Source organism: Halanaerobium saccharolyticum, assembly GCF_003259895.1.
Classification (GTDB): domain Bacteria; phylum Bacillota; class Halanaerobiia; order Halanaerobiales; family Halanaerobiaceae; genus Halanaerobium; species Halanaerobium saccharolyticum_A.
On sequence record NZ_QLME01000009.1, the window covers coordinates 32,533 to 90,203 of the forward strand.

Genomic DNA, 57,671 nt, shown 5'->3' on the forward strand with positions numbered 1-57,671 from the left:
AATAAAAATTTCAAGGAGGAATAAAAAATGATTATTAACACAAATGTAGCTGCATTGAATTCATACAATCAGCTAAGTCAAACAAACAACAACATGCAGAAGTCTTTAGAAAGATTGTCATCAGGTTCAAGAATTAATAGAGCTGCTGATGATGCTGCAGGATTAGCAATCAGTGAAAAAATGAACTCACAGACAAGAGGTTTAGCACAGGCACAGAGAAATGCTCAGGATGGTATTTCAATGATTCAAACAGCTGAGGGTGCTTTAAAAGAAACTCACTCTATTTTACAGAGAATGAGAGAATTATCTGTTCAGTCAGCAAACGATACAAACACAGGTGACGATAGAGCAGAAATTCAAAAGGAAATTGACCAGTTAAGTGAAGAAATAACAAGAATTGGTGAAACAACTGAGTTTAACACTAAGGCATTATTAGATGGTGAATTTTCAGGTACTTTCCAGATTGGTGCCAATGAAGGTCAGAATATGGAAGTTTCAGTTAATGATATGAGAGCTAATGAATTAGGAGTTTCTGATAAATCAACACAAACTACTTCAGCAACTATTGCCTTTGAAGATTCTGGGAGTTATGATGTTGAAAAACTTGATACAGCAGTAGCAACTGGAACAATCAATGGTGCTAATTACGTAATGAAAGATGCTGATGGAGATGTTGTAGCATCTAGTACAAATGGTTCTTCATATACAGCTTTAGAGGCTTCTACTTCTTTAAGTGACTTAGAAAGTGGTAGTGGAACTGCATCAACTATCAATTTTGACTTTGGTTCGGAAATTGCAGGAACCGTTTCAGTTGATGTAGAAGGAACTGGGTCTGATACTGAATATATTGCAGAAACTGGATTAAATGTTTCTACTCAAGAAAAAGCAGATGCAGCAATAACTACTTTAGATGAGGCAATTAAAACTGTTTCAGCAGAAAGATCTAAACTTGGTGCTGTACAGAATAGACTTGATCATACAATCAATAACTTAAGTGCTTCTGAAGAAAACTTAACAGCTGCTAATAGTCGTATTAAAGATGTAGATATGGCTAAAGAAATGATGAACATGAGTAAGCAGCAGATACTTTCTCAGGCAGGAACAGCAATGTTAGCTCAGGCTAACCAGATGCCACAGGGAGTATTACAACTCTTAGGTTAATAACTTGAAGAGATAGAATATAATATAAATTCATAATAAGCCGGCCGGTTTTCCGGCTGGCTTATAAAAACCTGCAAGGATGCGGGTTGGAATAAGAATAACACAAAAATTTCAAGGAGGAATAAAAAATGATTATTAACACAAATGTAGCTGCATTGAATTCATACAATCAGCTAAGTCAAACAAACAACAACATGCAGAAGTCTTTAGAGAGATTGTCATCAGGTTCAAGAATTAATAGAGCTGCTGATGATGCTGCAGGATTAGCTATCAGTGAAAAAATGAACTCACAGACAAGAGGTCTAGCACAGGCACAGAGAAATGCTCAGGATGGTATTTCAATGATTCAAACAGCTGAGGGTGCTTTAAAAGAAACACACTCTATTTTACAGAGAATGAGAGAATTATCTGTTCAGTCAGCAAACGATACAAACACAGGTGACGATAGAGCAGAAATTCAAAAGGAAATTGACCAGTTAAGTGAAGAAATAACAAGAATTGGTGAAACAACTGAGTTTAACACTAAGGCATTATTAGATGGTGATTTTGCGGGTACTTTCCAGATTGGTGCTAATGAAGGTCAGAACATGGAAGTTTCAGTTAATGATATGAGAGCTAATGCTCTAGATGTTTCAGATCAGGCGACTGAAGTAACAGGAGCTACTACTGGTACTGCTATAGCTGGTGGAGGTAAATTTAGTATAGAAGAATTTGATAATTCAGTTGCTACTGGTACTCTGACATCAGCTGAAACAGTTTTACGTAATGATGAGGGTAAAGTTGTTGGTTATTCAACTGAGACAGAACCTACTTCATTTACTACATTGGATGCTGCTGTTGAAGATGATGCTGCTGCTTCAACTGGTAACTCCGTTAGTATTGATTTTGGTGCTACTCAAGTTGCAGGAACAATTTCATTAGAAGAAGAATTGAGTGCAAGTGGAACAACAGCAACATATAATGCAGAAACAGGAATAAATGTATCAACACAGGAAAAAGCAGATGCAGCAATAACAACTTTAGATGAGGCAATTAAAACAGTTTCAGCGGAAAGATCTAAACTTGGTGCTGTACAGAACAGACTTGATCACACAATCAACAACTTAAGTGCTTCTGAAGAGAACTTAACAGCTGCTAATAGTCGTATTAAAGATGTAGATATGGCTAAAGAAATGATGAATATGAGTAAGCAGCAGATACTTTCTCAGGCAGGAACAGCAATGTTAGCTCAGGCTAATCAAATGCCACAGGGAGTATTACAACTCTTAGGTTAATAACTTGAAGAGATAAAATATAATATAAATTCATAATAAGCCGGCCGGTTTTCCGGCTGGCTTATTTATTAGAAAGGGTGGAGGCTGTTATGAAAGTAGATAGTTTTGAATCTGTCTCAAAAATAAGCAGACAGAGTTTTGATAATGATAATAAGCGTATGAAAGAAGTAGATCAAAGCATAAAAAGCCAACCTGAATCTCTTCAAGAAATAAATGAATATAGCCAGGAAGAACTTGAAGATGATGTTAGAGAATCTGTAAAAGATATCAATGATATAGTTCAGAAAGTAAAAGAAGATCTATCATTTGAAGTACATGATGAAACAGATAGAATGATGGTTAAAGTAATAGATAGAAGAACAAAAGAAGTAATAAAAGAACTACCACCAGAAGAGATGCTGGATTTATCAGCAAGGATTCACGAAATGGTCGGCTTATTAATTGACGAGAAAGTTTAGAAAGTAGGTGGTTTAAATGGCAATGAGTTTAGGTGGTTTAGCAAGTGGAATGGATACAGAATCGATTATACAGCAGTTAATGTCGTTTGAGAGACAGCCTCTTTATAGGTATGAAGCAGAAAAAACTGAATTAAATACAGCAAAGAGTGCCTGGAGAGATGTCAATAGTCGCATAAATAATCTTGAAAAAAAGTTATCTCCTTTAAAGTTATCATCTACATTTAATTCAAATAAAGCTTCATCTGATGCTAAGGAAGTTGCTAATGCAACTGTTAGTAGTGAGGCGGATAAAGGAATTTATGATGTTACCGTAAAGCAAACAGCTCAAAGTAATCGCCTGGGTAGTACTCAAAAATTGAATAAAGATAATCTTTTAACAGATGAGTTAACAAATCTTGCTGATGTAAGTGGAGATATAATACTTAATGAATCTAAAGATAACGAAGCAGTTATTTCTGTTACAAATGATGATACTCTATCATCTTTAGCGGATAAAATAAATGAAGCTGAGGCAGGAGTTAACGCCTCGATTGTAGATGGCCATCTTGTTTTAGAAAGTGCTGAGACCGGTTTAGAAAATGCACTCTCAATAACCGATAATGCTAATGGGCTAATGACAGAACTAGGTTTTTCTGGTGATTTGAATGATATTAGTAATGCAGCAGTTCTTCAGACAGCAAATGATGCTGAAATAGAAATTAATGGGATTACCAATATAACCAGCTCAAGCAATAGTTTTAGTGAAGCTGTTGAAGGTGTTACTTTTAATATAGATAAAGATGCAGAAGTTGATTCGACTGCAACAATTACAGTCGAACAGGATACTGGTAAAGCAACAAAAGCAGTACAAGCCTTTGTTGATCAATACAATAGTACTATGAATTTTATTGATTCTAAGTCATATTATGATTCTGATAGTGAGGATGCAGGTACTCTACAGGGTGATAGTACTTTAATGAGAGTTCAAATGCGTTTGCGTAACCTTGCTACAGATAGAATTAATACAACTGGTGATTATCGTAGTCTTTCTGCAGTTGGAATAAGTGTTGATCGTGAGGGAGTAATGAGTTTAGATAGTGAAAAATTCACTTCAGCTCTTCAGGAATCACCAGAACAAGTTATGAATTTGTTTAAAGCATCATCTGATGAAGAAGGATATGATGGTGTTGCTAATAAACTGGATGGATATGTAGATCAATTAATTCAGTCAAATACTGGTGTGATTCCAAGAAGATTAGATTATTTTGATAATCAAATTAGTAGAATTGATGATGATATTACATCACTTGAAGATAGTTTAGAGAGAACTAGAGAAAGATATGAAAGTCAATTTACAGCTATGGAAACTGCTTTAGCAGAGATGCAGCAGCAGTCAAGCTGGATGACAAGTCAAATAAATTCTCTAAATAGCTCCAGTATTAGCAGTATGATGTAGATTTAATAGGAGGTAAACATTAAGATGTTACTTACAATAGGAATGATGGTAAAAAATGAAGAAAAACACTTAGCAGAATGTCTTAGTAGTTTAGAAAGTATTAGAGAAGAACTTGATTCAGAGCTGGTTATTGTTGATACCGGCTCTGATGATAATACAGTAGAAATAGCAAAAGAATATACCGATAAAGTTTACTTTCATGAATGGAATGATAATTTTTCTGAGATGAGAAATACTGTAATTGATTATGCGAATGGTGATTGGTTTTTCACTTTAGATGGTGATGAAGTTGTTTCTAATCCTAAAACAATAATTGATTTTTTTAAGAGTGGTAATTATAAGGAATATAAAACTGTATTTGTTACACAGAAAAACTATACTAACTTAGAAGAAAATAGATTTTCAAAGATATTACAGGCAAGACTTTTTGAAACTAAAGATTTTCATTATAAAGGTGCAGTACACAACCAACCCCAATACAAAAAGCCTGTCTATGAATTAGATACTATCCTAGAACATTATGGCTATGTATCTTCTGATGAAGATTTGATTGAAAAAAAATTCAAGAGAACTTCTAATATTTTAAAACAAGAATTAGAAAAAGATCCAACCAACGTTTATTATTGGTTTCAGTTATCTAAAAGTTATAACATGCATAAAGATCAGGAAGATGCCCTGGATGCTATTGAAGAGGCTTATAAAGTAGCTCAAGAAAATGATCTTGATTTATCAATTAGAATGTATGTTTTGATTCAATTAGCTAAGATGTATTTAATTAATAATCGTTATAAAATGGCAGAAAAAATTGTTGAAAATGCGCTTGATATTAAAGATGGTTATGTAGATTTATATTATTATTTAGCCAGGGCACAATTATTACAGGGAAAAAAAGAAGAAGGATTAAGTAATTTTAAGGAATATATTAAATTAATAAATAATTATGATCAAACTAACAGTAAAATCGATACATCTGTTGATGATGAGACAATGGGAAATTATAATATAGCCTATCGTTTTATTATTGCTTTAGCTGCAGATTTAGAAATTGAAACAGATTATGCGATTGAAGCAGCTTTTAAAATAGATGTTAATTCACAATTACAACATGCTATTCATCCCTTTATTTCTATTTGTTTAAATAATCGGAGACATATGGAGCTTAAAAAGTTTTATCTTGAACAATTAGAAAATAAAAATTTAAAAACTAAATTCATTAATCTTTTAGAAAAATTAAAATCTAATTTAATTATTGAAGAAAAAGAGAAAGTTAATTCACTTTTTACTGATTTAGAAGATAATAGAGAATATAGTTTATTAAATAAGGTTAGAGAAAATATTTATCAAAAAAGTTATCAGGTTAATATTGAGCAATTGGTAGATATTAATTATAATACTAACCCTGACTATTATGGGGATATTTTTTATTATTTATTAAAAATGAAAAATAATGACACTACTTATAAATTACTAACTAATATTAGGGAAGAAAATTTAAACAGATTTATTAGTTATTTAAATGATAAGTATGATGATTTATCTGATGTTATGATGTCTTTTGTTGATTTGGATGTTAAAGGAATTGCTGAGGCAAGAGTTAATAAATCTCTAAGTCGTTATCTATTAGCTTTAGATAATGAAGTTGAGAAAACTAATAAAACTATTATTGAAAATTATTTAAGTGCTGGGAAAAAATATATAGAAAAATTATATACTAAGGAAATTATTAAAAATGAGCTAATATATGAATTGAAAAGTGAAGAAGAAGCATTTTTACTTTATATGTATAAAGCTTTTGAGGTTAAAGAAGATGACTTAAAGATTTATATTCAATATTTACGTAAAGCAATCGATATTTATCCTTTAATGAAAAAAGTTGTTGAGACTTTGATGTTAGAGGTTAAAGAAGAGCAAGGTAAGATTAATAAAATGGAAGAGATCAAAGATGATATTAAATCTAAGGTAGAAACAATGATATCTAATAATAATTTAATAGGGGCTGAAAAAACACTAACAGAATATCAACAAAGATTTAAAATTGATGAAGATATATATTCTATGAAATCAATTATTTTAATTAATAAGGGTTTTTTAGAAGAAGCTAAAGAAGTTTTAATTAAAGGATTAGAAATCTATCCTAATAATTTTGATTTGAACTTTAACTTATCTTTTGTTTATGAAAACTTAGATAAATTAGAAAGAAGTATTGTTCAATATCATCGAGCAGAAGAGTTAGCTAAAAATAAGGTAGAAATCCAAGAAGTTGAAAAATCTTTAAATCGTATTAAAACTAATAATAAAAGTGCTGATATTAGCAAAAAAGAAAAAGTTGTTTTCTTTTGTAAAAAAGGCTTAGACAATTTTATTGATGATCTCATTAAAGGTCTATCTGATTTTTATGAAACTAAAAAAGTAATTGTAAATAAATATGATCAAATCGATAAATGGATTGAATGGTCAGATATAGTGTGGTTTGAATGGTGTGATGAATTAGTTATCTATGGTAGCAAATTAGATTTAGCTAGAGACAAGAAAATGGTTTGTAGGTTGCATAGTTATGAAGCTTTTACTAATTATATAAGTAAAGTTAATTGGTCAAATATTGATAGAATAATTTTTGTAGCAGAACATATTAGAGAATTTGTTTTAAATCAGTTACAGGGAATAAATATTAAGAATAAATCTGTTATTATTCCGAATGGGTTAAATGCTAATAAATTTAATTACAGAAGAAGAAAACATGGATATAATTTAGCATATGTAGGATTAATAAATTATAAAAAAGGTCCAATGCTTGCATTGCAACTTATTAAAGCATTAGCAGATATTAATAAAAAGTATAAGTTATTCATTGCTGGTAAATTTGAACAAGCAAGGTATTCATTATATTTTAAGCAAATGATAAAAGATATGAATCTTCAGGAAAATGTTTATTTTGAAGGTTGGCAGGATGATATTGATAAGTGGTTAGAAAATAAAAATTATATAATTTCTAGTAGTGTGTTAGAAAGTCAACATTTATCTATTATGGAGGCTATGAGTAAAGGAATAAAACCAATTGTTCATAACTTTGTTGGAGCAAAAAATATTTATCCTGAAAAATATATTTGGAATTCTATTAATCAGGGTATAGAATTGATTAGAAATTCTGATTATAGTTCAATGGAATACAAGAAATTCATTCAAAACAATTACTCTTTAAAAAAACAAATATCAAAGACTAAATCATTACTGGAAAAAATTAATAAGGAAAATTCAAAACATGAATTCGATTATAATTCATATTGGAATATGAGGTTGAATAATAAATTTGACATAGAAGGTGTTGGATATATTGGATTAGGTAAAATCTATAACAAATATCTGTATAATATAAGATTTGATATATTAAAACACATAGTAAACAAATCATTTATCAGTTTAAAAAACAAAGATATTTTAGAATTAGGACCTGGGATAGGAATATTTACAGATTATTTTTTCAAGTCAAATGTTGGTAAATATCGGGGAATCGACATAGCAAAAAAATCTATAGTTGAATTATCTAAAAAATATAAAGAGTTTAATTTTATTCATGGAGATATATCTAACCCAGATAATTTTGGTGATAGCAAGTATGATTTGATATTTGCAGCAGATGTTTTATTACATCAAACTAATGAAAAAAAATATAATGCTACAATAAAAAACATTTATAGTAGTTTAAAAGATAATGGAATTGTTATTCTCTTTGATCCAATATCAGTCATCGGTACAAAAAGTAAATCCGAACATGTTATTATAAGAGATATTGAGTATATAAAAAAGATATTGAATAAAAATGGATTGGATTTATTTGCTTTATTACCTACATCTTTTTTTATGAATAATCCATTTGATGCAAATTTATTGGAGGAGAATAAAGCGGATGTTATTAATTTATTTAAATATATTAATAATATTTTTGGTGGATCGAACTTGCCTTTGAAATCAAAAGAAATTTTAGCTAAATGGTTGTCTATGTTAGAAAGAAAATGTTTAGTTTCAAAAGGTTTTGGTTTATCTCAGAAAGTATTAATAATAACCAAAAATGGGAAAGATGATATTTTTAAAGAACAAAATATAAATATAGAAAATATTTGGGACATAAATAATATAGAAGCGAATATCATAAAAAACAAAAATATACTTGCTAATGATAATTATATTAATAAAGATAATTTGATACTTAAATTTGAGAAATTAATTAACCCAATCATTACTTAGTTATTTATGGAGGAATAGAATATCATGACAAAACTCAAATTTGCATTAGTTGGTTGTGGAAGAATAGCCAAAAAACATACAGAAGCATTAAATGAACTTGAGGAAGCAAAATTAGTCTCTGTTTGTGATCTTAAAGAAGATAAAGCAAAAGAATATGGAGAAAAATTCAATATTCCATATTATACAAGTTATGATGAAATGCTACAGAATGAAGATGTTGATATAGTTAATATTTTAACTCCAAGTGGTTTACATGCTGAACATACAATAGATATCGTAAGCAAATATCAAAAAAATATAATTGTAGAAAAACCGATGGCTTTAAAATTAGATGATGCAGATGAAATGATAAGAACCTGTGATGAAAATGGAGTTAGATTATTTGTAGTTAAACAGAATAGATACAATTTACCTGTAATGAAATTGAGAGAAGCGGTAGAAGAAGGTCGCTTTGGGAAGATGGTTATGGGAACTGTTAGAGTAAGATGGTCTAGGCATCAGCATTACTATGATATGGATGACTGGAGAGGTACTTGGTCTATGGATGGTGGTGCTTTAACAAATCAGGCATCTCATCATATTGATCTTTTAGAATGGATGATGGGGGAACCTGTTGAAGTGTCAGCTCAAACTGCAACTAGATTAGTAGATATTGAGGTTGAAGATACAGGAGCTGTAATCATTAAATTTGCTAATGGATCTATTGGAATAATAGAGGCTACAACAGCAACTCGCCCCAGTGATCTAGAAGGTTCTTTATCTGTAATGGGAGAAAAGGGTGCTGTAGTAATTGGTGGTTATGCAGTCAACAAAATGGAAACCTGGCAGTTTGAAGATGAAAGAGAAAGTGACAAAACTGTGATGGGAGAATATAAAGAAAATCCGCCTAATGTTTATGGTTTCGGTCATAAACGATATATTGCTGATGTCATTGATGCAGTTAAAAATGATAAAAAAGCACTTGTTGATGGTTTGGAAGGAAGAAAGTCTCTAGAACTTATTAATGCCATCTACGAAGCTGCTGAAACAGGGGAGACTGTAAAACTTAGGTTTGAGCCCAAGAAAAGCAAGTTGGGGATAAGGGAGAAATAAACGATGAAAAAAGTTATTTTTATGGGAAATAAACCAATTGGATATAAATGTCTAAGTAGTTTAATAGAAAATTGTAATATTAAAGTATTAGGAGTATTAACTAAGAAATTAAGCCAAGATGTTTGGTGGAATGATAAATATAGAGTTGCTTTATTAGCAAATGATAATAATATTCCTATCTTAAATTTAGATGATTTAGATAGTTTAGATTTTGACTTCATTTTCTCTGTTCAGTATCATAAAATATTAAAGCGAGAAATATTAAATTTACCTAAGTATGAAGCTATTAATTTACATATGGCTCCTTTACCGGATTATAGAGGGTGTAACCAATTTACTTTTGCAATTATTAATAAAGAAAGAGAATTTGGGACTACCCTTCATATTATGGATGAAGGCGTGGACTCAGGAGATATTTTATATGAAAAAAGATTTAAAATTGACTCAAATATAGTAGTTGGAGATTTATATAAATTAACAGAAAAGAAGTCAGTTGAATTATTTAAAGAAAATATAGACAATATAATTAATTTAGATTATAAACCAATTTCACAAGATAAACTAATAGAATCTAGGTCGCTACATTATTATGAAAGAAAAGATATTTATGATATAAAGGAATTAAATCTATCATGGTCAAAAGAAAAGATACATAGATATGTTCGGGCATTATATTTTCCACCTTTTGAGCCCCCTTATATAAAATTTAACGAACAAAAAATATTTTTAACATTAGATTGGAAGTGATTTTGTGTCTATACCTTTTATGGAATTATCTGATTCATATGACTTAATTTATGATGAGGTAATGGAGAAAATAAAAAAGATAATAGATAATACCAGATTTATTGGTGGAAAAGAGATAATAAAATTTGAAAAAGAATTTTCAGATTATTGTAATGTAAAAAATGCAGTGGCCTGTGGTAATGGTACTGATGCTATAATGATAGCCTTAAAAGCTTTAGACATTGGTCCAGGAGATACAGTTATTACAGTGCCACATACTTTTATTGCAACAGCTGAAGCAGTAACAGCTGTTGGAGCAGAGGTTGATTTTGTAGATATAGATGAAAAAACTTATACTATGTCTCCAGAAAAACTGGAAGAATACATAGAGAAAAATATAGATGAAAAAAACATTAAAGCAATAATACCAGTGCATTTATATGGCCAGATGGCGGATATGCCAGCAGTAATGGAAATAGCGGATAAGTATGATCTGAAAGTAATCGAAGATTCAGCCCAGGGGCATGGAGCCCAAATTGATGGTATGGGTCCCGGAGAATACGGAGACTTTGCTACTTTTTCTTTTTATCCAGGTAAAAACTTAGGTGCTTTTGGCGATGCTGGAGCCCTGGTAACAAATGATGATGGGCTTGCTAAAAAAGCAAAGATGCTTAGTAATCATGGCCGATATAATGAAAAGTATACTCACCAAATAGAGGGATATAACAGCAGAATGGATTCTATTCAGGCTGCAGTCTTAAGAATAAAATTAAAATATTTAGATCAGTGGACAGAGATGAGAATTAAGAATGCTGAAAAATATGATGAGTTTCTAAAAGATAAAGATATTGTAACTCCCTTTGTTAGAGATGATTCTAAACATGTTTATCATCTTTATGTAGTAAGGGTTAATGATAGAGATGAATTAAAAAGCAAATTAAAAGATAATAATATTTCAGCTGGGATTCATTACCCAATACCACTACATTTGCAGCCTGCATATAACTATTTGGGTTATAAAAAAGGAGATTTCCCTGTAACTGAACAGGTAAGTGAAGAGATATTATCTTTACCTATGTGGCCAGAATTAACATCAAAAGAACAAACTGAAATTGTGGATAAAATATTATCATTACAGAAAGGATAATTATGAATATATATTTGAATGAAGAATTATTAGAAATAAATAGTATTAACAAACTAGAAATAGCTGAAAATATCAATTTAGAGTTAGAAAAAGAAATAATAGAAAAAATATATTTAGACGAAATTGAAGTTACTTTAGATTATTTTCTTAATAATGACTTAGATTTAGAAAGATTTGATAAGATTAAATTTATAAGCAAAGATGTTAATCAATTAATAGCAGAAAGTCTTCGGGAAGCTGAAAAATATTTACCAAAATTAAAACAGGGTTTAAAAGATACTGCAGAAGAGTTAAGAACAGGTAGTATTGATCAGGCTTCTGAACTATTGAATCATAGTATTGATGGTTTAGAATGGTATTTAAATATTTTAAATAGTATTCTTGATTTAAGAGAAGAAGATACATTGTCCAAAAATTTAAAGAACTACATTGAAAAGTTTAATCTTGCTTTAAATCGTACCATGATTTCTTTAAAAAAAGAAGAGTATAATGACCTGGCTGATCTACTAGAAGCTGAAATCATTTCATATCTGGAAACATTAAGTGAGTTTAATAAACAGTTATTAGAAGAAACAAACTAATAAAATATTATAAAGAGGTGAATAAAATGTCTGCTGTAGAAAAAACTAATTCTGTCTTAACTCAAATTAAAAATTTACTTATTCAAAAGTTAAATCAGCCTGAAAAAAATGAAAATAAACTAGAAAAAGGTGACAGATTTACTAAATCACAGCAGCTAGAAAAAGTCACCTATGATCTGGAAGACTTTGCAGCTTCTAATGCAATTAAAAGGCCAATAAGAATTAATGACAGCAATAATATCTTTTTTATTAACCATAATAATCGTAATAAAGCTGTGAAAATAGAGCCTGGGGAGTATAATTTAACAGAGCTTCAGTCTGCTATACATCAGCAGGTTAACGAAGAATTTGGAATCGGTAAAGTAAGCCTTAAAATAACAGCTTCAGGTAGGGATCGTTTTATCTATGCTGAAGACAGCAGCAGTCAGAAATTGCTGGATGAAAAGGTATAGAATTTTCATTTTTGACCTTTTATTTGTTTTGTGTAATACTTAAATCAGAATTATTATTATATAAAACAAAAAAAGTGTGATATTATTCCTAAAATATATGTAGCTACTGATAAGGATACAAAAAACAAAAGGTCATCATTTAAGAGTCACAGTTTTAAATTTTAAAATCATATATTGAAAACACCTCAGAAATATCCATAGAAAAAGAAGAAAAATTAAAAGCTCCACTATTAGAGAAGTGTAATGTAGGAAGATTAAATCCAGATGGAGTACGTCATCTATATATAGCAGAGTGTTTACCGAAAGAAAGATTGATTATCAAATTGAGTAATCTAAAAGGTGGTATTCTCTTAACATAAATTTCAATAAAATAAAGGAAAAATTCCTTCTATGTTTAATTATTAATATAGGGATTATATTTTTTTAGATGAACGGAGGACAATTATGACTGAGGTATATCCAAATTCATTTTTGGCAGAAGTCTTATTTGAAGTCAATTTTGAGAGTAATGAGGATTGGGATTGGACTATTCCATCTGAGTATTATAATGAAATTAAAGAAGTTTTTTCAAAAAAGAAACAGGAAAAAGGATTAATATTCAACATTGAAAATAAAGATGAAGATTTTTATTTAAATAATCCCGCAACGGAAGAGACCAATAAATTAATTTTTATTAATGAAGAGGAACAGATTTTTATTCAGATAACTCCACAAACTTTCACTATCAATTTTTTAGAATATAATAAGTGGGTTAATTTTAGGAGTAAAGTTAAAAAATATTTTGATAAATACAAAAAAATGCTTCCCGAAGTAAAGATACTGGATATGAAACTTAGATATATTAATAAATTTGAAAAACAAAGTTTTAGTTCGGATTACAGCAACTATTTTAAGATAGCGCCTAAACTACCCATTGATAAAAAATCAAATAAATTTCTTATTAAAAATGAGCTAGAATATAGCGAATTAGACTCAAAATTATATTTAACGGTTGGTAACCCATTAACTGATGTGAATTTTATTGTTTTAGATTTTAATTTTATGACCACTAATCCGGAAAATATAAAAGAATATAATAATTGGCTTGATAAAGCTCATGAGAGTATTAAAACTGCCTTTGAGTCCTGTATAACTGATAAAACTCGTGAAATATTGAATAAGGAGGTATAATAAGTATGCCAGCTATTACAGCTCCTCTAAATGACTTTGGTCCTTCTTCTTTATCTTTAACAATAATCAGGAAAGATAAGGATAATAAAAAAGAAAAAGAATTCCAATCTATTGAAGCAGAATATATTTGTGATTCTGATTTAAAAAAAGCAATAAATATAATGAATAATATCAATCGTGGATATAGCAGCGCTTTATCTATTGGCAAAATAATTGATAACGAAATAAATTCTAAAAAGATTATTTTAGATATCTTTAAGGAGAGTAGAGACTTTACTAAGAAAGAAGCACAGTTATATAAAGAATCAATTGATGAACTATTTAATAATACCGGAAGGAAGTTATATGATATATGATGCCGGAATTTATAGATTTCACAAAATCTTTATTTCCTTCAATAGACCCTTATATAGCTGATGAAGTAAAAGAATCTCTCAAACAGTTTGAGGAAAATGGTGGTCGCTATAAGTGTTTTACTAACCATTCTTTTTCTTTTTTAAGTCAGGGAGATATTCTTGATAAACTTAAATTCATCAAAATTAGTGAAGGTGGTCAAATAATTGAAAAAGAATTAAAAGCATTATTACTTTCTAATACTTGTGATGCTGAAAATGATGATGTTCTGTTATTTGCCCCTTTAATCCCACTAGCAAACTTAAAAGTAAATCATGATACTTTAAAGAAAAATAGAATCTATAAATTGTTATATTTTCCCGGCCATAGATATGATGACTATGTTGTAGATTTAAGTTTAGTTAGTAGTTTTTCTAAAGGGTTAATCAATAAACTCTTAAATAATGAAATCATTCAAAAAGAAGCATCATTAAGTGATTTTGGTTATTATTTATTTTTGGCCAAATTAACTGTTCATTTTATGAGACCGGAAGATACTGAAGTTCAAGAAATGCGAGAAGTTTAATATGAAATTTAAGTTTTCTCTGGTGTCTTAAGGAATGGTATTATTTTAATTATTTTTGTGAAAAAAATAACAATAAAGCGAGGTATTTCTGATAGCGGTTTTAATATATAGATAGTTTTTAAAAAAAGACATATTAACATCGATAAATTGCTACTTTTATTTAATAATTAATATGCTAAAATTATAGTAAATAAATTAAAAAGAGTAAAATATGATCAAAGATATTAAAACCCTTAATTTGTTAATTAAAAATTGCAATTAGTGGATTTTTAACCTCAAATTTGTTAAAATAAAGATATAATCCAATAAAAAGATAATGGAGGACATAAAATATGGTTAAAAACTGCTACATCTGCGGTGATTTAACTAAAAATGACTCCGGCCTCTGTGATGATTGTCAGGAAAAAAATCAGTACAAACTTCGTCAGATTAAAGATTATCTCTGGGACCATCCCAATTCTACAGTCAAAAAAATACACAAAGAGACCGGTGTTGATGAAAAGTTAATCCGCAAATATATTCGAGAGGATAAATTTATTATCAGCAACACAATAGAATATGATCAGGACTAATGAGCCACCTTGCAGAAGGTGGTTTTTCTGATGTTTAATGATATTTTTCGACATAAAATTACAAAATAAAAGGAATTATATTATAATTACCCTTTTATAATATTTTTAAACTTAATTGTATAAACATGTAAATAAGGTTTAATTTAAGTTCTGGTGATTTTATTCACTCACAGCAGAGCTGAGAGTATTTAAGAAAATAACAACTCTAAACGATTATAATAACGAAGGATATAATTGGCAGAAAAGAGGTGAAAATAATTAGGAGCGCTTTATTAAGAATAATGATTATTTTAATTTTAATTATAGTGATTTCACCATTAACTCGGGCTGAAGAGGTAACAGTTAGCACTGAAGCAGATATTACTGCAGGAGCAGAATTGGCCCGCAGAGAAGCACTACAAAATGCATTTTTAGAAGCAGTTCAAAAAGCAGCTGGGAATTATATTAATAAATCGATACTGGTAGAAAATTCTCAACTGATCAGCCGTCGGATTTTCTCTAAGGCTGAAGGCTATGTCAGCAGTTATCAGATTTTAGAAGAATCAGCTGCAGAGGGAATCTATCAGTTAAAAATAAAGGCAGAAGTAACTTCTAAACTTTTTTCCGATTTAGAAGAATTAAAGATGATCATTAAAACTCAAACTAGTAATCCCCGTATTTTGCTGTTGATGGATGATGCTCAGATAGAAACTTTAACCAGAACTTCGGTTAACGAATTTCAGGCAGAGGTAGCTGCTATAGAAAGATCTCTGGGAGCGATCTCAGGAGTTAATCCCAATGCAGCAAGAATACAGCAGTTTTTAAAAAATGAGCTGCAGCAGCTTGGTTTTGAATTAGCTGCTGGCGATATAGAAAATATTTTTTTAAACTCACTGGGAAGCTCAGAGCAGTGGCAGCAGAATGCTCCAAAACTGCTCACAAGTTCTAAGCGAAAATGGCCTTTTGAGCTTCTAATTACTGGTAAACATGATTCAGTCAGACTGGGGGAAAAAGAATTTTCTTTTGGACCTTTAATCATTCAGGGAGTAGAAAGTTCATTTTCTGTTTATAGTGCTCAGACAGGAGAAAAGCTAAAGGAAATTAAATTTACTGAAAAAGCCTATGCAGAAGATCCCAATAGAGCTTTAGAAATTGCTGTAGAAAAGGTAGGCAGCTCAGGAGCTGTAAGACTGACAGAAGAACTTATGCCGTTAATTAATCTAAACAGCGGCCAGAAAAGTTTAAAGTTAAAAGTAAATAATTTAGCCTCCTATGGAGATTTAACTTCTCTGGAGAAAGTAATAAAAAAACTTGAAGGAATAAAAAGCTTTAAGCTTCACAGTTTTGCTGATAACTCAGCTTCCTACATTCTAAATGTAATGCAGAGTACAGATGTACTGGCAGAGCGTTTCAACAATGAAGAAGAATTCCCTTTAAAGATTATGGAGCTGGGACCCGATTATTTAGAACTTACTGCCAATTTATAAAAACAATTTAACTATCAAACAGGAGATGATACTAATGAAAAAATTACTAACAGCAGTATTGATTACAGCATTCTTTCTTTTAACAATTTCATCTGCAGTCAGTGCCGACGAAGATTTGATTTCTAATGTAATGGTTAAGTATTTTAAAGGATCAGTAGAAACAACTGGGATGGCAGTTGCTCCAGATAATATGTCTAATGCAGCTCAGGCTAAGGTTTTAGCTAGAGAAGGGGCAATTGTTGATGCTCGAGCCAAAATGCTGGAATATATCAAAGGAGTACATATTACTAAAGATGTAACTGTGGTTAATGCAATGGCCAATTCTAAAATCAATCAAACTCTGGAAGGATTTATTGATGGTACATATGTTGTAGAGGGCAGCGAAAAATGGGAAGAAGGAATATATCAGGTCACAATGCGCAAAGATATTGATGAATTTAACCGTGTTTTCTACGAAGAACAGAGTACAGAATTTGCCACAGAGCCTGCTGCGAGAGAAACAAATTATACCGGACTTGTAATTGATGCCCGGAATGTTAATTTAAATCCACAGGTAATGTTTAGAATTGAAGCTGAGAATGGAACAGTGGTTTATGATAATACAAAAGCACTTTTTGAACCAGCTGTAGATAAAGGTCTGGTCGGATTTGCTCCTTCTATAGAAAGAGCTTCGGAATTACCACGTGTTGGTGAGACCCCTTTAATTGTAGAGGCAGTTGAGGTTAATGGCGAAGATGGTACTGTTGTAGTTATCAGCAACGAAGATGCAGTAAAAATAAATAAAGAATTAGAAAGTACAAAAGTATTTAGACAGGCTAATGTAGTAGCCGTTATTGATGAATAGAGGTCAAGTGATGACTAAATTATTTGATAAAAAAATACTGTTTCTGACTGTTATTATTTTAATTTTAACAACGCTTCCGGCAGCAGCTGACAGCCTTGGAGATGCTGTAAATACAATAGTCTCTGAGTTGACATCTGATCTTTTTATGACAATTCCGGGAGATGAAGATTATAAAATAGCGGTTGCTGATTTTTTAAATCAAAACAATCAAAAAACCCAGCTCAGTAACTTTATTAGTGAAAACATAACCATAACTTTAATTAATGAGAGTGACCAGAATATTAGAGTTTTAGAACGTCAGCGTTTAAATTCTGTTTTAGAAGAACAGGATCGAATGACATCTGGAGTTTTAAAACAGGATACATCGGAAAAAATTGGAGAACTGCTGGGTGCAGATAGTATAATAATTGGTAAATATTATAATATAAAAAAGGAAATTCATTTAATTGCTAAATTAGTTTCTATAGAAACCGGATATATTCACTCTGCAGTCAAGCTGATTTTGGAAAAAGATGAGATTATTCATTCTATGCTTGGTGAAAACTATATTCAGAGGACGATGAATTAGAGATATGGTTACTAGATATCATTCGACATTTTAATAATTAGTTTGATAATAAGACTCCTGCTGTGTCAATTTTGATGCAGCAGGATTTTTCTATTTTGATTTTATTTAGTTGATATTGTTCTACATGATATCGATGATAAACAGTATAATAAGTCAGGATGAGAGAGATAAATCAATGTAATCTCTTTTAATCAGATTTAATATTTGATATTTATTTACCGATTATTGTTATTAGATAGAATATCAAGGAGGTGAGGTATTAAGGTGATTATCAATACAAATATCGCAGCACTTAAGGCTTATAATAACTTAACTCATAACTACAACAGTTTAATTAAATCATTTGAACGCCTCTCTTCAGGCAAAAGAATCAATAGTGCAGCTGATGATGCAGCAGGACTGGCAATTAGTGAAAAAATGAAGGCTCAGATTAATGGACTCAGTCAGGCTCAGAGGAATGCCCAGGATGCTGTTTCTTTAGTCCAGACAGCAGAAGGTGGACTCAAAGAAAGCCATTCCATACTCCAGCGGATGCGGGAACTGGCTGTTCAAGCTTCCAATGACACTTATAGTGAAACGGATCGCGGAGAAATTCAGAAAGAGATTGCAGAATTAGCTGAGGAATTAAGCTCAATTGGAGAATACACTCAATTTAACACCAAAAGCCTGCTGGATGGAAGCTTTGATGGTATTTTTCAAATTGGAGCCAATCAGGGACAGACCCTGGGGCTTCAGATTTCTGATATGCGAGCTCAAGCTCTGGGAGTAGTCGACGGCAGTGGAGAGGTTATTAAACTGACCGATCACGAGTCAGCAGCTGATGCTATTTCTATTTTTGATGAGGCTATCTCAAAAGTCTCTTCTGAAAGAGCAAAATTGGGAGCGGTTCAAAATAGACTGGGCCACACAATTAATAATTTAAGTACCACAGAAACCAATTTAATTGCTGCTGAATCCAGAATTTCTAATGTTGATATGGCCAAAGAGATAATGAATATGGTCCGCTATCAGATTCTAGTGCAGGCAGGGATTGCAGTTTTAGCTCAGGCCAATCAGATGCCCCAGGGAATCCTGCAGCTTCTGGGTTAAAATAGTTTAGTCAAATACTTAAAACATTCAACCGTCTATTCTGGAAGTATCATAACATTCCTCTGACGGTTTTCTTTTTATGTAAGCAGTTTTATATGGTATAATAGACTTAATAGAAGCTTAAGGGTGGTGGCATTAATGGAAAAGCTGAGTACAAGCATCTCTGATTTTGAAGAGTTGAGACAAAATAATTATCTTTATATAGATAAGACAGAATTTTTAGCTAAAATAATCAGCAGTGATAAATATTATTTTTTGTCTCGACCGCGGCGATTTGGTAAAACACTTTTCATTGATACCCTGGAGAAGTTTTATCAGGGCAAAAAAGAGCTCTTTAAGGGTTTATTTATTTATGATAAAGATTGGAGCTGGGAAGAGTATCCTATTATCAGACTGGACTTTAATCGATTAGAACACAGTACAACAGAAAATTTAAAAATTGAGATGGAAGAATTTTTAAATGGTTATGCGCAAGAATATGATTTAAAACTTAATTCGACTCTTATCAGTTCTAAATTTGAAGAGCTGATAATTAAGATCAGCGAAAAAGAAAATAAAAGAGTCGTTCTATTGATTGATGAATATGATAAAGCAATAATTTCTCATTTGAGTCAGGATCCAGAGGAGATTAAAATAGCAAAGTCTAATCAAAACTTCTTAAAAACTATCTATGACAACTTAAAACCACTGGTAAAACATCTCGAATTAGTTTTCATTACTGGTATTTCTAAATTTAGTAAACTTTCAATTTTTTCAACTTTAAATAACCTGAAAGAACTTGATATGCATCCTGGATTTTCACATATGCTGGGTTACACTGAAAAAGAACTTCATCATAATTTTGAACCATATTTTAAAGAGTTTGCGGCTGAAACAGAAATAAGCAAAGAAGAATTATATGCTGAATTTAAGAGGATGTACAATGGTTTTCGCTTCAGTGATGAAGATATTAGAGTTTATAATCCCTACTCGATAGCAAAAGCACTTGCTGCAAAAAAAATAGATAATTACTGGTTTGAAAGCGGGACTCCCAGTTTTTTAATTGAACTTTTAAAAGACGAACAGTATGAGATTCCAAAACTGTCTGATCTGGAAGTATTCAAAAGTCAGCTCAAAGCTTATGATATTACCAGGTTGCAGTTAATCCCACTTCTATTTCAGACTGGATACCTAACTATTAAAGAAAAACTTGGCCGTGATTTTTTAAGATTAGGTTATCCCAATCAGGAAGTAGAAACAGCTTTTTCTCAGAATTTAATTAGTGAGTTGAGTAATTATGAGGCTGATCTTTCTCTGATAAGAAAATTGAGGCTTGCTATTAATAATTTTGATTTAGAAGCATTTATCGTCAATATAAGATATTTGTTTGAAAGCATCGCTAATATAAATATCCCTGCAGCTGCTTCTGAACGAGAAAGCTATTATCACACTATGTTTTATCTGATCGCAGAACTTTTAGCTGATAGAGAACTTAAAATTGATTCGGAGTTATTAACCGCCAGAGGTAGAATTGATATGGTGGTAGAGAGTAAAGATAAAGTCTTTATAATTGAATTTAAGGCAAATCAGAGTGCAGAGCGGGCAATTAAACAAATTAAGGAAAAGGGATATGCAGATAAGTATAAGCTAAAGGATAAAGAAATAATACTGATTGGAATCAATTTTTCAACAGATCAGAAAAATATTTCTGAGCATTTAATCGAGACAATTAATTAATGAGGTGGCATTAATGAAAAAATTACCCCTTGGAATCAGTGATTTTAAAGAACTGCAGCAGAATATCAAAAACATGACTATTTGCTGGAAAAGAATGTTTTAAGTGAGGCAGAAAAAAATCTATCAACAAATTTTAAATTTAGAAGCTGATCAGGTGAATTATCAAAAGTCTCTGCAGCGTTTAACAGAATATCTGCAGCTGCTTTGGAGAGAAAAGAGGGGCTGAACTGGAAATTCCAAATCGGGAAATAAACTATATTTACGAAGAAATTATATTGGACTGGTTTGAAGAAAATATCAGCAGTAAAAAATTAGCTCTAATGCTTAAAGCTCTAATTGAAGCGGATATAGATACTTTTGCTCAAATTGTGAAACTGGGGATTGCTTTTTCTGGTAAGGAAATAGAAATCAAGGCAAGATAAATAAAAAACCAGTCCTGAATAGGACTGGTTAATTACTATCAGCGGGTATATTCACCTTTTAAAACAGCTTTCTGCAGGATATGGCCTTCCATTGCTTCCAGCAGAGTTTCTTTGTCAGCTCCCACTTCTAAATCAAGCTTATCCTCCAGAGCGTAGACATAAAATCTGTAGGTGTGAACTCCACCGGGAGGGGCAGGACCCTTATAACCTAATTCATTAAAGTCATTTTTCCCCTGCAGTGCTCCTTTGAGACCTTTAACTTCACCTTTTGGCTCAATATTTTTGGATATTTCACTAATATCTGCAGGTATATTCCAGAGCAGCCAGTGGGTAAAAGCTCCTCCTGGAGCATCTGGATCATCGACAATAACTGCCAGAGTTTCAGCTTCAGCGGGAACATTTTCAAAGATCAGGGGTGGAGAAATATCCCTTCCATCAGCCGTATACTCTTCAGGAATAAAACCACCATCTTCAAAGGCAGATTTAACAATCAGATCTTCTCCCATAAGTTTGGCCTCCTTTCTTGTTTCGACTTGCTTCGAAAAGCTATCCATCACTTTTAGTCTTTACATTTATCCAACTTCAGTCCTTTTTCTTTCAATTATATAATAACAGAAAGTATTCAGAAAATAAAGGATATTCATTTTGCAGATATTAAATTAAAAAAATACTTTTGCTTGCTAAAGGATTGTGATATAATAAATTTTAAGATAAATTTCTACTTATTTTAATACTGTTATTTAAAAAATTGGGTAGAAGCGAGAAGAGAGAGCACAAATTTAAAGGAGGAAAATATTTATGAAATTTAAGCAGAGTTTAGTTTTTATTTTTGTTGTGGCGGCTGTCTTAGTTTTAAGTTCAGGTGTAATGGCCCAGACCTATGTGGTTGGTACTAATGCCAGTTTCCCACCGTTTGAATATGTAGAAGATGGTGAAATTGTAGGTTTTGATATTGAATTGATTAAAGAAATTGCTGAACTGCAGGGTTTTGAGGTAGAGGTCAGAGATATCAGTTTTGACTCCTTGATACCGGGACTGGCTTCAGGTAGTCTGGATATTGTGGCTGCTGGAATGACAATTACTGCAGCTAGAGAAGAAGTTGTTGATTTTTCTGATCCCTATTATTCTGCCAATCAGTCTGTACTGGTTCACGAGGAATCTGATGCTAATCTGACTGTTCTTTTTGGTAATCAAGATGTTGGTGTCCAGACAGGTACCACTGGAGATACCTGGGTCAGAGATAACCTGCTGGAGGATGAGGTTCTGACAGGTGAGCTCAGAAATTATGATTCCTATGTCTTTGTAATTAGAGATTTAGCTAATCAAAATATCGATGCAGCTGTACTGGATAAGCCGGTTGCCGAAACTTACAGCCAGAATAATCCGGTAAAAGTAGTAGCCGAAATTATTACAGGTGAAGAATACGGTATTGCTGTTGGAGAAGGAAATGAAGAACTGCTGGCAGAAATTAATGCTGGTCTGGAAAAGATAAAAAACAATGGTACCATGGAAGAACTGATCCAGAAGTATTTTGAATAAAATTGACCGAAAATAGATTAGCATAATAATATCAGGACTTTTCCCGCCTTTATAATTAATGGAATTAAAACTTAATTGTTGGCGGGAAAGGTCCTTTTTAAAATTTATGCTGCCCGGGTTTGATTTATTTAAACTAAGTAGATATAATATTATTTGGATTATAAGTTAAAAAGGTAAATTGTAACCTTATTTTTAAGCAGATTTAGAAAGGGATTTACCTTTTCAGCTTATAATCTAAGCCAAATTAACTTAGGTTGAGCTTAGAAATCAAATTCTGACAATAATTATTTTTAGAAAGGACAGATTATGGATAAATTAGAATTAATTATAGACGCACTCCCCTATCTTTTAGAGGGAACCCTGGTAACAATTCAGCTTACTTTCTGGAGTCTTTTAATCGGGATAGTAGTTGGTTTGCCAATTGCCTTTGCTCAGGTTTACGGCAACAAAGTGCTGCAGGGAATTGTTGTAGTTTATGAGCGCCTGGCCCGCAGTATTCCACTGCTGGTAATGCTTTTGCTGATCAATTATGGCCTGCCTCGATTGGGATTAAGAATTCCAATTTTTAGAGCAGCAGTAATCGGAATTGGTCTCCGTTCTGCAGCCTATCAGTCCCAGATTTATCGAGGTGCAATTCAGTCAGTGGGTGGCTCTCAGATGAAGGCAGCTCGTTCTTTAGGAATGGGTAAATTAAAGGCCTTTTTTTATATTATTGCTCCCCAGGCGATTAGAATTGCAATTCCACCTGTGGCCAATGAGTCTGCAATTGTACTAAAAGATACCTCGCTGGCTTTTACCATTGGAGTGGTAGAGCTTTTAAGACAGGGAGAGTATTTTATTGCAACCTCAAATGAGCCGATGGTAATTTATCTAACCATTGCGGCAATTTATTTTATACTTACTACTATCGTCAACGGCGGTCTATCCCTGTTTGAGAAAAAATATCAGATTCCGGGGATAGGTATTGAAGGAGGACATTCAGATGCCTACTAAGCATTTATTAAAAATAGAGGATTTACACCACAGTTTTGAAAATGAAGAAGTTTTAAAAGGAATTTCCTTTTCTCTTGATAAGGGGGAAACCAAGGTTATCGTTGGTCCCAGTGGAACCGGTAAGAGTACAATCTTAAATAATATCATCCGACTGGTGCCACCAACCAGAGGTAAAATCTATCTCGAAGATACCGAAATTACTTCAGCTAAAAAAATAAATGAGATCAGACAGCAGATTGGTTTTGTTTTCCAGGATTTTGGTCTATTTAATCACCTGACCGCAAAGGGAAATATTATGATAGGTTTGACCAAAGTTAAAAAAATGAATAAAAAAGAGGCAGAAGAATTAGCCATGCTGGAGCTGGATCGGGTTGGACTCAAAGAATATGCGGCTTCCTATCCTTCACAGCTCTCAGGAGGTCAGAAACAGCGGGTTGGAATTGCCAGAGCCCTGGCCATGCAGCCCAAATTAATTTTGTTTGATGAGCCTACTTCTTCGCTGGATCCGGAACTTACCGGAGAGGTGCTTAAAGTTATGCGCAACCTGGCCGAAGAGGGAATGACTATGCTGGTTGTGACTCATGAGATGGGATTTGCCCGCAGTGTTGCTGATGAGTTAATTTTTATGGAAGCTGGTAATATTGTTGAACAGGGAAATCCGGAAAAACTATTTACCGATCCCGATCATCAAAGAACCAAAGAATTCCTTTTTCAGCTGACTGATTTATATGGTGAGGGTGAGAACTAATGCTGGATATTTTTATGGAATATTACCCTCTCTTTTTAAGCGGACTGGGGGTCACAGTTTTTGTAACAATAATTTCCTGTTTTTCGGGAACAGTTCTGGGAACCTTTTTAGCACTCGGGAAAATTTATGGAAATAAATTTGTTTCGGCTGTAGTCAGAACTATTATTTCAGTTATCAGGGGTACACCACTTTTAGTTCAGCTTTTTATAATTTATTATGGGCTTCCTTCCTGGGGGATAAATATGAGTCCAATTACAGCTGCCATTATTAGTTTTATTATTAACAGTGGCGTCTATCAGGCTGAATACCTCAGGGGTTCAATTCAGTCGATCAGCGGCAGTCAGCTTAAAGCAGCACAGTCAATTGGAATGACTAAATGGCAGGGAATCAGACATATTATTTTGCCCCAGGCTTTACGTCGGGTAATTCCCTCCTGGACCAACGAATTTATTTATATGATTAAATATTCTTCTCTGGCCTATGTAATTGGAGCCCGGGAGTTAATGACAGAAGGAAAATTAATTGCCAGCCGCAACTATCAATTTTTTGATGTTTACCTTGTAGTTGCTCTGATTTACTTAATTGTAATCATCTTCTTTGTGGCAATCTTTAATCGAATCGAGAAAAAGGTTACCATACCTTAAAATTTAATGTACATGTACCGGGTACCACCCGATATATGTCGATAATTGTCGAAGTTGAGGCTTGCTAATTATTTATTTAATTAGTAGGTCTTTTTGCTTTATAAAGCTCCAAAAAAGTGATAAACTATAATTACTCAATATTTGTAAAATTATTCTTGCAGGGGAGAAAATATCAGGGGAGTGAACTATTAAAAAATGTTTAAAAGTATTAAAACAAAAATGATTATTTTAGTAAGTTTGATGCTGTTTTTATTAATTGCGGGAAGTTCTTTTTATGCCTTTAGACAGTCAGAGAATATTTTAAGTAATACACTACAGTCAGAAGCGGAAAATTCCGCCGGGAAATCAGTTGAAACAATCAGACTCTGGACTGAAGAAAAGGGTAAGATAATTCAAAATTTAAATTATTTAGATAGTATAAGAAGTATGGACTGGGAACGGCAGTATAATAATTTAAAGCCTATTTCAGATGATGATCCACAGATTGAATCTTTATTTATTGTTGAGCCAGATGGAAATATGAGAGATACAAACCAGTTTGAAACAAGTGTAGCCAGTCAGAGCTATTTTCAGCAGGTAACAGAAAATAGAGAACAGGTTTTTTCTGAACCAACTGAAAGCTTTGAGACAGGACGTCCGATCACAATTATTGCCAGTCCGATATTTAGGGATGATGAATTTGTCGGAATAGTGGGAGCCGTTGTAGCTCTTGATATTCTACAGGAAATGGCAGTTGAAATGGACATCAATGGTAATGGCTATGGAATGATTTTAGATCAGGATGGCAATATTCTGGCTCATCCAAATGATGATTATCTTGGTAATCAGGATATTTTAGCAGATCAGGGCCAGGGTTTTGAAAATACATATAACAATTTTTTGACAAATGAAAGTGGGTATGAGCAGTATCAATTAGAAGGAGAAAACTGGCAGGCAGCTTATGCAACAGTTGATAGAGTAAATTGGACAGTCGCCTTAACAGCCAGAGAAGCAGAGCTTTTTGCTCCCCTGGATATTCTTCGAAATAGTAGTTTTTTTGCCGCTGCAGCAGCGATTTTAATTGGTATTATAGTTAGTTATTTGATTGCCCGCTCAATTGTTAATCCGATAAGAAGTGTAGCAAAAGTTGCAGATAAGGTTGCAGATGGAGATCTAACACAGCGTCTGGCAGTAGAAGATTTTAATGTCAATCAGAATGATGAGCTGGGTCAGTTATTACAATCCATTAACTCAATGGTTGCAGGTTTCCAGCAGATTATAGATAAGGTGAAGACTACGGCAGGAGAACTTGCAGCTTCCAGTGAAGAACTTTCAGCTTCTGGTTCTCAGGTTGAAAAAAATGCAGAAGAAGTTGGAAATTCGATTGAGAGTGTTGCTGCCGGCGCAGAAGAACAGTCGGCTCAGATTGAAGAAATTTCAAGTAGTATCTCCACTCTCAATAAAATAATTGCAAATAATGCACAAAAATCAGATAAAATGATTGATGAAGCAGAAAGCGTAAAAGAAAATATTGAGCAGGGAACTCAGTACATTCAGGGCTCAATAAATCAGAGTAATCAGGTTCAGGAATCGAACAAGCTTGTAGCATCAAATGTTGAAGAACTTGGTGATAAATCAAGAGAAATTGGAGAAATTGTTGATCTAATTAATCAAATTGCAGATCAGACTAACCTTCTGGCATTAAACGCAGCAATAGAGGCAGCACGAGCTGGAGAAGCAGGACGTGGTTTTTCTGTAGTTGCTGATGAGATTAGAGAATTAGCTGAAGAATCAGCAGATGCAACTGAGAGAATAAATAAACTTATCCATGCCATTCAAAATAGTGTTGATCAGGTAATTGAGAATAATGAGCGTGGTCAGGAAAATATTGAAGAAAATGTCGAAATGGTAGAAGAGACTGGCCAGGTATTTATTAAGATAGAAAGTTCTGCTGAAGATTTGTTAAACTTAATCAATCAGGTAGCAGATAATTCTAATAAAATGAAGGAAAACAGTGATTATGTAGAAAGTGGAATTACTGATATAGCAGCAGTTAGTGAGACTTCTGCCAGTAATTCTGAGGAGGTTGCAGCAGCTAGTGAGGAACAGATTGCAGCAACGGAAGAAATCGTTTCATCTGCAAAAAAACTATCAGAATATGCTGAAGAACTAAAAACTGCTGTAAATCAGTTTAAGATTTAATGACTTAAAATCTAAAATTAACTTTAAAATTCTGACAAACAATAATTCAATTTATTTATTCTTGTAATCAAAGGTCCATAATGCTATAATTAATTAAAGGAAATATATGTAATCTAATTCTACCAGTAATTCTAGTTCATGGAAACTATTAAGAGCAGGGTGGTGAGAATTTTGGATCAGGAGCTTCTTGATGCGATGAGAGACATTATTGTTAAAGAGACGAAGAAGATAGTTCAGTCTGAAACCAGAAAGATTGTTCAGGAAGAAACGAAGAAGATAGTCCAGTCTGAGACTAGAAAAATAGTGCAGGAAGAGACGGCAAAACTAAGTGCTCAGGTTGAAGAAAACACCCAGATTCTTAGAGCATTAGAGTCAAATAAAGATATACAAAATGCCAGGATGGACAGAATGGAACATGATCTGGCTCAACTGCTTGGCAGTAATAAGAAGGTTGAGGATCTGGAGGATAGATATATTCATCACAGTCATCGAATAGTAATTGACACCAGTGAAGCGGTAGAAAAAGATGCAAGTTAAATAGATTTGATAAAGGCAGTTTCTGGTCAGGGGCTGTCTTTTTCTGATAGGTTCTTCCAGCCCAATTACCATAAATTGGTTCAGTAAACGGTAGGTGCACTTGTAAAGGAGTGATTAGATGAAAATTTATACTAAAAGTGGAGATAAGGGAACAACCAGTCTTTTTGATAATTCAAGAGTAGCAAAAGATTCTCTGCGGGTTGAAAGTTACGGAACAATTGATGAACTTAATTCTTCCCTGGGCTTTGCCAAAAATTTTGTTGAGGAGCAGGAAGTTTATGATATTTTGCGTTCTGTGCAGCGGCAGCTTTTTAATCTGGCAGGTGAGCTGGCAACTCCTGACTGGGAAAGCTTTCCCGAAAAAATCACTGAGGAAGATATAGAATTTTTAGAAGCAAAAATTGATCATTATTTAGCTCAAATGAACAAAAAAGAAAAATCAATGTTTATTATTCCCGGCAGCTCGAAGGCAAGTGGGGCTCTACATCAGGCAAGAACCATCTGCAGAAGAGCCGAACGCAGAATTACTACTCTGGCAGCAGAGGCAGATATCAGTCAGGATTTACAAAAATATATAAATCGTCTTTCGGATTTGATTTATACGCTGGCCCGCTATTCTGAATCAGAATTAGATTATGTGGAGTTTAAAAAACAGTGAGGATTTTAGTTGATGGAGATGGCTGTCCTGTAATTTCTATTATTACAAAAGCTGCTGCCAAACAGGAGCTAGAATTGATTGTTTATACTGATTTAAATCACCAGCATCAGCTTGATTATGGGACTTTAAAAGTAGTTGATCAGGGATTTCAGTCTGTGGATATGGTACTCTGCAATAATATTGAGCCGGGAGATCTTGTTATTACCTCTGACTATGGACTGGCCGCTCTCTCTTTAAGTCGGGGAGCCAGAGTGCTGGGTTTTTCAGGCCGAGAATTTACCAATCAGAATATAGAAAGACTTCTGGCCAGTAGACACCGCCAGTTTAAAGAAAGAAAACGTACCGGCCGCCACACAAGCCATAAAAAAAGAACTGAAGCTGATGATCAGCGCTTTAAAAAAGAACTGCTTAAATTAATAAATGATTAACTGCTGATCTAGATTAGTAAAAATTAGCAAGGAAGGTGAACCAATGGATAAACAGAAAAAAACAGTTTACGCCTGGGCTATGTATGACTGGGCTAATTCCGCCTTTGCCACAGTAATTCTGGCAACAGTGCTTCCTATATTTTATAAAGATGTTGCAGGTGTCAATCTCCCGGGAAATCTGGCTACTTCCTACTGGGGTTATACTCAGACTATTGCCATGATTATTATTGCTGCAATCTCTCCAATTATGGGAGCAGCTGCTGATTATTCGGATTCCAAAAAATCTTTTCTCAAGTTTTTTGTGATGCTCGGTGTCACAGGGACAGCTCTTTTGTTTTTTGTTAATGAAGGTAATTATCTGCTGGCCTCTTTCTTTTTTATCATTGCCAATATAGGTTTTTCTGGAGGTAATGTATTTTACGATGGTTTTTTAACAGATATTAGTGAATCTGAGTCCATAGATTATATCTCCAGTCTGGGCTATGCAGCCGGTTATCTGGGCGGAGGTCTGCTGCTGGCAGTTAACCTTTTGATGATTTCCAGCCCTGGTTTATTTGGAATCAGCTCAGTCACTGCTGCTACTCAGATTTCTTTTATTACAGTTGCGGTCTGGTGGCTGGTATTTTCTTTACCGGCTTTTAAATATTTACCAGAGCCGGAGAAAAGGGTTGATAAAGTTCCTTTAGGAAAATATACGAAAATGGCTTTTGGCCGGCTGAAGTCTACCTTTATTCATATTCGAAAATACAGAGAGTTATGGAAATTTCTGCTGGCTTTCTGGCTTTACAATGATGGAATTGGAACCATTATTAGAATGGCCACAATTTATGGAAGAGAAGTAGGGATTGGTCAGACAGATTTAATTGGTGCCCTGCTGCTGACTCAATTTGTAGGTATTCCTTTTGCTCTGATTTTTGCCAAAATAGCAGGTCAGATTACTGCCAAAAAGGGAATTTATCTGGCTTTAATTATCTATACCGGAATTACCATTTATGGTTTTTTTCTTGATTCTGCCCTTGATTTCTGGATTTTAGCCGGGATTGTAGGGATGGTTCAGGGAGGAGCTCAGGCCTTAAGCAGATCTCTATATGGGGCGATGGTACCGGAATCCAAATCAGCAGAGTTTTTTGGTTTTTTTGGAGTTTCCAGTAAGTTTGCAGCAATTATTGGACCTACTATTTTTGCTTACACAGGTCAGCTGACCGGATCCAGCCGCTATGGAATTCTTGCAGTTGCTTCCTTTTTTATTCTGGGAATGTTCTTTTTAAGCAGAGTTGATGTAGAAAAAGGTAAATTGGAGGCTAAAAGTTAATTTATTTTTAAATAATGGGTGGATATTGTTTACTTTAAGTGCACTGCAGTTAATTTTACTGCAGTAAAAAATGAGACTTTGCAGGAGGTAGAAAAATGCCCGATTTTTGGACTCACTTGATTGCCGGAGAAGAAATAGCAGCAGGAATTGATAATAAGGAGCTTAAATCACTGCTGGATCAAAATTATCAGCTTTTTAATTATGGATGTCAGGGTGCAGATTTTTTCTTTTATAAAGATTTCCTGCCCTGGCAGAGATCTAAAAGAGGCCCTGAAAAAGGAGAAATGGTTCATTCTCTCAGCGGCAGAAAATTATTTTCCAAACTTTTAACAGCTTATAAAAAAAGAGGAGTTTATATTCAGTCTCAGCTGCCTGACTCCAGGCTCTGGCAGTATAATCTGGTTTATCTGCTGGGGTTTATCTCTCATTATGCTCTTGATCGGGAGTGCCATCCTTTTATTATCAACAATGGTGGTAGAGATGAAAAACATAAATTAATTGAGGCCAGCATCGATATTTATATGATGAGGCAGAAGTGGGATCAGAGCCCGGCAGCAGTTAATCCGCTGCCCTATTATCAGCTGCAGGAGGACCATTTTATGTCTCTCAATTATTATTATAAGTTAATTTTTAGCAGTATTTTTGGAGAAGAGTTAGAAAAGCAGTTGATCTGGGAATCCTATCTGGACTTAAGAAAATATCACAAAATATTTTTTGCAAAAGATGCAAAAAAATATTATTTACTGAAATTTTTAAATTTAGTTTTGCCTCAAAATTTGAGCCAGCACAGCTATGCCCTGAACGAAAAAGAGGAGGTCTGGCCGGCAGAAAATTATCAGCAATTTGAAAAATGTTATACTAGTGGAATAAAGTCTGCCCAAAAATTAATTGTGCAGACCTTAAATTACCTGCAGTCGGAAGTATCGCTGACTGAGCTTCTGGCATTATTTAGCGCAAAGAACTTTCTGGGAGAAGAAAGTTCTGAACGAGAAAAAGATTAAACTGTCTTTTTTATAAATACTTAATTCATTTCCACCGGCAGATCACTGCGGTTACTCCAGCCGACCCAGGATTCATCGTATAATTTTACATTTTCATAGCCCAGAACCTGGAGAGTAAAAAAGGTATGAGCTGCTCTGACTCCATTGTGAGAAAGCACAGCAATAGTCTCTTTTTCCTTACTGATTCCTGCCTCCTGAAAAAGATCAGTAATTTCTGCAGCTGATTTATAATTTCCTACTTCATCTAAAACTGCTGTCCACTCGAGATGGATTGAACCCGGAATTCTTCCTTTGCGGGGGGCAGCAGTGTTTGTCTCTTCTCCTTTGTATTCCGCCTCTGTTCTTATATCTAAAATAAGAAAGTTATCATTGTTCATATTTTCTGCAATAGTATCAGAATTGACAAGCCATTCATTCTTGACATCTCTTACCTCAAAATCACCCTCTTTGGGATTGTGGGGTAGTATTTCAGTCTCATAGTCTGCTTCATTCCAGGCCTGATAGCCTCCCTCAAGTATCCGCACATCCTGATGAGCATAGACTTTAAAAATAAACCAGAGTCTGGCCGCCCAGGGACTATCCTCTTCACCATAAATTACAATTTCCGAATCATTATTAATTCCTTTTGCCTGAGCGAGATTACTAAAGTCAGGAGCATCAGGGATCAGCTCCGGGACCCAGCCCTGAACAGCACTGAGATCATCACCCCACATATGTACTGCATCCGGCAGATGGCCCAGAAGATAGCGGGCACTGTTGCGGACATCGATTATTTTTAGATTTTTATTTCCGGCTTCTAATTTTTGATTTAATTCTGCAGTGGAAATTAAAAGTTCTGGAGCAGCGAAGTCTGCTTGGGCTGCTGCTGGTAGAGAAGCGAGCAGCAGCAAAGAAATTAAAATAATTAATAATAAGTTAAATTTATAATAATTGTGCATGGATCTGCCTCCTTGAAATTTTTAGCTTTAGTCTTCATTAACTATTATATACCTTCAACGAAAAATTTTCATTATTATTACAGAAATTATTCAGAAAATCTCTGAAAGGCAGGATTTTGTGGAGTTTTGTTGAAATTAAATTAAGAGAGCTTAGAAAAAAATTGACTCTTAGGAGGATAAAATGAAAAAGGTAATTTTAGATTGTGATAATACAATTGGACTGGAAAAGAAAGACGTAGATGATGGTCTTGCTTTTTTATTTCTGCTGGGCCGGGAAGATATTGATTTAATGGGTGTGACCAGTGTCTTTGGCAACAGCAGTTTAGAAGACACATATCGGACTACCGAAGGTATGCTCAAGGATTTTAAATTAAAAGATAAAATCAAACATTTTAAAGGGGCAGCAGAAGCTGGTGATCATCAGACAAAAGCAGCAGAATATCTTGCTCAAACCGCTGCTGAAAACAAAAATGAGATAACCTTAATTGCAATTGGACCCCTGACAAACCTCTATGCTGCCTGGAAAATTGATTCTGACTTCTTTAAAAATCTAAAAGAAATCATAATCATGGGTGGAGTAACTGAGCTGCTGCAGTTTGGCGAAGACACTATTGATGAGCTTAACTTTTCCAGTGATCCGGAAGCAGCAGAAAGGGTGCTTAAAGCTGAGGTTCCTGTTGCCTTAATGTCCGGTAACCTTTGTTTAGCAGCTCGCTTTGGCGAAAAGTCGTGGCGTCGGGTCAATAGATCAAAAAACAAAGCTGTGCGGGCCTATATTAGCGATAAAATTGAACACTGGTATGAATATTCTTCTGAGATGATTGGCCTAACAGGTTTTTATATGTGGGATGTAGTGGCTGTAGTTTATATGAATGCACCCGAGATATTTCCCTATAATAAAAGAAAATTCGTTTCCACTGTTGAGGATTTAAAGATCGGCCAGATTAAAACCGAAAAAGCCGATGGCCGTCTGCAGGAGGCGGGAGTAATCAATTTACCTTCCACTATCCTGGATACCAAAAGATTTAAAGATACTGCCTTTGCAGCCTGGGATAATATAGAAATAGTGCCGGAAGGTTATAACAATGCTGAATAAGGATGAACTGCAGGACTTATTTTTTATTCAACATCAGTTGACCGATCTACTTTTAAATGATTCCGGACTTCGAAGCTTTGCTGAAGTTTTAAATAAAAATCTGTCCGCAGATGTTTATATTTTCGATCGTTTTCAGGATGATTTAATTTATGCAGATCAAAAAATAAAAAAAGATAAGCAGTTTGATGATTATCTCAGCAAGAGAGAGTTGAAACGTAAAGATTCAGCTTTTAAATGCTGCCGCAATGAAATTTTTGAGTATCAGTATCAGTGGCAGCAAGAAGATTATACTGAACTTCAGCTTGAGTTAGGCAGGGAAGAAAAGGTTGGAGTTCTGACAGTCAGTAATTATCAGGAACTGAATGAATATGAGTACAGAATTTTAATTATAGTAGCTCAATCTCTGGCTTTAAAGCTGCATCAGAATAAACTGGTATCTGAGCTGGCCCAGAAGTGCAGCAGTGAGTTAATTGAAGATATTTTGAATAATAGAATTGACGACAAATCGGAACTTATTCAGCGTGGTCAGCTGGCCAACTGGGATTTAGATTTGAATTATCAGCTTTATTTATTTTCTATTAAGCCTGAGAAAAACATTCAGACAGAAGATGCCTATTATTTTTATGAAATTAAGGAAAGAGTTATGCAGCGGCTGCACAGCCTGCTGCAAAATGAAATTTCTCGAAAATATATTTTGTTTTCCTATAAAAAAGATATAGTGCTTTTAATTAATTACAATTCAGAATCCAGAATAAGTGAAGCTGATATTGATTTAATTCAGGAAGAACTTATAGAAAAAATTAATAAATTTTATTTTAATATTGGAGCAGGTAGTTTTATAACTGAAGTTACTCAAATTGCTGATAGCTATCAGCAGGCTTCTTATGTACTTGATTTTCTGGAGGCAACAGAAAGAAAGAATGTGGTCTACAATTATAGTCAGCTGGGAATAATGAGGCTGCTCTGGCAGATTAATCAGGAAGAGTTAAAAGAATTTACTACTGAGTATCTTGCCAAGTTAATCAAATATGATAAGGGTAACAGCACAGAATGGCTTGATACACTTGGAGTATATTTAGAAGAGGGCGGAAGTATTCAGCAGGCAGCTAAAAGGCTGTTTATTCATCCAAATACGATGAGTTATCGGGTTAAGAGGATCAAAGAAATACTGGGAATTGATCTTCAGGAACAGGAAGTACAGCTCAACCTTCTTGCTGCTTATAAGATCTGCAGGTATATTTTAGAGGATGATCTTGATCTTTAAATATCAAGATTTTTCTAAAACTTTGTTAAATAATTATCAAAATGGAGGTTTCAAAATGACAATAGTAATTGATTGTATCGGTGATCCCTGTCCTCTTCCCTTAATTAAAACCGAAAGGCGTTTGCGAAAACTTAATTCAGGTGAGCAAATTTGTCTGCAGATTGACCATAATTGCGCCTTAAATATTATTCCTGAGTGGGCTCGCAAAAAAGGTTTTCAGGTAAAAGTAGAAAAAACCCCTTATCTGGAATGGAATATATATATCAAAAAAGTTCAGAAAAAACAGGTTCAAGAAGAAGTTGTGCTGAAAGAACAAAAAAATCAGTAGAAATTTGTTGGTGAATCTAAAGACAAAAACTTCTTTTAACTATATAATTATGATAGTTGCTAAAAATATCACAAAGTATATATTTTATGTTTGCTTAAAGATGCCCCGGAGGGTATTTTTCTATTATAATTGGAATTTATATATTTTTTACAAAATTATTAATGTCAGATAAAATACGAGGATTATACCAGGAGGTAGAAAAAATGAAAAAAATAATAACAGCTTTAATAATCACTCTGCTTTTACTTTCTTTACCAGCAGCTGCGGCTGAGGTTTTAGATAAAAGCTGGGAGGAAATTGTAAATGAAGCTGAAGGTGAAACAGTTAATTTCTATATGTTTGGTGGAGATAGAAGAATCAATAACTGGGTAGATACTTTTGTTGCAGATAATTTAAAAGAAGAGTATAATATACATGTGCATCGGGTTCCAATGGGTCCTGATGATTATTTAAATAAACTGCTGGGAGAAAAGCAGATTGGACGTCAGCAGGGGAGTATTGATTTACTCTGGATTAATGGAGAAAACTTTAAAGTAGCCAGGGAAAACGAATTACTTTTTGGATCTTTTACAGAAAAACTGCCAAATTTTAATAAATATATTGATCAAAATGCTGAAGGTGTAACCCATGATTTTGGTTATCCAACCGAAGGTTATGAAGCACCATATGGTAAAGCACAGTTTAGCTTTGTTTATGATTCTGCAAAAACAGAGGCTCCAGCCACTTTTGCTGAGCTGACAGCATGGATTAAAGATAACCCAGGTAAATTTACCTATGCTGCCTTACCAGATTTTACAGGATCAGCTTTTGTCAGACATGTTATTTATAATACCTGTGGTGGTTATCAAAAATTTTATGAGATGCAGGAAGAAGAGTTTGTTAAAGCAATCCAGCCAGCAGTGGATTATTTAAAAGAAATTGAGCCCTACCTCTGGCGTGAAGGTGAGAGTTATCCTGCAACTCAGGCTCAGCTTGATAATTTATATGCTGATGGTGAGGTCTGGATGACAATGGGTTATCACCCCACTAAAGCAGCGGGAGAAATTGAAAAAGGTAACTTCCCTGCCAGCTCTCGTTCTTTTGTAATTGAAGAGGGAACAATTTCGAATACTCATTTTTTAGCAGTTCCTTTTAATGCTCCCCAGCCAGAAGCTGCTCTGGTAGCAGCCAATTTTCTTCTGAGCTTTGAAGCACAGTATAATAAGATGATCCCTGCCAACTGGGGAGATTTTACTGTTCTAGATTTTGATAAATTAAGCGAGCAGGAACGGCGAAAATTTGAGAATATTGACCTGGGAGAAGCAACAGTTCCTCTAGCAGAATTGGAGGCTCATCGAGTTCCAGAAATTCCTGCTAAATGGGTTCCCATGATTGAGGAAGTCTGGTCAGCAGAGGTGGCCCGATAATTTTTTGCAGATTCGACAAATTTAAGGAATGATAAAATTATGTTCAAATTCCGTTTTAATAAATGGTATCCATATTTATTATTAAGCCCGGCTTTAATAGTACTTTTTCTATTATTTCTGGGAGGGGTCATTCTGGGCCTCTCTCAGAGCCTGGGCTATTTTCCTGTTTTAGGACTGGAAGAACCAACTTTTAAATATTATCTGGAGGTCTGGAGCAGTACTGAGTTTCTGAATTCTTTAGTTTTCAGTCTTTTTATTTCTTTTACTTCTGCTATTTTAACTACAATTATTGGTGTCTTTTTTGCCTATCAGCTTTTAAAAATAAAAAATAAAAATAGGATTATCAACTTTTTGTATAAACTGCCGATTATTGTTCCTCATATTATAGCTTCCCTGATGGTATTTTTAATTTTAACCCAGAGTGGTATACTATCCCGTTTTGCCTATCATTTAGGATTGATAGAAGAAATTGCAGAATTTCCGCGTCTTGTCTTTGATAAAAATGGATTTGGAATTATTGCAGCTTATCTCTGGAAACAGATTCCCTTTGTAGTCTTAATGGTTTATACTGTTTTAAAACAAATTAACGGTTCTTTTGAAGCAGCGGCAAAAAATCTGGGTGCTTCGAATTCTCAGGTTTTTAGAGAAATTTATTTACCGCTGACTGCTCCCAGTATTGGTTCGGCTTTTATTATCATCTTTGCTTTCTCATTGGGTTCATTTGAGATACCATATCTGTTAGGGCCCACTTATCCTCAAACACTTTCGGTACTTGCTTATAAAAAATATATCAGCCTTGATTTAACTCAGAGACCTTATACAATGGTAATTGCAACATCACTGACAATGATAACGGTCATTTTAATTATGATTTACAGAAAGATTCTTTCTTTAATCAGCCGTTACCATCTTTAATAAACAGGCAGGAGAGATTTTATGTTTAAAAAAAATATTTATCGGAAAATAATTTTATATGCTCTGATTTTTCTATTTGCTTTTCCCCTGCTGCTTTTACTGGTATGGGCTTTTTCCGGGCGCTGGCCCTGGCCCAATTTGATTGCAGAAAGCTTTAGTCTGGAAGGATGGCGTTATTTTATTGATCCGGCTAATGGAGCTGTAGAGTCACTGGCAACTTCGGTTATTATTGGGGTTGCTGTAACTTTTATTACTCTTTTGATTAGTATCCCGGCCGGGAAGGCGATGGGACTTTATGATTTTCCGGGCAAGGGAGCGGTAAAAATTCTGGTTCTGGCCCCTCTAATTGTTCCACCACTTGCAGTTACAATGGGGATTCACATTAATTTTATGCTCCTCGGGCTGGCTGATAAATTTATTGGAGTAATTCTCGTCCATCTGATTCCCACTCTTCCTTATTCGATCAGGATTATGACCCATACTTTCGAAGGACTTGGTGATAAGTTTGAAGCACAGGCAAGAGTCTTAGGTGCTGGTCCTCTGCAGCGCTTTATTCATATTACCTTACCCTTAATCTCTCCGGGATTGTTTTCAGCCGGGATTCTAGTTTTTATAATTTCTTTCAGTCAGTATTTACTTACATTTTTAATTGGCGGGGGACGGATTATTACTTTTACCATGCTCTTATTTCCTTTAGTTAACAGTGGTGACCGCATGCTTGCTGCAGTTTATAGTCTGGTTTTTATTGCTGCTGCTTTAATATTTACTCTGTTGATGGAAAGAGTCCTGGTAAATCCAGCCGAAAAAAGAGATCATTTTTACATTTAAATTAATTTTAACAATTATATTCCAAGTATATTCTTTGAGGAGTTAAAATATGTCTAGAATAACAATTGAAAATCTCAGTAAAAAATTTGACCAGAAAGAGGTTCTCAAAAACTTAAATCTGGAAGTAAGGGCCGAAGAAATGGTAGCACTTCTTGGTCCTTCTGGCTGTGGAAAGACTACAACCTTAAAATTGATTTCTGGCCTTTTAGCAGCAGATACCGGTGATATTAAATTTGATGGTAATTCAGTTATTGAGCTGCCTACAGAAAAAAGAGGAGCAGTTTTAGTTTTCCAGGAAAATTTGCTTTTCCCTCATTTAAATATTGAAGAAAATATTGCCTTTGGCCTTAAAATGTCAGGGGTTGAGAAAAAAATTAGAACCAGCAGAGTTACAGAACTTTTAGAACTTGTAAATCTGCCTGGATATCAAAAAAGAATGCCGGGTGAACTTTCCGGGGGGCAGCAGCAGCGAATTGCTCTGGCCAGAGCTCTGGCAGTTAACCCCAGGGTTCTGCTCCTGGATGAGCCGATTTCGAATCTTGACGCCAATTTGAGAGAAGAAATGCGGGAGTTAATTAGAAAAATCCATGAAGAAGAAAATATGACAACAATTTTTGTCACCCATGACCGTGAGGAAGCTTTACTTGTTGCTGATAGAATTGCAGTTATGAAAAATGGTAGTTTAGAACAAATCGGAACTCCCGAAGAACTCTACCGCAGTCCAGTTAATAGATATGTTGCTAACTTCTTTGGCCAGGCTAATTATATCAGAGGTTGTAAACTGGGAGATGAGTTTTATCCAGACTGTCAGAATACTGAGTTAAAACATGACCAAGAGGCAGAGAAGAAATTGGTGATGATTAGACCGGAGTTTTTGCATCTGACTAAGGAAGAATTTTCTGATTCAGATTTAATGGTTTTAAAGTCAAAAATAATTAAAAGAAGTTATGCCGGAGAGAGAATTTATTATCAGGTTGAGGCAGATAAGCTGCAGGATCCACTCCGGGTAATAGATTATAATTTAAGCAACTTTGAAGCTGGCGAAGAAGTTTTTCTGCATATTCCGCTGGCTAAGGCTGCTTATCTAAAAGAATAATTTTGCAGTATTATTTTCTGATTCTGCTTTGGTTGAGGACAACAAAAATAAAGTTAATATTTAGCTATTAACCATAATGACAATGTGATATATTTAACTATATAATTAAATTGTGAAATTTAAAACATTATTAAATCACAGGGAGGAATTATTTTGTTAAAAAGTAGAAAAAATTTATTAGTCCTGGCAATGATTCTAGTTTTTGTTCTTAGTTTTTCTTTAATGGCAGCAGCACAATTTGTTCCAATTGAAGACCGGGGTTATGCAAACCCAGAAGTTTTGATTAGTGCAGAAGAATTAACCGAAATTATGGAGAGAGATGATGTTAAAATAGTCGATTTTCGTAATATGGCGATGTATATGACCGGTCATGTTCCAGGTGCAACTAATGTCTGGCGTTCTGATCAGGAAAATACTGATGCTGATTATGGTGGTATAAGAGCTACCCCAGAACAAATGGCTGCAATGCTCAGCGAAAAAGGTATTGCCGAAGATGATTTAATTGTAATTTATGATGCTAAAGGTGATTATGATGCCTCAAGAATGTGGTGGATTTTAACAATGTACGGCCACGATAAAGTTAGACTCCTAGATGGCGGCCTTGAGAGATGGAAAGCTTTAGGTAAAGATACAGCTATTTTACCAAGCAATTATGATGAAACAGATTATAGTTTTGATGAATCTGAATTTGATTTTTCAATGCTGGCTACCACTGAAGATGTTGAAGCGGCAATTGATAATGAGACTGCTTTAGTTTTAGATACAAGATCTGAAGGTGAACATACCGGTGCAGATCTGAAAAGTGGTGCCGCAAGAAAAGGGTGTATTCCTGGAAGTGTCTGGATTGAATGGACTGAGGCTTTAAATGATGATTTAACATTTAAATCTGCTGAAGATTTAAGAGCAGTTTATGGTGAAGCTATTGAAGGTAAAGATGTTATAGTTCCTTACTGTCAGTCAGCTGTTAGATCTTCACATACAACCTTTGTTTTAACCCAGCTGCTGGGTGTAGATGCTAAAGTTCAAAATTATGATGGATCCTGGATAGAGTGGAGTGCCAGAGAAGATTTACCAGTTGAAAATGGTGAGTAATAAAACTGAGAAAAGAATAGTAAAATAAGAAGATAATTGAGAGAGGGAATTCCCTCTCTCTTTTTGCTGTAGAAAAGTGAAAACTATTTTATGAATTGGTCATCTTGTGCTATAATATAGTCAGGTTTTATTTTGTGAAAGGCGGAAAATAAAAATTATGGAAGTACAACTTTCAGTTGTTATCCCCACCCTGAATGAAGAAAAGAATATTGCAGATCTGATTGATTATCTAAAAAATGAAAAAGTTAAAACTGAAATTATTATTTCTGATGCTGACAGCAGTGATCAGACCAGAGAAATTGCAGCCTCCAGGGGAGCGAAAGTAGTTAATTCCAGGCAGGGTAATCGTGGGCTGCAGTTAAATAAGGGAGCCGAAATTGCATCTGCTCCACTCATCTTATTTTTACATGCTGATTCTACTTTAGAGAACTCAGCTTTAAATTCTTTAGTAAAAAAAATGAAGCGGAAGCCCGATAAAATTGGCGGCTGCTTTAGTCTTAAAATTGAATCTGAACATCCACTTCTAAAATTCATCAGCTGGTCTTCTAATTTAAGAGCCAGATATTTAAATTTGATTTTTGGAGATCAGGGAATGTTCATCAAAAAAGAAATTTTTAAAAAGCTGGGAGGATTTCCTGAAATAGAACTGATGGAAGACTGGGAGTTTTCCAGAAAAATGGCAGAGGCGGGAGAACTGCTTTTTTTAGATAAAAAAATTTATACATCTGCCAGACGCTGGGAAGAATATGGTGTATTAAAGACTATTCTTTTGATGCATAAAATAAAATTTTTACATATGCTGGGATACAGTCCCCAGAAGCTTAAAAAAATTTACCATGATGCGCGTTAGCTAAAATTAGACAGGAGGAGATTATTTTGCAGGCTGCAGTTGTATTAATGAGTAGAGCTCCAATCCCAGGAAAAACTAAAACAAGACTGGAAAGTCATCTAAAAAAAGAAGAATGTGCTGAACTGCATCAGGCTTTTCTAAAGGATATAAATACTAAGTTTTTAAATTTAAAAAAAGTATATTCCCGGCTTGACTTATATCTGAGTTATACTCCAACAGATACTTCTTTTCAGTTTGCAGAAGTAATTGATAAACAATTTGTGAGAATACCACAGCGGGGGAAAAATTTAGGAGAAAAAATGTATTATGCACTCTCTGATGCCTATCAGGAAAGCAATCTGCCTGTGCTTATTACCGGTTCTGATCTGCCGCTTCTGGATCTTGATATTTTTACAGAAGCCCTGGCTGGTTTAAAAGAAAGAGATTTAGTTATTGGTCCTTCTCAGGATGGAGGCTATTATCTGATCGGGATGAAAAAACCGGAAAAATTTCTCTTTGATTTTGAAAACTGGGGAAATTTTTCAGTTTTAGAAAAGACTATCAGAGAGGCCAGCAGGCACAACTTGAAGAGTCATTTTTTGCCTGAGGCATCAGATGTAGATACTTTTAAAGAACTGCTGCAGTTAAGATCGGAACTTAGAGAGAGAGAAGTTGACTCGAATTATCCTCAAAACACCCAGAAAATAATCCAAAAAGTTTTTAACTATTAATTATGGAGGTAGTATTATGTCTTTTCAGGAAGAGTTAGTACAGAAGTTGAAGGATTATATTAGAGATAGAAGTTTTATGAGAGCAACAGGTATTAGCCCTCAGGCTGAATTAGAATTTTTGGCTCAGGGTGAGTATAATATTAATTATCTGATTAAGGATCAGGAAGAAAAATATGTGCTGCGGGTCAATCTGGGCAGCCAGATGAATCTTGATGATCAGATTGGTTATGAGTTCTCTGCCCTGGAAGCACTGGCTCCATCTGGTGTTACTCCAAGACCTTTTTTTCTTGATAATTCTAGAGAAAAAATAGATTATGGGATACTGCTGATGGAATATTTATCTGGCCGGCCTCTCGATTATCAAAAAGATTTAAAAGCTGCTGCCAAAGTACTGGCTAAAATTCATAAATTAGATGTGGGTAGAGCGGACAGGTTAATCAGAGAAGAAAAACCATTAACAGCTATCTGGAATGAATGTTCTTCCCTGCTGGACAAATATTTTGATTCTGAACTGGGAAAGCCGGAAATAAAAACTTTCTTAAAAAAGATGAAAGCAGATCTGGCAGCAAAGCGGGAAAAGGAAGTAGAATTAATGGATATTTTTCCTCTATCTATAGTCAACACCGAGGTCAACTCCAATAATTTTATTATTAATGATAAGTTTAATCTTGCTTATCTGGTTGACTGGGAAAAACCTTTAGTTACCACACCACTGCAGGATCTAAGTCATTTTATGGTGCCGACTACCACTCTCTGGAAGACAAATTTTATTTTTAATCAGGGAGAAGAGGAAGAGTTTTTGCATCACTACCTCAAAGAAAGAGGAAGAGATTCGCAGTATCGCGAAGTAAAAAGTGCTCTCAAACTTTTTAATCAGTTTTCTGCAATGCGTGGTGTTTCCTGGTCGGCGATGGCCTGGGTTGAATATCAGGCTGCTGATCGCGAAATAAAAAACCAGGATACTTTTGAAACAATGGATAGTTATTTACGCTTGGATTTTCTGGAAATGCTTTTCCCAGCTGTTAAGTGATTAGGAGGTTTATATGCTTGCCTTAGAGAAAATTGTGGCCTCTTTGATAATGCCACCGGGTTTATTTATATTATTGTTGCTTTTGCTCACCATTTATTTATTCAAAAAATCAGATTCAGGTCTGATAAAACTGACATCTTTATTTTTACTGCTCTTTTTCTTCCTTCTTTCCACAGCCTTTGGCGTTCAGTTCCTGCTCCATCCCCTCGAGAATTATGCCGAAGAAATTTCAGTTAATGCTTTCGAAAGGCATCCAATTGTTGTGCTTGGAGGCGGTCTCAATTATTACTCAAAAGCAGAAGCAAAACCATCTGTCCACAGTCTGCAGCGGCTGGTAAAAGGATATCAGCTGCACCGAAGATTGAAGACACCTTTGATTTATTCAGGAGGGATTGCACTCGGACAGGACAGAATATCAGAAGCTGATGCGGCTGGCGAATTATTAGAGTCCCTGGGAATGAATTTAGAGTTTTATATCAGTGAAAATCAGGCACAGACTACATTTGAAAATGCTGCTTATTTGAAAAAATGGCTTGAGGAAAACGGAGTAGAGAAAGTTTATCTTGTAACTTCGGCCTATCACATTTTGCGCTCAGCGGCTGTATTCGAGGCTCAAAACATTGATTTTTTAGCCGTCCACTCCGGCTTTATTTCTGACCATCAGTTTAGCTGGCTTGATTATCTGCCAAATAGAGGGGCCCTAACTTCCAATCTTTCTGCTCTCCATGAATGGGTTGGTCTGGCCTGGTATTATCTCCGGGGGCGGATTTGAATTGGGCTGGATATGATCTTTTTATTTGTGTTTCAGGCTCTGTTAATTGAAGCTGATTATTAAGTTGAGTAAATTATTTTAGATTAATTTCTAAACTTTAATGATTTTTTAAACTTTTTCTGATAAACTATAAGTGTAGCTTAGAGAGAGTATTTAAAACAAAAGAGTAGAGAGTATCAAATCTCTTTTTAAGAAAATTTAAGTAAAAAACTACTCTTAAGGAGCTTGATATTTTATGTCTAAAGATATGTTTAAGCAGAGAAAGAAAATTGATCTACACATGCATACAACTGCCTCTGATGGTGCTTCAACCCCGGAGGAACTTGTAGAAAAATGTATAGAATTAGGTTTAGAGACTATTGCCGTAACTGACCACGATAATCTAACCTCAGTTGAAAAAGTACAGCGGCTGGGCCAGGAAAAAGGCCTAAATGTTGTATCTGGTATTGAAATTTCTACTTACAGAGGAGATGCAGAATATCATATATTGGGATATTTTGTTGATCTGGAAAATGATGCATTACTTGGTTTAACAGAAACAATTCTGGATTCCCGGGTCGAAAGGACCCACAAAATGATAGAAAAGTTAACTGAAATGGGTTATCCGCTGGAATTTGAAGATGTCAAGAAATTTGCTACCGGTGTTAGCCTGGGCCGCCCCCATGTGGCCAGAGCTATGATCGAAAAAGGCTATATTGAGGAAATAGGAGATGCCTTTACGGAAGAATTTATTGCCGGTGGTGGGAAAGCCTATGTGGAAAAGAAAAATATACTTCCAGCTGAAGCGATAGAAGTTATTTTAAAAGCAGGTGGAATCCCGGTAATTGCCCATCCCTATATTATTAATCACGGTCAGGCACTTGATAAAGAAGAAATTGCTCGTTTAAAAAGTGTGGGCCTGAGAGGTGTGGAAGTTTATCAGACCAAACATAACGAAAAAATTACAAAGAAATATAAAAAAATAGCAGAGGAACTGGATCTTTTAGTTACAGGTGGATCTGATTATCATGGTGAGAACTCACCCGGAATTTTACCCGGAGATAAAGGTATGACAGAGGCAGAATTTGCGGAGCTGGAAAGTTATGCCCATTCTATGCTATAATATATGTCAGTCAGTAAGAGCAGGCTGATTGAATTTTAAGCTGAAGCCGGAGTAAAATCCGGCTTTTTTAAAGTTAATTTATTAAAATGCTGGAGTTGATAAAACTTTGCTAGTAATTCAATTTAAGATTGTAAATTAAAGTTTTTGATTTAGAATAAGTTTTTCAAAATATAATTTGGATGAATTTAAAACTTAAAAAGGAGTAGTGAGTAAAGAGAATGCATAAGGTAACGATGATTGCTGGAGATGGAATTGGACCTGAAATATCAGATGCTGTAGCAGAAATAATTGCAGCTGCTGGAGTTGAGATTAACTGGGATAAGGTGGAAGCCGGGGCTGGAGTGATGGAGAAATATGGAACTCCCCTGCCGGAAGAGGTTTTTAAGTCAATCAGGAAAAATAGGGTGGCTTTAAAAGGACCGATCACAACCCCGGTAGGCAGTGGATTTAGAAGTGTTAATGTTGCTATCCGCAAAGAATTAAATTTATATGCTAATGTCCGTCCGCTTAAGGTTCATGCGAAACAATTTGCTAAAGATGAAAATATTGATATGGTTGTTTTTAGAGAAAATACTGAGGGGCTTTATGTGGGAATTGAACACTATGTTGGTGATCAGGCAGCAGAAAGTATTAAGATTATCACTCGGAAGGCTTCCCGCAAGATCACCGAAAGAGCTTTTGAATATGCAGTCCGGGAAGGGCGCAAAAAAGTAACAGCTGTCCATAAAGCAAATATTTTAAAATTCAGTGACGGCCTCTTTTTAGAAGAAGCTCGCAAGGTCGCTGCAAAATATAAAGAGACCCATCCTGAAATAGAATTTGATGATAAAATTGTTGATAATATGTGTATGCAGATGGTGCAGTATCCGGAACAGTACGATGTTTTGGTGATGCCCAATTTATACGGAGATATTGTTTCTGACCTGGGTGCAGGATTAATTGGTGGTCTAGGCCTGGCTCCGGGAATGAATCTTGGTGATGATCTGGCAGTATTTGAAGCAGTTCACGGAAGTGCACCTGACATTGCCGGTCAGAACAAAGCCAATCCAGTGGCTCTGCTTTTCTCAGCAGTTTTAATGCTTAAACATTTGGGAGAAACTAAGGCAGCAGATAGAATTGAAACTGCAGTTTCTACAGTTCTAAATCAGGGAGAGGTTTTAACTGGAGATTTAGGAGGTACTGCTTCCACTGATCAGATTACTGCAGCAATTATTTCTGAACTATAATTAAGATAAGAGAGGAGAGATTAAGTAATGGAAGCTAAATTGAAAACTTTATTGGATTATTTAAAAGAATATAAAAAGAAGGCAGTAGAGAGAAAAAATGCTTATGGACTTGATCCCAGACCCCTGGAGGCGGAAGAGGTAGAAGCCCTTTTTGCCGGTTTAAAAGTTGAGGGTTTAGAAAATAAGACTTTTGCAATATTTGAGGAAGAGAGACTGGATCAGCTGGTTTTAAGATTAATTGCGGAAGAAGTAAAAAGGGGTACATTTCCCGCCTCTCATGCTAAGGCTGAAGGTCTGGTTGAGATTATTAAGGAAGCAAAAATTAGAGAAGAAGAAAATCCTTATTTGAGATCCGGGGATGCATTAGAGCTGCTGGCAGATATGAAGGGCGGGGCAGCTACCTCACGTTTAATTGATTTATTTGCTAAAGAAATCTATCGGGATCAGATTACCGAGATTTTAAAAGAAACTGTACTGGTCACAAAGGCAGACTTTGAAAAGTTAAAGGAGCTGGCAGCAGAAAATTCTTATTTCAAAAAGAAGATTGATGAGCTGATGCTGAGCTGGGCTTACAGAGATTTTGCTGAAAACTGGAAGCTGGAGGATCAATATCAGGGTCTATCTTTAAGAGTTGGTGACAATATTACAACCGGACATTTAAGTCCTTCTAAAAATGCCAACAGCAGAACTGACCAGCCCCGCCATGCACAATTTGTAATGGATGGTCGTGATGATGAAGAAGATCTCTGGGGTAGATTAGAACAGCTCAAAGACCAGAAAGCTGAGGCTGAGACCATTTTCTTTACCGCTGGTAAGGCTCTGGGAGAAGGTTCATCTCGTAAGTCTGCAACCTATACCATGCAGCAGCTCCTGGGTCAGCCTGTAGCCGGTGAACCAGAAAAGAAAAAAGGTGGAGTAGTAGTTGCCAAAAGTTTTGCCCCTATTTTTAAGGAATCATTAGTTGCCTCAGGAATTCTACCTTTAGAGGCAGATACAACAGAGATTGAAGAGGGCGATAGCCTCAAAGTTGATCTGAAGTCTAAAAAGCTTTTAGTTAATGATCAGCTTGAACTTAAGATTGAATTACCAATTGATTATAAGTTGAAAAAAATTGCAGCAGGTGGGATGACCTATTTTGATGCCGGTAATCAACTGCAGGCAATGGCTTTAGACTATTGTCAAGAAAATGGAATTGAAACTGGAGAGGTTAAAACTCCAGCTGAGCAGAATGTTATTAAGGAAGATTCCAGACCTCCACAGACTCTGGCTCAGAAAATTGTAGCTCATAATCGTCTTGATGGTAAGGATACAATTTTGCCGGGAGAGACTGCTCAGGTCAAAATGAGAGGTGCTTTTTCTCAGGATACAACTGGGCCAATGACCATGGATGAATATCAGTCCATGGCAGGAGAAGATTTTGGAGCTGAATTTGTAGTTCAGTCTTTATGTCATACGGGTGAGTGTCCTTCCAGTGCAGAAAGAGATACCCATAAATTTTTGCATGATTTTGTTACCGAGCGCGGGGGTGTCTGTCTGCAGACAGGAGAAGGAATTATTCATACTATAGGTAACCGCTTTGTTCTGCCAACTGATGTAATTGTTGGTGGGGATTCTCATACCAGAACACCAAGAGGGATTTCTTTTCCAGCAGCTTCAGATATTGTAGCCGGAGTAATGAAATATGGTAAACAGGATTTAACTATGGACGAATCGGTCAAAGTTAAATTTACCGGTCAGCCGCCCGAAGGTATTACGGCCCGTGATTTAGTATCTGCTCTGGTTGTTTATGCAGATAAAACTGTTGGTAAAGATATTTATAATGGTAGAATTATTGAGATGGAAGGTGTAGATTTCTTAACTTCTGATGAACGTTATATTTTAACAAATGCTGTAGCAGAAAGAAGTGCTTCTGCAGGAGTTGTACCTTCTGACGAGACTACTGTAGAAACTATAAAGGAAAATCTGGAATATTTAAAATCTCGTCCTGATGCAGATTCTTCTCCCTCAGTTAAAAATACTATTCAGGCTGTTGAGGAGTATCTGGAGGATCCTGTCTTATTTACAGCTGATGAAGATGCAGAATATGCAGCTGAAATTATAATTCCGCTGGAGGAACTTTCCGAACCTCTGGTTGCCAAACCACATCATCCGGATAATGTAGCTCCTTTAAGTGAAGTTGAGGGAGAGCAAATTGATGAGGTTTATATTGGCAGCTGTGTTGGAGGAGACCTCAAAAGTATTCAGGAAGCAGCAGCAGTAATTTCCGGCCATCAGATTCCACAGGATTTGAATGTGGTAGTTGGACCTGCCTCCCGTGATATTTACGAAGAATTGATTGTAGATGGAACTATGGAAAGACTTACTAGAGCTGGTGCAACAGTGATTATGCCAGGCTGTGGTTTATGTATGGGAAATAAGCGCCGCATCGGTTCAGGTGCCACTGCCTTTACCACCACCACCCGTAATTATCAGTCGCGGATTGGACCATCAGATTCTCGTACCTATCTTGGCAGTGCCCAGGTAGCAGGCTGTGTGGCAGTTTTAGGGCATATCCCGAGTCCTGAGGAGTATTTTAAGTTATATAAATAAACGTGCAGGCACCGTTTACAGGACCAATTATTCCCAATTTATTAAGAGTGAATTTAATTAGCAGCAGCCTGATTATTTGGGGCTGCTGTTTTACTTAAGAAATATTTTAGATAATTATAGGCCTGTGATATAATTAATGTAACTTGAAGTTAAAAATGAGGTGTATTTAATGAAAAAATTTAACAGTACGGGTGTCTGTATTCCAGAAAAACATTATATGGCTGATGTAAGGAAAAAGATTGATAAAATAAAAAAGATGGTGGAAGCAGGAAAGTACTTTACTATTAATAAACCTCGCCAATTTGGAAAGACAACAATTTTTCATTTATTAAAAAAAGAGCTTGATCAATCAAATTATCTTGTTTTAAAATTAAGTTTTGAAATAATGAGTACCGAAGTATTCAAGTCCGAAAAAGTTTTTGTAGAAAATTTTTTAAAGGCTATTAAAAGAATTATACGGTTTTCTAATAGTCAAAATAAAAAACTTTTGCTTGAGTTGATTGAAAGAAATAAAAAAGAATTAAATAATTTAACAGATTTAAATTATTTTTTAACAGATTTTATAGAGATTTCAGAAGAAGAAGTTGTATTAATGATAGATGAAGTCGATAAAAGCAGTAATAATCAGCTTTTTTTAGATTTTTTAGGTTTACTGCGCAGCAAATATTTATTACAGGCTGAAGGACAGGATTTCAGTTTTAAAAGTGTGATATTAGCAGGTGTTCATGATGTTAAAAATTTAAAGCTCAAATTAAGAGCTGATGAAGAGCATAAATATAATAGTCCCTGGAATATTGCCAGTGAATTTAGTGTTGATTTTGAGCTGGAAGTAGCAGAAATTGCTTCAATGCTAAAGGATTATTCAGGAGAAAGAAATATTAACCTTGATTTAGAATATTTTTCGGAAAAAATTCATTATTATACTTCAGGTCATCCATTTTTGGTTAGTAAACTTGCCGAAATAATTGATAGTGAAATACTTGCAGCAAATGAAGAAAGCTGGCATAAAGATTATCTTGAACAGGCAGTGAAATTGATTTTACAGAAGAACCTGCCTAATTTTGATACCTTAATTAAAAATATAGAGAATAATAATGATTTAGAGAAGCTCTGTACTGACTTAATTGTTGATGGTAGAAAAATAAGTTATAATCAGGATAATCCAACAATAGAAAAAGGTGAATTATATGGTATATTTAAAAAAGAAAATGGAAGATTAAGTGTCCATAATAAAATTTATGAACAAAGAATATATAACTATTTAATCTCAAAAATAGAAAATGAACTAAAAACTGATGCATTTGATTTCAGATATAATTTTATAGATGAAGGTAATTTAAATTTAAAAGCTGTATTAGAACGTTTTCAAACTTTCATCAAAGAACAGTACAGCTGCAGGGATAGAGAATTTTTAGAGAGAAATGGTCGTCTTATCTTTCTTGCTTTCTTAAAACCAATTATTAATGGTAAAGGATTTGATTTCAAAGAAGTTCAGATTTCTCAAGAAAAGCGGTTAGATGTTGTTGTGACCTATCTGGATCAGAAATATATTTTGGAATTAAAGATCTGGAGAGGGGAAGAATATCATAAGCAGGGATTAAAACAGCTTGCTGACTATCTAGAGAGTCAGGGAATGGAAGAAGGATATCTTTTGAGTTTTAACTTTAATCAAAATAAAGAATATAAAAACAGAGAACTGACGGTCGATGATAAGAAAATTTATGCTTACTGGGTTTAATTATTACTATAATTTTTAGTCTGAATATCTATTAATTTGTAACTTGCTTTCTGAAATTAACCTTGTAATTTTAACCAAAGTTCTATATAATTATATATCGCTGCACCAGAAATATTAGCTGTCTGCTGATTATCAATTTTAATTAGCAGGCGGCTTTCTTTTGTTTTAAATTATAGAATTCTGACAATTGAAGGAGCATAAAATGAGCCATTTATTAAATGATCTAAATCCAAAACAGAAAATTGCTGCTCAGACTTTAAAAGGGGCAGTTTTAGTTCTTGCTGGGGCCGGAAGTGGAAAGACTAGAACTTTAACCTATAGAACAGCGAATCTGATTAATAATGGTGTCAGTCCTAATGATATACTGACAGTAACTTTTACCAATAGAGCGGCTGATGATATGAAAGCTAAAATAAGCAAATTAATTGGATCAGAGATTATTGATGAGATGAACCTGGGTACTTTTCACAGTATCTGTCTTAAAATATTGCGAGAAAATTTAAAGAAGGTTAACCGATCAGAAGGTTGTTTGATTTATGATACTAAAGACTCGATTGCTATCGTGGAAGATATAATATTTGATTTTGGTCTGGAGGAGACAGAATATGACCCCAAAATGGTTTTTAATATTGTCTCAAAGGCCAAAATGGAACTGGTTCTGCCAGCTGCTCTGGTAGAAGAGTATGCTCAGCCTGATAATCAGGGCTCTGAACATTTTTATCAAATTGTGAGCACAATTTATAAAGAATATGAGCGGGTGCTGGCAAATAATAACTGTTTTGATTTTAATGATCTGATCAAAAAGACAATAGAACTCCTGGAATCGGATCAGGAAATTTTAAATAAATATCAAAATCAATTTAAGTATATTCAGGTTGATGAGTATCAGGATGTAAACCACTCTCAGTACCATTTGATTTCTCTGCTGGCCAGACCGCAGAATAATATATTTGTGGTTGGTGATGACTGGCAGGGGATTTATGGTTTCCGGGGAGCTGATATCAGCAATATTCTGGAATTTGAACATGACTATCCTGAGGCTGAGGTGATTAAACTTGAGCGAAATTACCGCAGTTCAAATAATATTATTTCTGCATCAAATCAGCTGATTAATAATAACAGTCAAAATAAGGTTAAAGAGGCCTGGACTGAAGCAGATGATGGGGCTCCAATCTTTGTGGCCCGGGCAGAAAGTCCTCTGCTGGAAGCAAAATATGTCTGTAAACGGATCAATAATTTAGTTGATTTTTATAATTATAAGCTGAGTGATATTGCAATTTTATGCCGGAGCCATTTTCAATCAATGCAGCTGCAGAATCAGCTGCCAAAATTTAAAATCCCTCACCAGCTGGTAGGAGGAGTAAGTTTTTTTGATCGGCAGGAAATCCGCTATTTCGTTAATTATCTCAAACTACTGGTAAATCCCAATGACAGGCTGGCCTTAAAACGGTTGTTTAGAATTGAGGTTCATGGGGTTGGAGAAATCCTGCTGAGTGAAATCACTAAATATGCTCGCGAAAATAAGATGAAAATTACTGATGTTTTTGAAAGCCCAACTGTGGTTAAAGGGATTGGCAACAACAAGGCGGCCAATATTATTGAATTTCAGCGGCGGGTAATTGACAGCATTTTTGATCTGAGAGAAGAAAAGCTGCCAATGCATAAGAAGGCAATGGAGCTTTATGAACGGGTTGATTTTGATCAGAATGTGCTGGCAGAACTTGATGATCCTGAGGGAAGAAAAAAATATATGAATATGTTTTTAGAAGATATGGCCGACTTTCAGAAAAATAACCCCGGGCGTGGACTTTATGATTATCTGTTAATTAATAAACTGATTGCAGATAAGGATATTACTGAAGATACTCAGGAAAAGGTAAAGGTGATGACAGCTCATTCGGCTAAAGGACTGGAGTTCCCGGTAGTTTTTATTATCGGAGCCGAGGAAGAGGTTTTTCCACATCTTAAAAGTCTGGAAGAAAAAGCAGCAGGGTTGAACCCCTATGCAGTTGAAGAAGAACGGCGTTTATTTTATGTGGCAATGACCCGGGCAGAAAAATTACTATTTATTTCCTTTGCCAACCGCAAGGTTTCTGGAGATCAGGGCCAGTATAAACAGATTGTCCCTTCCAGGTTTTTATATGAACTGCCGGAACAGCGGCTTGATTTTACCAGTGTGGAATCTAAAAAGGGTGGATCCGGGATTCAGATGCGAAAAAATGTAGAAGTTATTTGATATAGTACCGGGTACTTGGGAAAATTTTCCAAGTACCCGGTACTAAAAATCAAAAAAATCCTTGACAGAACTAAAATTGAGTGATAAACTTTTATATAACTTAAAAAGAAAATAAAAATCATCAAGAGCGGTGGAGGGACTGGCCCTTTGATACCCGGCAACCTACTTAAAATCTTTAGTAAGGTGCTAATTCCAGCATTTCCAGAAGGGAATGATAGATGAGAGGCAATTAAATCCTCTCAGGGGGATTTTTTTCATTTCTAACTGCTCTTGATATTTGGAGCAGTTTTACTATTTTTTAGAGGGTGATGAGTATTGATTAAAATTGAAAATTTAACTAAACATTATTATGCAGTCCAGGGGAGAGTTGAAGCAATCAATGGACTCAACCTGGAAGTTGATGATGGTGAGATATTTGGCATGATTGGCCCCAGTGGAGCCGGAAAAAGCACCCTGATTCGAATGCTTAATTTACTGGAAGAACCAACTTCAGGGACTATAAATATTAATGGAACAGATTTAACAGAACTCAGTTCTCAGAATTTAAGAGGTGCCAGACAGAAAATAGGTATGATTTTTCAGCATTTTAACCTTTTAACTTCCCGCACTGTTCTGGGTAATGTGGCTTTTCCTCTGGAAATTGCAGGAGTAGCCAAAAAGAAAAGAAGAAAAAAGGCAAAAGAATTAATAGAACTTGTGGGCTTGTCAGATCGCGCAGATCATTATCCAGCTCAGCTTTCCGGAGGTCAGAAGCAGAGAGTTGGTATTGCCAGGGCTCTGGCAAACGATCCGGACCTGCTTTTATCGGATGAGGCAACTTCTTCTCTGGATCCGGAAAGTACAAAATCTGTACTTGAACTTTTAGGGAAAATTAGAGATGAGATGAATCTGACAATTATTCTAATTACTCATGAGATGGGAGTAATAAAAGATATCTGTGATCGAGTTGCTGTTTTAGAAGCCGGCCAGATAATTGAAGAAGGTTCAATAATTGATATTTTTTCTAAGCCGCAAAAGCCTTTGACCAAAAAGTTTATCAGTTCAGTTATTGATTTTGACCTACCAGAGCGGATAATTAAATATGTTAAAACTGAAAGACCGGGAGAACTAATCAGGATTTCTTTTGTTGGCGAAAAGACCCATGATCCCTATATTTCTGATCTGGTAAAACATTATTCAGTTGATGCAAACATTTTATATGGAAATATTGATGAGATTCAGGGAGTACCCTTTGGCACTCTGGTTTTAGATCTGGAAGGACAGTTAACTAATATTGAGGAAAGTATTGCCTATCTAAAAAGCCAGGGTTTGAGAGTTGAGGTGTTAGACAATGTTTAATTTAATTACAGATTTAGCCCGCTACAATGATTTAATGATCAGCGGTTCCTTAGAAACTTTATATATGGTAGCAATGTCATTATTTTTTGCGATTGTGGGAGGGATTCCACTCGGAGTTTTAACTACTATTACTCGACCAGGTCATATACTGCCTAATAAGCCATTAAATTTTATTCTGGATGGAATAATTAATATTGGGCGCTCGATTCCCTTTATTATTTTAATGGTTGCTGTTATTCCGTTTACCAGAATGATCGTTGGTACTTCTATTGGAACTAACGCTGCGGTTGTACCGCTTTCCCTGGCAGCTATTCCTTTTATGGGGCGGGTTACAGATAATGCAATTCTGGAAATTGACCAGGGAGTTGTGGAATCAGCTCAGTCAATGGGAGCCAGTCCTTTACAGATTGTGTTTAAAGTCTTATTACCAGAATCACTGCCGGCAATTATTCTTGGTTTAACTCTGACTTCTATTAGTTTAGTCAGTTATTCAGCGATGGCAGGAGCAGTTGGTGGTGGTGGTCTCGGCGATATTGCAATCCGTTATGGATATCAGCGTTTTCAGCTGGCTGTTATGCTGGAGACTATAGTTATCCTGGTCATTATGGTCCAGCTGATTCAGTTTGCCGGTAATCAGATAGCTTCATTTTTTGATCACAGAGCTTAAGTAGTTAAATAATTACTATTTTCAAGTTATGATTTAATATATTATTGAGTAGGATTAAGGGATTATTTCTGGCAAAAATATACAGAGTCAGAATTAATTTAATAAATTTATAACAAGCAGAAGAGGAGAGATAATTATGTTAAAGAAAACAATTTTAATTTTAGCGATTTTAACTTTCGTATTTGCTGGTGCTGTTCAGGCTGATAATCATGTACTTAGTGTTGGTGCAACTCCTGTACCTCACTCTGAAATTTTAGATTTTATTAGAGATGATCTGGCAGAAGCAGGGATTGAATTAGAAATAGTTGAGTTTACAGATTATGTAACTCCTAATATTTCTCTGGATGACGGCAGTATTGATGCCAACTTTTTTCAGCATGTGCCTTATTTAGAGCAGTTTAATGCGGATCGCGGTCTGGATTTAGTTTCTGCAATTAAAGTTCATGTAGAACCAATCGGCTTATATTCTGATAAATATACAAGTCTAGAAGAAATTCCAGAAGGAGCCTCGATTGCTATTCCAAATGATCCGTCTAATGAAGGTCGAGCTTTGATTTTACTGCACAATAATGATGTGATCACTTTAGATGATCCAACAAACTTAAGTGCAACTCCAATTGATATCGCAGAAAATCCTAAAAATTTAAAATTTGAAGAACTGGAAGCTGCTCAATTACCAAGAGTTTTACCAGATGTTGCCGGGGCAGTTATCAATACCAATTATGCACTGGAAGCAGATTTAAATCCTCTGGATGATGCACTGATTATGGAAGGCAGTGACTCACCTTATGTTAATATTGTTGCTGTGAGAAGTGGAGATCAGGACAGCGAAAAAATCCAGACTTTAAAAGAAATTATTCAGTCTGAGAAAGTTAAAGAATTTATACTGGAAGAATACGAAGGTGCTGTAGTACCAGCATTTTAATTTAAATTTATAATCTTAATTTTAATATTGATTAAGCAGGGGGAGCAGTTATTATAACTGTTCCTTTTTTGTTATTCATTTAAAAATGGTGTATAATAATTAATAGAAAGCAGAAAAAATGAGGTGGAAATTATGAGTAAAAGCCTGGCAGCTGTTGTAAATATAATTCGTCTTATGAAAGACTCGGATGTTAAGATAAGCAAAAAGGCACTATTTTTAGTACCTGTTGCCTACCTTATTTTTCCTTTTGACCTGGTGGGAGATTTTTTTCCAATTCTGGGTCAAATTGATGATATTGCAGTCTTTGTAGTAATGTGGCCTGTTTTAAAAAATATTTTAAGAAAGTATCAGTCTGGTGATCCAGAGGTTGAAAAAGAAAAAAAGGATCCGGACGCTATAGATATTAATGACTATACAGTTGAATAATGAATAGCTAACTCTACAGCCCAAAATAAGGTTGTAGAGTTTTTTTATTTGCTAGAGAATATCGCAGCTAAAGAAATATTAATTAACTGAGATAGTCGTAGCTGCACACCAGAAATATTGTTTTGAAATAAATTCTTTTAAACACCTTGACAAAATAAATTAATAGGATTACAATAACAGTGTACCAGTTAACTAGTGCACTAATAAATAAGAGAGGAGGAAGCAGATGGATATTGATTTCAATGCCGCCTATCCGATCTACGAACAGGTAATTGACGAAATAAAGAAAGAAATAGTAAGAGGAGAATTAAATTCAGGTGATAAACTTCCATCACAGCGAAAATTGGCCCGGAAAATTGAGGTTAACCCCAATACAGTTCAGAGAGCATATAGAGAGATGGAACAACGGGGTCTTGTAGAAACTAAAAGAGGTAGAGGCACATTTATAAAGGATGATGATCAGGTAATGGTAGAAATAAAAAAAGAGATGGCTGAAACAGCAGTTTTAAATTTTATAGAAGAAATGATTTCCCTTGGATTTGAAAAAGAAAATATATTGAAAAAAGTTGAGTCTAATCTTAAGAGGAGGGAAGATAATGAATGAAAATATAATTGAGGTCAGCAATTTAAAGAAGAAATTTCCCGGAGTTCAGGCTCTTAAGGGTATAAATCTAAATATACCTGAAGGAATGATAACCGGAATTGTAGGACCCAATGGAAGTGGTAAGTCAACCCTGTTAAAAATTATTAGTGGATTGATCATCAAAGATGAAGGACAGGTAAATATTAATCGAAAAAATAAGCAGAGACATTTAATGCAGGATATTGCTTTTTTGCCGGAAATTAACCATCTTTACCGCTGGATGAGAATTTCGGAAATGGTAAAATTTCATGAAGATCAGTTTTCAGATTTTTCCACTAAAAAAGCAGAAGAATTGCTGGATTTTATGAATCTAAAACTTGAACAAAAAATAGATAATCTCTCCAAAGGTATGGTGGCCAGACTTAAATTGATCCTGGTTTTAAGCCGTTCGACAAAAATTTTAATTCTGGATGAGCCACTGGCAGGTATTGATCCTGCTTCGCGTGAGAGAATTTTAGAAAGTTTAATTGGCGAATTTGATTCAGCCAATCAGAGTATAATCCTGGCTACTCATGAGATAATAGAAGCAGAAAGATTTTTAGACCATGTAATTTTTATGGAAGCAGGAGAGATTTTACTAGATGGTAATGCTGATGATTTAAGAGCGGAAAAAGGAAAATCGATTAGAGAATTAATCGGGGAGGTATTTGAATGAGAAGTTTAATATCATTAATCAAAAATGAATTTAAGCAGTTAAATATTTTAATTATAGTTTCGACATTGATTATTGCAGTCTGGGAATGGTTTTTGATTACAAGAACAGAGCACTGGCCTCCAGGCTTAAGCTTTGGGCTGGGATTTATTCCATTGTTTTTCCTGCCGCTGATTATGATTTTTCTGGCCTATAATTCATACCGCAGTGAATGGGGTAATAATACCATTTATTTATTAAAAATTCTGCCCCGTAAAGGTTACGAAATAAATCTGGCAAAATTCATACCAGCATTTAGCTATTATCTATTTTTAAGCCTGCTTTTAATTGCAGCTAATCTATATTTTAATCAGGAACTAATTGCTCGAATTTTAACTGAAATACCAGATATGACGGGGAGGCAGTTTTCCAGACAGTTTTTTATATTAA

General features: G+C 34.7%; 57 protein-coding genes and 1 riboswitch (1 of these 58 running past the window's edge). Of the genes, 55 read left to right on the forward strand and 2 right to left on the reverse strand.

The window, feature by feature from the left end; all coding sequences use genetic code 11:
• Positions 1-27 precede the first annotated feature (27 nt).
• From C7958_RS16010 to C7958_RS15635, 21 genes are all read left to right on the forward strand, one after another.
• A complete protein-coding gene (locus C7958_RS16010) occupies positions 28-1,161 on the forward strand; it encodes a flagellin N-terminal helical domain-containing protein (protein ID WP_111572075.1) in 1,134 nt (377 codons plus the stop codon).
• Between the two features lie 128 nt (positions 1,162-1,289).
• Positions 1,290-2,435: a flagellin N-terminal helical domain-containing protein gene (locus C7958_RS16015; RefSeq protein WP_111572076.1), complete on the forward strand. Its 1,146-nt coding sequence runs from the start codon at positions 1,290-1,292 to the stop codon at positions 2,433-2,435.
• A gap of 89 nt (positions 2,436-2,524) precedes the next feature.
• Positions 2,525-2,893, forward strand: a complete 369-nt coding sequence (locus C7958_RS07620) for a flagellar protein FlaG (RefSeq protein ID WP_111572077.1) — start codon at positions 2,525-2,527, stop codon at positions 2,891-2,893.
• 16 nt (positions 2,894-2,909) lie between these two features.
• The gene (gene fliD, locus C7958_RS07625) at positions 2,910-4,328 is read left to right on the forward strand and encodes a flagellar filament capping protein FliD (RefSeq protein WP_111572078.1); all 1,419 of its coding nucleotides are present in this window, start codon (positions 2,910-2,912) and stop codon (positions 4,326-4,328) included.
• Between the two features lie 24 nt (positions 4,329-4,352).
• Positions 4,353-8,570, forward strand: coding sequence for a glycosyltransferase (locus tag C7958_RS07630; protein WP_111572079.1), 4,218 nt, complete (start codon positions 4,353-4,355; stop codon positions 8,568-8,570).
• Between the two features lie 24 nt (positions 8,571-8,594).
• Positions 8,595-9,662, forward strand: a complete 1,068-nt coding sequence (locus C7958_RS07635) for a Gfo/Idh/MocA family protein (RefSeq protein WP_111572080.1) — start codon at positions 8,595-8,597, stop codon at positions 9,660-9,662.
• A gap of 3 nt (positions 9,663-9,665) precedes the next feature.
• On the forward strand, positions 9,666-10,409 hold the full coding sequence (locus C7958_RS07640) for a formyltransferase family protein (protein WP_111572081.1): 744 nt from the start codon (positions 9,666-9,668) through the stop codon (positions 10,407-10,409).
• A 4-nt stretch (positions 10,410-10,413) separates the two neighbouring features.
• Positions 10,414-11,535 carry a DegT/DnrJ/EryC1/StrS family aminotransferase gene (locus C7958_RS07645; protein ID WP_208320742.1) on the forward strand — a complete coding sequence of 374 codons (1,122 nt, stop codon included), beginning with the start codon at positions 10,414-10,416 and terminating at the stop codon, positions 11,533-11,535.
• Between the two features lie 2 nt (positions 11,536-11,537).
• Positions 11,538-12,116 carry a hypothetical protein gene (locus C7958_RS07650; RefSeq protein ID WP_111572082.1) on the forward strand — a complete coding sequence of 193 codons (579 nt, stop codon included), beginning with the start codon at positions 11,538-11,540 and terminating at the stop codon, positions 12,114-12,116.
• Between the two features lie 26 nt (positions 12,117-12,142).
• On the forward strand, positions 12,143-12,568 hold the full coding sequence (locus C7958_RS07655) for a hypothetical protein (protein WP_111572083.1): 426 nt from the start codon (positions 12,143-12,145) through the stop codon (positions 12,566-12,568).
• A gap of 444 nt (positions 12,569-13,012) precedes the next feature.
• Positions 13,013-13,738 carry a TIGR04255 family protein gene (locus C7958_RS07660; RefSeq protein WP_111572084.1) on the forward strand — a complete coding sequence of 242 codons (726 nt, stop codon included), beginning with the start codon at positions 13,013-13,015 and terminating at the stop codon, positions 13,736-13,738.
• Between the two features lie 5 nt (positions 13,739-13,743).
• Positions 13,744-14,094, forward strand: a complete 351-nt coding sequence (locus tag C7958_RS07665) for a hypothetical protein (protein ID WP_111572085.1) — start codon at positions 13,744-13,746, stop codon at positions 14,092-14,094.
• Positions 14,094-14,657 carry a hypothetical protein gene (locus tag C7958_RS07670; RefSeq protein WP_133986786.1) on the forward strand — a complete coding sequence of 188 codons (564 nt, stop codon included), beginning with the start codon at positions 14,094-14,096 and terminating at the stop codon, positions 14,655-14,657. The genes C7958_RS07665 and C7958_RS07670 overlap by 1 nt, the downstream gene beginning before the upstream one ends.
• Positions 14,658-14,989: 332 nt before the next feature.
• On the forward strand, positions 14,990-15,229 hold the full coding sequence (locus tag C7958_RS07675; protein WP_111572087.1) for a hypothetical protein: 240 nt from the start codon (positions 14,990-14,992) through the stop codon (positions 15,227-15,229).
• Between the two features lie 248 nt (positions 15,230-15,477).
• On the forward strand, positions 15,478-16,695 hold the full coding sequence (locus C7958_RS07680; protein ID WP_133960282.1) for a flagellar assembly protein T N-terminal domain-containing protein: 1,218 nt from the start codon (positions 15,478-15,480) through the stop codon (positions 16,693-16,695).
• A 34-nt stretch (positions 16,696-16,729) separates the two neighbouring features.
• Complete coding sequence (locus C7958_RS07685; protein ID WP_111572089.1) at positions 16,730-17,539, forward strand: hypothetical protein; 810 nt, start codon at positions 16,730-16,732, stop codon at positions 17,537-17,539.
• 10 nt (positions 17,540-17,549) lie between these two features.
• Positions 17,550-18,107, forward strand: coding sequence for a FlgO family outer membrane protein (locus C7958_RS07690; RefSeq protein WP_166668710.1), 558 nt, complete (start codon positions 17,550-17,552; stop codon positions 18,105-18,107).
• 264 nt (positions 18,108-18,371) lie between these two features.
• Positions 18,372-19,196, forward strand: a complete 825-nt coding sequence (locus C7958_RS07695) for a flagellin N-terminal helical domain-containing protein (protein ID WP_111572091.1) — start codon at positions 18,372-18,374, stop codon at positions 19,194-19,196.
• A 138-nt stretch (positions 19,197-19,334) separates the two neighbouring features.
• Positions 19,335-20,912, forward strand: coding sequence for an ATP-binding protein (locus C7958_RS07700; RefSeq protein WP_111572092.1), 1,578 nt, complete (start codon positions 19,335-19,337; stop codon positions 20,910-20,912).
• Positions 20,913-21,015: 103 nt separating this feature from the next.
• Positions 21,016-21,138, forward strand: a complete 123-nt coding sequence (locus C7958_RS15920; protein ID WP_258394134.1) for a hypothetical protein — start codon at positions 21,016-21,018, stop codon at positions 21,136-21,138.
• Positions 21,139-21,187: 49 nt separating this feature from the next.
• Entirely contained in the window at positions 21,188-21,334 is a 147-nt protein-coding gene (locus C7958_RS15635; RefSeq protein ID WP_166668497.1) for a hypothetical protein, read from the forward strand.
• A 38-nt stretch (positions 21,335-21,372) separates the two neighbouring features.
• Here the strand turns inward: C7958_RS15635 and C7958_RS07705 are convergent, their stop codons facing one another.
• Positions 21,373-21,840, reverse strand: a complete 468-nt coding sequence (locus C7958_RS07705) for a YbhB/YbcL family Raf kinase inhibitor-like protein (protein WP_111572093.1) — start codon at positions 21,838-21,840, stop codon at positions 21,373-21,375.
• Between the two features lie 292 nt (positions 21,841-22,132).
• On the opposite strand from C7958_RS07705, the gene C7958_RS07710 reads away from it, so the two are divergent.
• From C7958_RS07710 to C7958_RS07755, 10 genes are all read left to right on the forward strand, one after another.
• Positions 22,133-22,873, forward strand: a complete 741-nt coding sequence (locus C7958_RS07710; protein WP_111572094.1) for a basic amino acid ABC transporter substrate-binding protein — start codon at positions 22,133-22,135, stop codon at positions 22,871-22,873.
• Between the two features lie 306 nt (positions 22,874-23,179).
• Entirely contained in the window at positions 23,180-23,866 is a 687-nt protein-coding gene (locus tag C7958_RS07715; protein WP_111572095.1) for an amino acid ABC transporter permease, read from the forward strand.
• Positions 23,856-24,614: an amino acid ABC transporter ATP-binding protein gene (locus C7958_RS07720; protein ID WP_111572096.1), complete on the forward strand. Its 759-nt coding sequence runs from the start codon at positions 23,856-23,858 to the stop codon at positions 24,612-24,614. Before C7958_RS07715 ends, C7958_RS07720 begins: the two co-directional genes overlap by 11 nt.
• Positions 24,614-25,258 carry an amino acid ABC transporter permease gene (locus C7958_RS07725; protein ID WP_111572097.1) on the forward strand — a complete coding sequence of 215 codons (645 nt, stop codon included), beginning with the start codon at positions 24,614-24,616 and terminating at the stop codon, positions 25,256-25,258. The genes C7958_RS07720 and C7958_RS07725 overlap by 1 nt, the downstream gene beginning before the upstream one ends.
• A 195-nt stretch (positions 25,259-25,453) precedes the next feature.
• On the forward strand, positions 25,454-27,439 hold the full coding sequence (locus tag C7958_RS07730; protein WP_111572098.1) for a methyl-accepting chemotaxis protein: 1,986 nt from the start codon (positions 25,454-25,456) through the stop codon (positions 27,437-27,439).
• Positions 27,440-27,610: 171 nt separating this feature from the next.
• Complete coding sequence (locus tag C7958_RS07735; RefSeq protein WP_111572099.1) at positions 27,611-27,976, forward strand: hypothetical protein; 366 nt, start codon at positions 27,611-27,613, stop codon at positions 27,974-27,976.
• Positions 27,977-28,094: 118 nt separating this feature from the next.
• Positions 28,095-28,634 (forward strand): cob(I)yrinic acid a,c-diamide adenosyltransferase, encoded by a 540-nt coding sequence (locus C7958_RS07740; RefSeq protein WP_111572100.1) that lies wholly within the window; start codon positions 28,095-28,097, stop codon positions 28,632-28,634.
• Positions 28,631-29,062 carry a YaiI/YqxD family protein gene (locus C7958_RS07745; protein ID WP_111572101.1) on the forward strand — a complete coding sequence of 144 codons (432 nt, stop codon included), beginning with the start codon at positions 28,631-28,633 and terminating at the stop codon, positions 29,060-29,062. Before C7958_RS07740 ends, C7958_RS07745 begins: the two co-directional genes overlap by 4 nt.
• Positions 29,063-29,105: 43 nt before the next feature.
• On the forward strand, positions 29,106-30,374 hold the full coding sequence (locus tag C7958_RS07750) for an MFS transporter (RefSeq protein ID WP_111572102.1): 1,269 nt from the start codon (positions 29,106-29,108) through the stop codon (positions 30,372-30,374).
• A gap of 95 nt (positions 30,375-30,469) precedes the next feature.
• Positions 30,470-31,375 carry a zinc dependent phospholipase C family protein gene (locus C7958_RS07755; protein WP_111572103.1) on the forward strand — a complete coding sequence of 302 codons (906 nt, stop codon included), beginning with the start codon at positions 30,470-30,472 and terminating at the stop codon, positions 31,373-31,375.
• Positions 31,376-31,395: 20 nt separating this feature from the next.
• Here C7958_RS07755 and C7958_RS07760 read toward each other — a convergent pair whose 3' ends face one another.
• Positions 31,396-32,313 (reverse strand): sulfurtransferase, encoded by a 918-nt coding sequence (locus C7958_RS07760; protein ID WP_111572104.1) that lies wholly within the window; start codon positions 32,311-32,313, stop codon positions 31,396-31,398.
• Between the two features lie 181 nt (positions 32,314-32,494).
• On the opposite strand from C7958_RS07760, the gene C7958_RS07765 reads away from it, so the two are divergent.
• The 24 genes from C7958_RS07765 to C7958_RS07880 form a co-directional block, all read left to right on the forward strand.
• Positions 32,495-33,409 carry a nucleoside hydrolase gene (locus tag C7958_RS07765; RefSeq protein ID WP_111572105.1) on the forward strand — a complete coding sequence of 305 codons (915 nt, stop codon included), beginning with the start codon at positions 32,495-32,497 and terminating at the stop codon, positions 33,407-33,409.
• Positions 33,399-34,673 carry a PucR family transcriptional regulator gene (locus C7958_RS07770; protein WP_111572106.1) on the forward strand — a complete coding sequence of 425 codons (1,275 nt, stop codon included), beginning with the start codon at positions 33,399-33,401 and terminating at the stop codon, positions 34,671-34,673. The genes C7958_RS07765 and C7958_RS07770 overlap by 11 nt, the downstream gene beginning before the upstream one ends.
• A gap of 55 nt (positions 34,674-34,728) precedes the next feature.
• The gene (locus C7958_RS07775; RefSeq protein ID WP_111572139.1) at positions 34,729-35,001 is read left to right on the forward strand and encodes a sulfurtransferase TusA family protein; all 273 of its coding nucleotides are present in this window, start codon (positions 34,729-34,731) and stop codon (positions 34,999-35,001) included.
• A gap of 203 nt (positions 35,002-35,204) precedes the next feature.
• Positions 35,205-36,407: an ABC transporter substrate-binding protein gene (locus tag C7958_RS07780; protein WP_111572107.1), complete on the forward strand. Its 1,203-nt coding sequence runs from the start codon at positions 35,205-35,207 to the stop codon at positions 36,405-36,407.
• 39 nt (positions 36,408-36,446) lie between these two features.
• A complete protein-coding gene (locus C7958_RS07785; RefSeq protein ID WP_111572108.1) occupies positions 36,447-37,322 on the forward strand; it encodes an ABC transporter permease in 876 nt (291 codons plus the stop codon).
• 21 nt (positions 37,323-37,343) lie between these two features.
• Positions 37,344-38,150 (forward strand): ABC transporter permease, encoded by an 807-nt coding sequence (locus C7958_RS07790; RefSeq protein WP_111572109.1) that lies wholly within the window; start codon positions 37,344-37,346, stop codon positions 38,148-38,150.
• Between the two features lie 49 nt (positions 38,151-38,199).
• Positions 38,200-39,246, forward strand: coding sequence for an ABC transporter ATP-binding protein (locus C7958_RS07795; protein ID WP_111572110.1), 1,047 nt, complete (start codon positions 38,200-38,202; stop codon positions 39,244-39,246).
• Between the two features lie 153 nt (positions 39,247-39,399).
• Positions 39,400-40,338 carry a sulfurtransferase gene (locus tag C7958_RS07800; RefSeq protein ID WP_111572111.1) on the forward strand — a complete coding sequence of 313 codons (939 nt, stop codon included), beginning with the start codon at positions 39,400-39,402 and terminating at the stop codon, positions 40,336-40,338.
• A 157-nt stretch (positions 40,339-40,495) separates the two neighbouring features.
• Positions 40,496-41,188, forward strand: a complete 693-nt coding sequence (locus tag C7958_RS07805; RefSeq protein ID WP_111572112.1) for a TIGR04283 family arsenosugar biosynthesis glycosyltransferase — start codon at positions 40,496-40,498, stop codon at positions 41,186-41,188.
• 26 nt (positions 41,189-41,214) lie between these two features.
• Positions 41,215-41,898, forward strand: coding sequence for a TIGR04282 family arsenosugar biosynthesis glycosyltransferase (locus tag C7958_RS07810; RefSeq protein ID WP_111572113.1), 684 nt, complete (start codon positions 41,215-41,217; stop codon positions 41,896-41,898).
• 16 nt (positions 41,899-41,914) lie between these two features.
• Positions 41,915-42,928 (forward strand): phosphotransferase family protein, encoded by a 1,014-nt coding sequence (locus C7958_RS07815; RefSeq protein ID WP_111572114.1) that lies wholly within the window; start codon positions 41,915-41,917, stop codon positions 42,926-42,928.
• A gap of 13 nt (positions 42,929-42,941) precedes the next feature.
• Entirely contained in the window at positions 42,942-43,700 is a 759-nt protein-coding gene (locus C7958_RS07820; RefSeq protein ID WP_111572115.1) for a YdcF family protein, read from the forward strand.
• Between the two features lie 235 nt (positions 43,701-43,935).
• On the forward strand, positions 43,936-44,802 hold the full coding sequence (locus C7958_RS07825; RefSeq protein WP_111572116.1) for a PHP domain-containing protein: 867 nt from the start codon (positions 43,936-43,938) through the stop codon (positions 44,800-44,802).
• A 218-nt stretch (positions 44,803-45,020) separates the two neighbouring features.
• Positions 45,021-46,028, forward strand: a complete 1,008-nt coding sequence (locus C7958_RS07830; RefSeq protein ID WP_111572117.1) for an isocitrate/isopropylmalate dehydrogenase family protein — start codon at positions 45,021-45,023, stop codon at positions 46,026-46,028.
• Positions 46,029-46,055: 27 nt separating this feature from the next.
• Complete coding sequence (locus C7958_RS07835) at positions 46,056-48,617, forward strand: aconitase family protein (protein ID WP_111572118.1); 2,562 nt, start codon at positions 46,056-46,058, stop codon at positions 48,615-48,617.
• Between the two features lie 169 nt (positions 48,618-48,786).
• Positions 48,787-50,355 carry an AAA-like domain-containing protein gene (locus C7958_RS07840; protein WP_111572119.1) on the forward strand — a complete coding sequence of 523 codons (1,569 nt, stop codon included), beginning with the start codon at positions 48,787-48,789 and terminating at the stop codon, positions 50,353-50,355.
• 202 nt (positions 50,356-50,557) lie between these two features.
• Positions 50,558-52,591, forward strand: coding sequence for an ATP-dependent helicase (locus tag C7958_RS07845; protein WP_111572120.1), 2,034 nt, complete (start codon positions 50,558-50,560; stop codon positions 52,589-52,591).
• Between the two features lie 115 nt (positions 52,592-52,706).
• Positions 52,707-52,816: riboswitch (SAM riboswitch) on the forward strand.
• 90 nt (positions 52,817-52,906) lie between these two features.
• Positions 52,907-53,929: a methionine ABC transporter ATP-binding protein gene (locus tag C7958_RS07850; protein WP_111572121.1), complete on the forward strand. Its 1,023-nt coding sequence runs from the start codon at positions 52,907-52,909 to the stop codon at positions 53,927-53,929.
• A complete protein-coding gene (locus C7958_RS07855) occupies positions 53,922-54,596 on the forward strand; it encodes a methionine ABC transporter permease (protein WP_111572122.1) in 675 nt (224 codons plus the stop codon). Before C7958_RS07850 ends, C7958_RS07855 begins: the two co-directional genes overlap by 8 nt.
• A 136-nt stretch (positions 54,597-54,732) precedes the next feature.
• The gene (locus C7958_RS07860; protein WP_111572123.1) at positions 54,733-55,521 is read left to right on the forward strand and encodes a MetQ/NlpA family ABC transporter substrate-binding protein; all 789 of its coding nucleotides are present in this window, start codon (positions 54,733-54,735) and stop codon (positions 55,519-55,521) included.
• A gap of 132 nt (positions 55,522-55,653) precedes the next feature.
• Positions 55,654-55,947: a YkvA family protein gene (locus C7958_RS07865; RefSeq protein WP_111572124.1), complete on the forward strand. Its 294-nt coding sequence runs from the start codon at positions 55,654-55,656 to the stop codon at positions 55,945-55,947.
• Positions 55,948-56,173: 226 nt separating this feature from the next.
• Entirely contained in the window at positions 56,174-56,551 is a 378-nt protein-coding gene (locus tag C7958_RS07870) for a GntR family transcriptional regulator (RefSeq protein ID WP_208320743.1), read from the forward strand.
• Entirely contained in the window at positions 56,544-57,245 is a 702-nt protein-coding gene (locus C7958_RS07875) for an ABC transporter ATP-binding protein (protein ID WP_111572125.1), read from the forward strand. Before C7958_RS07870 ends, C7958_RS07875 begins: the two co-directional genes overlap by 8 nt.
• On the forward strand, positions 57,242-57,671 hold the 5' portion of the coding sequence (locus tag C7958_RS07880) for an ABC transporter permease (protein WP_111572126.1). Its footprint extends 332 nt past the window's final position; only the first 430 of its 762 coding nucleotides appear in the window; it begins with the start codon at positions 57,242-57,244; the stop codon falls past the right edge of the window. Before C7958_RS07875 ends, C7958_RS07880 begins: the two co-directional genes overlap by 4 nt.

Coding starts and splice junctions, on each gene's coding strand:
- C7958_RS07860 (WP_111572123.1), top strand. CDS start 54,733: ATGTTAAAGAAAACAATTTTAATTTTAGCGATTTTAACTTTCGTATTT.
- C7958_RS07865 (WP_111572124.1), top strand. CDS start 55,654: ATGAGTAAAAGCCTGGCAGCTGTTGTAAATATAATTCGTCTTATGAAA.
- C7958_RS07700 (WP_111572092.1), top strand. CDS start 19,335: ATGGAAAAGCTGAGTACAAGCATCTCTGATTTTGAAGAGTTGAGACAA.
- C7958_RS07665 (WP_111572085.1), top strand. CDS start 13,744: ATGCCAGCTATTACAGCTCCTCTAAATGACTTTGGTCCTTCTTCTTTA.
- C7958_RS07755 (WP_111572103.1), top strand. CDS start 30,470: ATGCCCGATTTTTGGACTCACTTGATTGCCGGAGAAGAAATAGCAGCA.
- C7958_RS07630 (WP_111572079.1), top strand. CDS start 4,353: ATGTTACTTACAATAGGAATGATGGTAAAAAATGAAGAAAAACACTTA.
- C7958_RS16010 (WP_111572075.1), top strand. CDS start 28: ATGATTATTAACACAAATGTAGCTGCATTGAATTCATACAATCAGCTA.
- C7958_RS07620 (WP_111572077.1), top strand. CDS start 2,525: ATGAAAGTAGATAGTTTTGAATCTGTCTCAAAAATAAGCAGACAGAGT.
- C7958_RS07815 (WP_111572114.1), top strand. CDS start 41,915: ATGTCTTTTCAGGAAGAGTTAGTACAGAAGTTGAAGGATTATATTAGA.
- C7958_RS07875 (WP_111572125.1), top strand. CDS start 56,544: ATGAATGAAAATATAATTGAGGTCAGCAATTTAAAGAAGAAATTTCCC.
- C7958_RS07785 (WP_111572108.1), top strand. CDS start 36,447: ATGTTCAAATTCCGTTTTAATAAATGGTATCCATATTTATTATTAAGC.
- C7958_RS07835 (WP_111572118.1), top strand. CDS start 46,056: ATGGAAGCTAAATTGAAAACTTTATTGGATTATTTAAAAGAATATAAA.
- C7958_RS07690 (WP_166668710.1), top strand. CDS start 17,550: ATGACTAAATTATTTGATAAAAAAATACTGTTTCTGACTGTTATTATT.
- C7958_RS07840 (WP_111572119.1), top strand. CDS start 48,787: ATGAAAAAATTTAACAGTACGGGTGTCTGTATTCCAGAAAAACATTAT.
- C7958_RS07685 (WP_111572089.1), top strand. CDS start 16,730: ATGAAAAAATTACTAACAGCAGTATTGATTACAGCATTCTTTCTTTTA.
- C7958_RS07775 (WP_111572139.1), top strand. CDS start 34,729: ATGACAATAGTAATTGATTGTATCGGTGATCCCTGTCCTCTTCCCTTA.
- C7958_RS07805 (WP_111572112.1), top strand. CDS start 40,496: ATGGAAGTACAACTTTCAGTTGTTATCCCCACCCTGAATGAAGAAAAG.
- C7958_RS07720 (WP_111572096.1), top strand. CDS start 23,856: ATGCCTACTAAGCATTTATTAAAAATAGAGGATTTACACCACAGTTTT.
- C7958_RS07790 (WP_111572109.1), top strand. CDS start 37,344: ATGTTTAAAAAAAATATTTATCGGAAAATAATTTTATATGCTCTGATT.
- C7958_RS07670 (WP_133986786.1), top strand. CDS start 14,094: ATGCCGGAATTTATAGATTTCACAAAATCTTTATTTCCTTCAATAGAC.
- C7958_RS07825 (WP_111572116.1), top strand. CDS start 43,936: ATGTCTAAAGATATGTTTAAGCAGAGAAAGAAAATTGATCTACACATG.
- C7958_RS07715 (WP_111572095.1), top strand. CDS start 23,180: ATGGATAAATTAGAATTAATTATAGACGCACTCCCCTATCTTTTAGAG.
- C7958_RS07725 (WP_111572097.1), top strand. CDS start 24,614: ATGCTGGATATTTTTATGGAATATTACCCTCTCTTTTTAAGCGGACTG.
- C7958_RS07760 (WP_111572104.1), bottom strand. CDS start 32,313: ATGCACAATTATTATAAATTTAACTTATTATTAATTATTTTAATTTCT.
- C7958_RS07845 (WP_111572120.1), top strand. CDS start 50,558: ATGAGCCATTTATTAAATGATCTAAATCCAAAACAGAAAATTGCTGCT.
- C7958_RS16015 (WP_111572076.1), top strand. CDS start 1,290: ATGATTATTAACACAAATGTAGCTGCATTGAATTCATACAATCAGCTA.
- C7958_RS07640 (WP_111572081.1), top strand. CDS start 9,666: ATGAAAAAAGTTATTTTTATGGGAAATAAACCAATTGGATATAAATGT.
- C7958_RS07765 (WP_111572105.1), top strand. CDS start 32,495: ATGAAAAAGGTAATTTTAGATTGTGATAATACAATTGGACTGGAAAAG.
- C7958_RS07730 (WP_111572098.1), top strand. CDS start 25,454: ATGTTTAAAAGTATTAAAACAAAAATGATTATTTTAGTAAGTTTGATG.
- C7958_RS07870 (WP_208320743.1), top strand. CDS start 56,174: ATGGATATTGATTTCAATGCCGCCTATCCGATCTACGAACAGGTAATT.
- C7958_RS07780 (WP_111572107.1), top strand. CDS start 35,205: ATGAAAAAAATAATAACAGCTTTAATAATCACTCTGCTTTTACTTTCT.
- C7958_RS07660 (WP_111572084.1), top strand. CDS start 13,013: ATGACTGAGGTATATCCAAATTCATTTTTGGCAGAAGTCTTATTTGAA.
- C7958_RS07710 (WP_111572094.1), top strand. CDS start 22,133: ATGAAATTTAAGCAGAGTTTAGTTTTTATTTTTGTTGTGGCGGCTGTC.
- C7958_RS07830 (WP_111572117.1), top strand. CDS start 45,021: ATGCATAAGGTAACGATGATTGCTGGAGATGGAATTGGACCTGAAATA.
- C7958_RS07675 (WP_111572087.1), top strand. CDS start 14,990: ATGGTTAAAAACTGCTACATCTGCGGTGATTTAACTAAAAATGACTCC.
- C7958_RS07820 (WP_111572115.1), top strand. CDS start 42,942: ATGCTTGCCTTAGAGAAAATTGTGGCCTCTTTGATAATGCCACCGGGT.
- C7958_RS07855 (WP_111572122.1), top strand. CDS start 53,922: ATGTTTAATTTAATTACAGATTTAGCCCGCTACAATGATTTAATGATC.
- C7958_RS07655 (WP_111572083.1), top strand. CDS start 12,143: ATGTCTGCTGTAGAAAAAACTAATTCTGTCTTAACTCAAATTAAAAAT.
- C7958_RS07650 (WP_111572082.1), top strand. CDS start 11,538: ATGAATATATATTTGAATGAAGAATTATTAGAAATAAATAGTATTAAC.
- C7958_RS07795 (WP_111572110.1), top strand. CDS start 38,200: ATGTCTAGAATAACAATTGAAAATCTCAGTAAAAAATTTGACCAGAAA.
- C7958_RS07635 (WP_111572080.1), top strand. CDS start 8,595: ATGACAAAACTCAAATTTGCATTAGTTGGTTGTGGAAGAATAGCCAAA.
- fliD (WP_111572078.1), top strand. CDS start 2,910: ATGGCAATGAGTTTAGGTGGTTTAGCAAGTGGAATGGATACAGAATCG.
- C7958_RS07705 (WP_111572093.1), bottom strand. CDS start 21,840: ATGGGAGAAGATCTGATTGTTAAATCTGCCTTTGAAGATGGTGGTTTT.
- C7958_RS07770 (WP_111572106.1), top strand. CDS start 33,399: ATGCTGAATAAGGATGAACTGCAGGACTTATTTTTTATTCAACATCAG.
- C7958_RS07750 (WP_111572102.1), top strand. CDS start 29,106: ATGGATAAACAGAAAAAAACAGTTTACGCCTGGGCTATGTATGACTGG.
- C7958_RS07740 (WP_111572100.1), top strand. CDS start 28,095: ATGAAAATTTATACTAAAAGTGGAGATAAGGGAACAACCAGTCTTTTT.